Genomic DNA, 56,520 nt, shown 5'->3' on the forward strand with positions numbered 1-56,520 from the left:
AGGTCAGCACATCGGTTTCGGCAAGCCGGGCTTCGCTGAGCCCATGCTCCGGCTCCTGCAGCGTCGCGGTCGTTGCCGAGATGGCGGGGTCGCTATTCAGCGCATTGGCGATCGTCGTATGCATGCCCTCGGGATAGATACCGCGGACGATTGCATTGGTATTCTCATGAATGTTTTCACCCCACACGATGGTGCGAATGGTCATGTCATTCTCTCCTTGTCATAAAAACGGATCGAGCCTTGGGAGGAGCATCGATCCTGGGAAGATCAGGCAGCCTGCATCGATTGTCGCTCGAGCGCACGGCCCGAATGGTCGAAACGGTGGACGTGGCCGGCAAGCGGGGCAAGGCCAAGCGTCTGGCCCGGCTCGTGACGGGAGACACCGGACTCCCGCACGATGAGCGGCTCGTCCGTCCCGATATCCACGTAGACGAAGCTATCGGAGCCGAGGATTTCCGAATGGACGACCGTGCCGCTCCAAACCGGCGACTCGGGCGCGATGCGAACATGCTCCGCGCGCACGCCGATCGTATGGCTGCCGTAGGGCTCTGCCAGTTCGCCCGACAGAAAGTTCATTTTCGGCGAACCGATGAAGCCGGCAACGAAGACCGAATTGGGGCTTTCGTAAAGTTCCAGCGGCGTACCGATCTGCTCGACGACGCCGTCCCGCAACACGCAAATCCGGTCTGCCAGCGTCATGGCCTCGACCTGATCATGCGTCACATAGATCATCGTCGTATCGTTCATGCTGCGATGAAGCTTGGCGATTTCCAGCCTCGTCGCCACGCGCAGCGCCGCATCGAGATTGGATAGCGGCTCGTCGAAGAGAAAGACCTTGGGATCGCGGACGATTGCCCGACCGATTGCGACGCGCTGACGCTGTCCGCCGGAAAGCTGTCGCGGCAGGCGCTCCAGGTATGATGAGAGCTGCAACATGCCGGCCGCCTGTTCAACCCGCTTGCGGCATTCGTCCTTGGTGCGTCCTGACAGTTTCATGCCGAAAGCCATGTTGTCGAAAACCGTCATATGCGGATAGAGCGCGTAGGACTGGAACACCATGGCGATCCCTCTCTTCGACGGCGCGTGCTGGTTTACCATCTGGCTGTCGAAGGAAAGCGTCCCTGAGGTGATGTCCTCGAGGCCGGAGATAAGCCGGAGCAGCGTGGACTTGCCGCATCCCGACGGTCCAACGAACACCATGAACTCGCCGCGGCGGATGTCCATTGTCACGCCCTTGATCACCTCGAAGGCGCCGAAGCTCTTGCGGATATTCTCCAGTCGGATCTCTGCCATCCCTACTCCCTCAACCCTTGACGCCGCCGGCGGTCAGCCCCGAAATGATCCGGCGCTGGAATATCAAAACGAGCACGACCACCGGCACGGTGACGATCACCGAAGCCGCCATGATGTTGCCCCAGGGGATCTCGAACTCGCTGTTGCCCGAAAGCAGGGCGATGGCGACCGGGACGGTTCTCTGCGTATCCGACGACGTGAACGTCAGCGCAAAAAGGAACTCGTTCCACGCGGTGATGAAGGCGAGCAGTCCTGTCGTCACCAGCGCCGGCCACATCAGCGGCATGAACACCTGTGTGACGATGACCCACGGTGAGGCCCCATCGACGATCGCCGCCTCCTCGATCTCGATCGGCAACTCGCGCATGAAGGTCGTCAGCACCCAGACGGTGAACGGCAGCGTGAAGATCATGTAGGAAAAGATCAGCGCGAAGGGCGTGTTGAAGATGCCGATCCAGCGAATGAGCTCGAAGAGTCCGGCCAGAACCGCAATCTGCGGAAACATCGACACCGAGAGGATGGTCAACATCAACAGCGCCCGCCCGCGGAAGTGCACCCGTGCCAAGGCGAAGGAAGCGGTGATCGAAAGCAATAGCGACGCCGAAACCACGACACAGGCAATCATCGCGGAATTCGCAAGACTGCGGACGAACCCGCCCTGCCCCATCACGGAGGTATAGTTGCCGAACGAGATCGAGGTCGGCCAATAATCGACTTGGAAAAGGGCTGTGCCGGTCTTCAGGCTCGTGAGGATCGCATAGTAGAACGGAAAGACCGCAATGACGACGATGATCGTGACGAGCAGGTAGAAGAGCGTATTCTTGGTGATCGACAGCAGCATCAGCCTTCCTCCCCGCCGAGCCTGACGCGGCCGAGCCAGATATAAAGGATGGTGACGGAGGCAATGATCAGGAAAAGCACCGTCGAGGCGGTCGCGCCGTAGGCGAACTTGTCGAAGTCGAACAGGTTCTCGCGCGCCATCACTGACATGGTCTTCGTCTGTGCATTGTTGGGTGTCAGCACATAGATCAGATCGAAGATGCGCATCGCGTCGAGCATCCGGAAGATCACCGCAACCATGATGGCCGGCCTGATCAACGGCAGCGTCAAACGCCAGAAAACCTTGACCGGATTGACGCCGTCGATCTTGGCAGCTTCATAGATGTCGCCAGGAACCATTTGCAGGCCGGCAAGGATCAGAAGCGCCATGAAGGGCGTCGTCTTCCAGACGTCGACGATCAGCACGGCGATCATCGCCGTCTCCGGATTGGCGGTCCAGGCGATCTTCTCGCCGATAAGGCCGAAACCGAGCAGGATGTCGTTCAGAATGCCGAACTGGTCATTGAGCATCCAAGCCCACATTTTGGCCGACACGATCGTCGGGATCGCCCAGGGAATGAGGATTGCGGCCCGTACGATCCCGCGCCCGACGAACCGGGCGTTCAGCACCAAAGCGACGATCAATCCGAGCACGGTCTCGATCACGACCGAAAGGACGGTGAATTTGGCAGTGTTCCAAACGGCTTTCCACCAGACCGGATCGGCAAGCAGCCCACGATAGACGGTCTTTCCGCTCTTCAGCGTCACCCACGACAGATAATTGGAAAAGCCGACGAACTGCGCATTGCCGAGGTCGTTGAGCGACGCATTCGTAAAGCTGAAATAGATCGTTCTGAACAACGGCCATCCGGCGACGATCGCCAGGATCAACAGCGTCGGCGCCAGAAACATCCAGGCGGACCGAACACGCTCGGATCGCAGCTCCGTGGAGGCTCTCAGCTTGGAAATCCTTGGTTCAACTGCTTGCGAAACTACGATTTCAGTCATGAAACGCCTCTCCCCGTTCGCTCGTCCGAAACCGGGCCGGCGGCTTCACAGCCGCCGGCCGGAATCTTACCAGGCGTCGCCCTTGAGCGTCGTGAGGTCGGCTTCGAGAAGCTCGAGGTTCTCGGCAGCTGAGCCGCTGCCGGACAGCGTGTTGTGCACCGCGGTCCAGAACTTCGAAGACACTTCGTTGTACTTTACCTTGGCGGTCGCCGAAGGGCGCGGCACGGCATCCTGGAAGATGGGTTTCCAATTCGGCATGAAGGGCTGCGCGGCGGCAACATCCTTGTCGTCATAGAGGTCGGTGAGTGTGGGCAAGTTGGACAGCTCGATGGCACGCGCCTTTTGGACGTCCTTCGACGCCAGGAATTTTATTAGCGCGATGGCTGCGTCCTGCTTTTCAGAATATTTTGAAACCGCCAGATTCCAGCCGCCGAGCGTTGAGGACGGCTTGTCGCCGGCTGCGGCAACCGGCAGCGTCATGACATCAAACTTGCCCTTCACGGCGCTGTCGGCACCGTTGCCGAGGGAATAGGCATAGGGCCAGTTGCGCATGAAGACGGCGTTGCCGGTCTGCCAGACGCCGCGCGATTCTTCTTCCTGATATGCGAGCACGCCAGGCGGTGAGATGGTGCCGATCCAGCCCTTGGCGCGTTCGAGCGCAGCCGCCGCCTTGTCGTTGTTGATCGAGATCGTCCCGTCCGGCTCGACGATCTGGCCGCCGCCCGAAGACTTGACCCATTCCAGCGCGTTGCAGGTCAGGCCCTCATAGGAGTTGCCCTGGAACACGTAGCCCCAGAGGTCCTTCTGTCCGGCCTGGCGTTCCTTATCCTGAACTTCCTTGGCGGTTGCGGCCATCTCGTCCCAGGTTTTCGGCGGCTGCTTGCCATATTTTTCGAGCAGGTCCTTCCGGTAAAACAACGCCGGAGCGTCGGTAAACAGCGGCAGCGCCACGAGCCGGCCATTGACGGTCTGCGAGGCGATGATCGACGGGAAGAACTGGCCGGCTACGTCCTTGGTGGCCTCCTTCAGATCGATGAACTGGTCGGCAAGCTGCGGCGCCCAGATGACGTCGGTCTGATAAACGTCGATGTCCTTGTTTCCGGCGGCGAGCCACAGGCGATATTGGGAGAACTGCTCGCTGCTCGATGAGGGCATGGTGACGAGCTTGACCTGATTGCCGGTCTCCTGCTCGAAAATCGCCAGTTGCTTGTTGAGGAATTCGACGTTTTTGCCCGTGGTGTTGGCGGCAAATGAAATTTCAGCGGCACGGATCGGACCGGCGACTGCGATGGCGACGCCGAGCGCCGACAAGCCTAATGCAAACTGTTTCATGATCTCCTCCCAGAAATTGAAATCGATTTGGCCGTCAGAACATTGCAGAAGGTACGGATGGCGTCAAGCCGCCAAATGAGCGCCTAAAAGTTGTGCTTATCGGGAATTTTGATGCCGTATACAGCTTATAAGAAAATTTTAATGCTCCGCAGCCTGCGCTCCAGTCGGGTATATTTGAAATCGATTTAAATTATCATCTGATTGGTTACGCGCCCGTTGCACATCGCCGACGCATCGTCCATTGATTGCCTGGACAAAGAAGACATCCGATGAAACTTCGTGAATTTGCAAAGCAGCTTGGGCTTTCTCCGACAACGGTCAGTCGTGCCCTCAGCGGCTACCCAGAGGTGAGTGAAGCCACGCGTGCCCGGGTTGCAAGCGAAGCAATGCGGCTTGGCTATCGCCCCGATATCAATGCCGTGCGGCTGAAGACCGGAAGAGCCGGAGCGATCGGCGTCATGATGGCGCGGTCGGGAGAAATCCATTTCGCTGAATTCATGTCGGGCATGGCGCAGCGCCTGGAAACCGCCGACACGGATATTCTCATCACGCCGATCACCGCGCACAATGACGACGACGAGATGCAGGCCTACCGACGCCTGGTCGAAAGCCGCCGCGTGGATGCGGTGATCATTCATTCGCCTCGTCCCAAGGACCCGCGGATCGAGCTGCTAAGCGGCCTGGGCCTGCCGTTCCTGGTCCACGGCCGGTCGGAGACGGAGCACGTTCATGCCTGGCTCGATATCGATAATGAAAATGCGGTGCGCAGGTCCACCGAACACCTGCTCGACCTCGGGCACCGTCGCATCGCCATGATCAACGGCCTCAGGGGCAAGACCTATTCGATCCATCGCGAGCAGGGTTTTCGCATCGCCCATCAGGAGCGTGGGCTCAGCGCCGATCCCAACATGATGGTCTGCGATAAATTCTCCGACGAGAGCGGTTTTCGTCATGCCCGCTCCTTTCTTGAGAGAGCGAATGCGCCAACCGCCATCGTCGCCGGCTCCACGATGACGGCGCTCGGCGTCTACCGCGCCGTCCGCTCGCTTGGAATGACGGTCGGGCGGGATGTTTCCGTCATCGCCCATGACGACGTCTTCCCTTATCTGACGGCCGAAAATATGGTGCCGTCACTCTCGACAACGCGATCCTCAATGCGTGCCGCAGGCACGCGCTGTGCCGAGCTGACGCTGCAGCTTATCGCGGGGCGCGCCGTGGACGAGATCCACGAATTGTGGCCGGTCGAACTGATTTTGAGGGAAAGTACGGCGCCGCCGCCCTGACAGTACAATCTGTCGATGCGGGCGGGATCGGAATGATCTAGAGATGATCGATCGAAGCGACCTTGCCCGCCAGGAACGCCAGAGCCGCTGCGCCGACAAGACCCGAGTTCTGATCCAATGCCGCCAGCATCACCCTGACGTCCTTGAACGCCGGCATTGCCCATTGGCTGATATAGGCTTGAATGCCCGGTTGCAGCCGGTCGAACTCGTGGGAGAGCCCTCCCCCCATGACGATGATATCGGGGCTGAAGATATGGATCAGGCTGGTGAAGCCGCGCCCGAGAATTTCGGCTTCCTCGTCGATCAGTTGATGGGCGAGCCGGTCGCCATTTCTGGCCGCCGCGAAAACGCTGCGGCTGTCGATAACACTGCCGTCGCTGCCTAACGTCGTCTCGCGGCTTTCCATCGCCCGCATTTGCGCGCGCCGCGCAAAAGCCGGTCCGGATCCATAGGCTTCGAAACAGCCCCTGTTGCCGCAAGGGCAGAGGTCTCCGTTCGGCACCACCGACATGTGGCCGACATGGGCCGCCATGCCCTTGCGGCCGCGCACCACGCGGCCGTCCGAGATAACGCCGCCGCCGATCCCGGTGCTGACCGTGACATAGACGAGGTTATCAAACCCCTTGCCGATACCGAACTGCCATTCGCCGATCGCCGCGGCAATGGCGTCGTTTTCGAGATCGACTGGAAAGGGAAACCGCTTCTGCAGCTCCGCCTTCAGCGGGAAATCGACGAAGCCGGCAAGCGTCGGGATATCGGTCGCAACGCCGCTGACCGTATCGAGCGGGCCTGGGGCGGATACGCCGACACCCACCACCGAGGCAGTCTTCGATGCTGCAAGCAGCCGATCGGCGAGGCCGCAAATCTGGGCGAGCACCCGGTCGGGGCCGGCCAGCGCAGCCGTTGGTTCGGCCAATCGCGTCAGGATCCTGCCTTGCTCGTCGACAAGGGCGGCGCGCACCTGCGTTCCGCCGAGGTCTATGCCAATGGCAACCTGTTGCATGTGAAGACCACCGGTTAGAGTGCGCGCATCCATGCCATCCGCTCATCGAGCGACGGCGCATTGAAAGCCAGGGAACCGAGAACGACCGTTTCCGCACCGGACTGGCGCAGCAGCGGCACAGTGTGCTCGCGAATGCCGCCATCGGCGGCGAGCACGATCCGATCGGCCGCACCGCAACCGGCGATGATCTGCTTTGCCTGTTGAAGCCGGGCGCCGGCCTTCTGGTCGAGGCCCTGGCCTTTGACGCCGATCGCGGTGCCGAGCAGCGTCACAAAACGCAGCCGGGAAGCGTATGTCTCGATGCGCTCGACGGGGGTATCGACCTTGAGGACCATGCCGGCTGCGACACCGCGACGATCGAGAAGATCGAGAGCCTGGTCGGCGACGCTTTCGTTTTCGACATGAAGACTGATCAGGTCGCTGCCGGCATCGGCGAACTGCTCGATCTGCGACAGGAGAATGCTGTCGGCGACCATCAGGTGAACATGGATCGGGCGCGTGGAGGCTTTGCGCACACCGGCGACAAGATCGGGGAAAAACAACATCGCCGGCGCAAAATGGCCATCGGCGACATCGATGTGGAGGATGTCGACGTGAGGATCGACACGTGCGAGATCATCGGCGAGACGCATGAGATCGGCCGACCAGACGGAGAACTCGGCAATCAATCGATCCTTCGGCAGATCGGCGATCCAGGTCTTTGAGGGGGTAGGCATTCTTTCAGAGCTCCTTCAGAAAATTGCCGACGGCAAGCCGAAAGTCGGCGACATATTGCGGACGGCTCTCCGTTTTCGGCGTGATCTGCACGAAACGCGCGCCGGCAATCCGCGCGGCAAGCGCACGCGCATGCCTGAGAGGATGGATGCTGTCGCGATCATGGCCGATGACGAGCGTCGGCAGAGCGAGATTGCCGATCTCCGCGTCGGTCACATCAGGGCCGTCGTTTGAGATCCTGGTCAGCAGTTCGGCGGTCACATCGAGAGGCGCGCGGGAGAAAAACCCGGCAAGCGAGGCGAGATTGTCCGGCGCCTCGGCGGCGAGCCGCACGCCGACGGGCCCGGCAAGAAATGCCTGCTTTGCCTCATCCGGGGGCAGCGTTTTCAGCAGTCGCCCGACTTCGGCATTCGGCGCCATATTGTCCGGTGCCGATGTTGTCAGCCAGGCCGGCCTTGCCAGGATCAGAGCCTTGACGAGATCGGGCCTTTTGACGGCGAGACGCAAGGCGATCGCGGCCCCCATCGAAATACCGCCGATCACGACCGGCCCTCTAAGGTTCTTCTCGATGTAAGCGGCAATATCATCGCAGAAGGACCAAATCGACAATTGCTCGGGATTGCCGGTCCCCGAACGCCCGTGGCCGCGGGCTTCGACCGTAACCCGGCGATATCCGCTTTCGCGCGGAAAGACTTCATCCGTCTGCGCCGCATCTCCGCATAGGCCGTGCTGGAATATTGCCGGCGCGCCCTCGCCCGCCATATCGACGTTGAGAATGGTCCCGTCGCTGGTTTCGAACGGTTCGGCCTGTCTCATCGTCCTTTCCCCGCGCCTTCGCCATCGAGGGTCTTTTTCAGAAAGGCCGCCACACCGGCCGCCTCCGAGGCTGAAAGACCATGGGTGACGAGACTGCCGCCAAAGCCGATTGCCTTGAGACGGCCGAGATAATGCGTGTAGTCGAGGACGCCCTTGCCCGCGGTCGCGAAACTGCCGTCGGGATTGCGGTCTTTCGCATGCGCCATGACGATCCGATCGGCGAGAAGATCGACGGCCGAAGAGACGATGCGCCGCTGCTCATCCAGCGTCGCGACCTCGAAAAGATTGGCCGGATCGAGCACGATCTTGACGCGGGGGCTCTTCAGCGCCGCGATCAGCCGATGGGCTTTCTCCGCCGAGTTGACGACATTGGCAAGCTCCGGCTCGATGCCGAGATCCACATTGTATCGCTCGGCGATCTCGATGGCCGCCCCCATGGCTTCGAGAAGATCGCGCCAGGCTGCCGGCGTGTCGTTGTCGGCATGCGCTTTCCACTGGTCGATGGGGTCGCGTGTGCCGGTGCAGAGCGTGATCAGGGCGGTCGACATGCCGGCGCAGCGCGCGGCCAGCGTCGCCAGGTTGCGAAGGCCAGCCTGGCGCAGGGCGGGATCGGGATGGATCATGTTGTAGGTGCCGGAAACGGCGACGATCTCGACGCCGCTCATGCGCGCCGCCTCGGTGACCGCGCGCGCCTCAACCTCGGCAATCATCTCTGGCATCGGCGGCAGGCCCGAGCAGGCCATATTGTATTGTGCTGCGGCAAACCCAGCCCGGGCGACGGAGTTGAGGACGGTCGACGGGTCGGTTCCCTCGAAGCTCTTTGCGAAAATGCCGAGTTTCATCAAACGCCACCCGTGACATCGGCCAGCGCCACCGCCTTGCCGCTTTCGGCCGATCGCGCGACAGCGACCATGGCGCGGACGGAGGCCAGGCCGTCATTGATGTCGGCGCCTTCCATCACTGCGCCATCGAGAATGGTGCGGGCGAAGCCTTCGACCTGACGGCGATAAAAATGACCGTCGGCGCCGAGAACGCGATGGGTCGCGCCGTCGGCTTCCCGGAAAATGTCGACTTCGCTGGTTTTGTAGTACCAGGGGTTATAGGTCTTTCCCAAAATGCTGCCGTTCTTGCCGTAGATCTGGAAACCCTCGTGCCAGTCCATGCGCACCTGGACGGTGAGATCGAGGTGGCCGAGCGTGCCGGAGGCAAACTCCACATCGACGAACCAGCACCAGATGCCGGCCCGCTCACTCAGACGCGCGGTGACGGCAACAATGTCGCCGGCAAAATAACGCGCCGTGTCGATCAGGTGGCAACCATGCGCCAGCATGTAATAGCGGCGCAGGTCGGCTTTCGGATTGGCGGCGGGTTTTCGCGCATTGGCGCTGGCAACGATCAGCGGCTGGACCGCATCGGTCATCGGATAGCGGTGGGTGCTGTCGCAATACCATGCCTTCAGCGCAACCATCTCGCCCATCTCGTCGCGGATGAAGGATTTCGCCGCCTGAAGCCCGGCGTCGAAACGCTTCATATGCCCGACCTGAAACACTTTTCCCGACGTCTCGACTTCAGCCTTCAATTCAAGGCATTCCTCGACGGTGACACCGACCGGTTTCTCGCACAGCACATGCTTGCCCGCCTGAAGGGCGCGGATCGAGGCCGGGACGTGAAAGGTATCGGCGGTGGCGATGATCACCGCATCAAGGTCGGGATCGGCCAGCATCTTGTCATAGTCGTCGTAGGTTTTTTCCGCTCCATGGGTGATTGCCATTCGTTCGCGGAGATCCGCGGCGACGTCGCAGATCGCATAGAGATCGGCATTCACAGCCTTCGTGCAGCTCTCGAAGTGCGCGGCCTGGGCAATCTGGCCGGCCCCCAATACGCCGATGCGGAGGCGCCGTTCCTGTTTTGCTGGCATCGATAAGGCCTCTAGGTCGGATGTTGAAGATGAACGCCGGTTTCGTCGTCGCTTCACAGCGCCACATGCGTTTGAGGATGGAAAAAATGAAGTTTCGCCGGATCGATTGCCAGATTGATCGATTGGCCTGCCTCGACCGTACTGACGGCTTCGAAGCGGGCGACGGCGTTGGCCGCACCGCTCAGGTCTTCGACGGCGTCGGGGTCGCCCGAGTCGATCCGAACTGCGTCGATCTTCAAATGCACGATCAACTCGGAGCCAAGCTCCTCGATCGATTTGACGACGACCGGGATCGTCGGATGGGAGGACCCGGACGGCAACCGGCTGTCGTAGAGGTCCTCCGGCCGAACGCCGAAGATCAGCGCCTTTCCCTCGAAGGCGGAAAGGCCGGGAGCCCGCTCGAAGGCGCCGTCGGACAAGGGGATGGAGAAGCCTGGCAGATGGATCCGCATGCCCTCCAGACGCCCTTCGAACAGGTTCATCGACGGCGAGCCGATGAAGCCTGCGACAAACGCATTGACCGGGCGGTGATAGAGGGCCTTGGGCGTGTCCACCTGCTGGAGCACGCCGCCCTTCAGCACCGCGACGCGATCGCCCATGGTCAGGGCTTCTGTCTGATCATGCGTCACGTAGATCGTCGTCACCCCCAACTGCCGCTGCAGGCTTGCGATTTCGGCGCGCATCTGAACTCGCAGCTTGGCATCGAGGTTGGAGAGCGGCTCGTCCATGAGGAATGCCGCGGGCTCCCGGACCATGGCGCGGCCCATCGCAACACGCTGGCGCTGGCCGCCGGAAAGCTGGGCGGGCTTGTTGCCGAGCAGGCTTTCCAGCTGCAGGATCTTGGCGATTTCCTGCACGCGCTTGGTTCGCTCGGCCTTGTTCTTTCCGGCCAGCTTCATCGAAAAGGCGATGTTGTCGAACACGGTCATGTGCGGATAGAGCGCATAGCTCTGAAAGACCATGGCAATATCCCGGTCCTTGGGCGCCAGATCGACGACGTCCTGACCGCCGATGCTTAGAGTTCCGCTGCTGATTTCCTCGAGCCCGGCGATCATGCGGAGCGCGGTCGATTTTCCGCATCCGGACGGACCGACCAGAATCAGAAACTCGCCGTCATGGATCGTCAGGCTCAGATCCTTGATCGCATGGTAGCTGTTTCCATAGGTCTTGCAGATCTTGTCCAGTACAACCACGGCCACGTCTCGTCCTCCCGTATCCGTCCGCTCACGTCTTCGATCGGCGCTCCGCCACCGCCGATCCTTTCGACAAGAAGGCTCAGGCCTGAGCTTCAAAGTCAACAGAAGAATCGAGGATATTTCGCCATACGCCACCCACAGATCTTATTATCTTTTTGAAATTACTTATTTTTATTTGATTTATTTGCGCGCTTATATTTTTTTACGCGCGTAATTTTTAGAGCCGATGCGACAGTCGTTGATGGCCATTTCAAGCCTTACGGTCAGCGAGGGGCTCCGCTCGGGCTGCCAAGGTTGCCACCTATCAACTGCGCGCTAATCGTGACATCCCGGGATCGGGCGCGGCGTCGGTGCATTTGCCCCTGCTATCCATGCCAGGCACGTCCGGTTGTCCGGCAGGCCCCTGCGCCCTCCGCGCGCGGTCACGGAAATGGCGGCAGCCGCTGTGGCATAGGCTACGCAATCCAGCGGGCTCCTCCTCTCGGCAAGGGCAAGAGCGTAGGCACCGTGAAAACAGTCGCCGGCGCCGGTCGTGTCGACCGCTTGAACCTGATAGGCCGGCAAGTGCCACCGGGTGGGATCGCCTTTCTGGCGGAGGCAGGTCCCTCGTTCGCTATCGGTCAGCACGACAGCGGACCTCTGCGCTGACCAGAGCGCGTCCAGGATCGCCGCCGGATCGGTGTGGCCGGTATACTCCCTCGCCAAAGCCAGCGGCAGCACCAGATGGTCGGCGAAGGCGAGGATTCGGTCCGTCGCAGCGCCGACCGTCCATTCGATGTCGGCTATCACGGCAAGGCCGAGCGCCCGCGCCCGTGCCACGACGCTTTCCGAGTATGTAGCATAACCATCGATCAGCAGGACGGGGGCCTGCATCAGAACATCGTCGGGCAGCGCATCCGACGTGCCATGCAGCACATCGTCGTCGTAAGCTATGAACCGGTCGCCGTCAGGACCGACGGTGATCACGGAGCGGATCGGCGCGGCAGCGGCGTGGCGCGGCGCCAGGGATATGTCGACGCCCTCGCGCGCGAGCTCGGCCCCGGCCGGATCGGCCGCAGCATCCTCACCGAGCCAGCCGATGAAGCCGGCGCGGCCGCCGAGCCTGGCGACGGCGACCAGGGCCGTCGCCACGTTGCCGCCATGGTCGGTTGCCCGTTTCGTCACCTTCCCCTTGCCGGCCGAAAGCCCCCGATCGACATAAATGATGTCATCGATGGCAAGGGCGCCGAAGCCCAGAACCTGGAGCGGGCGCGACATGGCTCAAGCGCCGGCCGCCGCCAGCGCCTCCTCCGGCGCCATGCCATTATGAATAACGAATTTGAAGGCGCGCGCGGCCATGGTCGTATCGCCGTGACCCCAGAGGTTGCGGCCGACGACCGCGCCCTTGGCGCCAGCGCGCAAGGCTTCCGATGTCTGGACGAGCGCGCCGAGCAGCGCATCGGTCTTCGGACCGCCGGCAATCACCACCGGGATCGGGCAAGTGGCGACCGTCTCGCGGAAGGACTCGAAATCCCCGGTGTAGCCGACCTTGATCACGTCGACGCCGGCTTCGAAACCGATGCGCACCGCATAGGCGATTTCATCCGGGGTGAACACGATCTTGCCGCCGTCGGAGAAATCACGGGGATAGACATGGGCGACGACCGGCATTTCGAAGCGGGCGGCAGCGTTGACCGTGTCGGTCAGCCAGCGGATATACTCCCCTTCGGTGGCGCCGCGCACCGGAATGGCGACGGCCAGTGCGTCCGCACCATAGCGCACCGCGTCTTCCGGGGTCGCAATGAGCTGGCGAATCCGATCGTCGGCGGTGAAGCAGCCGCCCTGGATGACGAGGGCTGCCTTACCGGCATAATCCGACCAGAGGTGGCGCGCCGCGCCGGGCTGGATGCTGATGTAGTCGGGGCCTCCCGCCATGACGCGTCTGAGCGCGCCCGGCAGATCGGCAAGACCGCCCTCGCGAACATTGCCATAACCGACAAAATGGTCGACCGCGCCCCCAAACAAATGCCCCGATGGGTTCGAGAACAGGCGTGCGAGGCGGACTTTGGTTCCGAGACCCATGGCGATGCTTCCTTTGCGATTGCGGCGTCGAAAATGCCGGCGGCCTTGTTGAGAAAACCCTAACTCGAAAACAAACAAATGTTCAATATTTCGAATTCTTTCGTTTTCACGCGGAAAGAGAATTTTTGACGTGCATTTTTTGCTATTGAAGGCTACTTATGCAGCATAAGCCGCAGCATCAGGCGGCTGTCTTTCGTTTTTCAAAAGTCGCCTTATCACAACGAGGCGCGCCGCAGCCGGGATCGAACATGCTTGCAGAACAGAGGCGGCAGCAGATCATGCTGGAACTTCAACGGGCAGGTCAGGCCCGCACCCGCCAGCTCGCGGAATTCTTCGCGGTTTCGGAAGTCACGATCCGCTCCGATCTCGAAATCATGGACGCGAAGAAGCAGCTGATCAAAACGCATGGCGGAGCAATCGCCCTGCCGTCCGACTCGCCGGCCGCAGTCTTCGAGGAGCGCATGCAGCGCAATTTCGATGCGAAGCGGCGCATTGCCCAGGTGGCAGCGCGGCAGATCATCGACAACCAGTCGATCGTCTTCGACAGCGGCTCGACGCTGCTGCAGGTGGCCATGCAGATGCCGCTGGTCAACAACGTCGTAGTGGCGACGACGGCGATGAACATCGCCCAGCATCTGATGTACCGGCCGGGGCTCGACGTCCACATGATCGGCGGCCGGGTATTTCCCAGCACCGTCAGCACGATCGTCTCGGATTCCGACAAGGCGGTCGGCGGGCTCGTTGCCCACCAGGCCTTCGTGAGCGCCCATGCGATCGATCAGGCCTTTGACGTCGTCGATGTCTCCGAGGATATTGCGCGCACCAAGCGCAACCTGGTTCGCATGGCCCGGCGCGTCGTGCTGGTGGCGGATTCGAGCAAGTTCGACATTGGCGCCTCCTCGAAAGCCTTCTCACTGTCGCGCGTCGACCTGATCATCACCGACAGCAACATGCCGCACAGCATCCGCCACCGGCTGGACAAACTCGGCGTGGAGGTCCGTTACGCGTGATCTTCAGCCTCTCTCTTCACGGGAGAAGCGAGCCAGGAGAGGCTTTGCCGCGGCTCTATGGCGCTCGGCGCCAGGGGACGAGATCGGCTAAAACCCCAGTCGTCGAAGCGTCTCGCGATTCTTGCGAACGGCGGCGGCAGGATCGGTTCCGGCATGGTCCGACTCTTCCTCCACCACGATCCAGCCGGTAAATTCCGGCGCCGCCCGAACGGCCGAAATCACGGCAGGCACGTCGCAGACGCCTTCGCCGAGCATCGCCCAGATCCCGCCGGCGTCGACATCCTTCAGATGCACGTAGCGGATACGGTCTCGGTAGGCCGAGAGCGTGTCGCCGATCTCCTGGCCGCCCCGCAGGATGTGGCCGGTATCCGGCACCCAACCCACGCGTGGATCCAGGAGAGCAAACAGCCGGTCATAATCGGCCCTGGTGAAGAGCAGCGTATTGTGGTGCGAGGAAGGGTGGACGGCGACGGCGACACCGGCCGACCGTCCGATCTCGGTCGCGCGATTATAGCACTCCGCCGCAATGGCGAACTTCTCCTCGCGCGGCCCATCCGAAACGAGCGTGGCCGATCCCATCGAGACCATCGCACCTGGAAAATTCGCCGCGAAATCCACCCATCGCCGGGCCGTCTCCAGATCGGAGGCGATCTTTTCCGTCACCGTGAAACCGCTGGCGGAGCCGAAGGCAAAGGAAACCAGCGTCAAACCGGCCTCCGCAAGCGTCCGGGCAAAGTCGGCAGGCTTAAGCGCGTAGTGACCGATCATCGTGTCGGTGATTTCGAGACCGGCATATCCGCCGTCGGCGATGGCGCGCACCAGATCGTCCGGCCCGCCGCTCCACCTCTTGCCCAGCATTTCCCAGGTGAAAGTCTGGCAGCCGATCTTCAGCGCAGCATCGTTCATAACTTGGTCCTGACCTATTCGTTGGTGACAGCCGAAATCGAAGGAGATCCACGCAGGCGATCATCGCGGCACTACGGAGGGCTTGAATTGCGACGCTTCCCAACGTCTTGTCATTTCGTAGGGGAAAATGTTAGCGTGCGTCAACATAATTTATTGCTCGCGAATTCAACGTTTATCCGCGGCTCTCCGCGCACGGAACGAAGGTCAGGTTCTTCAATGGCACAGACACTCAGGATCGGCGTTATCGGATGCGGCAGCATTTCGCTCGCCTATATGCGCAACGCGCCGCTGTTTCGCGGCGTCGAAATCACCGCCTGTGCGGATCTCAACGCAGACGCCGCCAAGCGCCGTGCAGCCGAGTTCAATCTGCGAGCAGCCGAGGTCGACGCCCTCATCGACGACAGGAATATCGACCTGATCCTCAACCTGACGATTCCGGCCGCGCATTTCGACGTCTCGATGCGGGCGCTGTCGGCGGGCAAACATGTCTTCACCGAAAAGCCGCTCGGCGTCACGGCCGCGGAAGGCCGCCTGCTGGTGGGCGCGGCTGCCGAAAACGGTCTCATGCTCGGTTCGGCCCCGGACACCTTCCTGGGAGCGGCCGGACGCCATGCCCGCCGGCAGATGGAAGCCGGCGCCATCGGCAGGCCGGTGACGGGAACCGCCTTCATGATGGGCCGCGGCATGGAGCATTGGCATCCGGACCCCAGCTTCTACTACCAAGCCGGCGCAGGCCCGGTGATGGACATGGGGCCCTATTATCTGACGATGATGGTCAATCTGATGGGGCCGATCCGCCGTGTGCAGGCCGTCGCCACAAGCGGGCAGGAAGAGCGGCTCATTACCGCCGAAGGGCCGAAACAGGGCACCACGTTTAAAGTGGGCACACCGACCAACGTGCTTTCGCTGCTGGAATTTGATTGCGGCGCCACGGTTACCTTCGGCGCCTCCTGGGACGTCTTTCGCCATTCCAACCACCCGATCGAACTGCATGGCACCGAAGGATCGCTTCGCCTGCCCGACCCCGACAATTTCGGCGGCCGCATCGCGCTCTCCAACCGTGGCGCGCCCTGGGAGGAAACCGATACGGCAGGCGCACTCTTCGGTGCCGTCAACTGGCCGATCGCGGCACCGGACCGCGCCAATTATCGCATGCTTGGCCTTGCCGACCTCGCCCGCGCCATCATCGAAGACCGGACGCCACGTGCTTCAGGGGATCTCGCGCTGCATGTGCTCGATGTCATGGAAGCAATCCTGCGAGCAGGTGAAACCGGTGTCGCCCAGACCATTCCGAATACTGTCGCCCAGCCAACCGAATTGCGGGAAGACGAAGCAAGGAGCCTGCTTGCATGACGCAGCTGGATGAATCCGCAAGACGCGCACTGGCATGGCCTGGCGATCCGCAGGAGCCGGTGGAAAACTGCACGCCGGCGCTGGCGCGGCAACAATATCTGGACGGCTTCGCAGACATCCAGTGGCCGCCCGAGGATGTGGCCGAGATGTCGGAGAGGCATGCCGGCGCAATCCGGGTGAAGATATGGCGCGGCCGTACCGCGCCGGGCCAAGCGGCTCCGGCCTTGCTTTATCTCCATGGCGGCGGCTTTGTGATCGGCGCGCCGGAAACCCATGAGGACATCTGCCGGACGCTTGCCAATATGGCTGGCGCCGTGGTGATCTCACCCGACTATCGCCTCGCCCCCGAACATCCCTTTCCGGCTGCGATCGAAGATTGCGCAGCCACGCTCATCTGGATGACGGATCAGGCTGACGCCCTCGGCATCGATCCGGCACGAATCGTCGTTGGTGGCGATAGCGCCGGCGGAAATCTCGCCGCCGTCATCGCCCTTTTGGCGCGGGACGGAGAGGTGCCTGATGTCATCGGCCAGGTGCTGATCTATCCGGTGACCGACCAGTTGCAGGCAAGCGACAGCTACATGCGGTACGCCGAGAATTTCGGCCTGACGGCAGCGGCGATGCGATGGTTCCGGGATCACTATCTGCCGGTGACGGCAAGCCGCTCCGACTGGCGGGCCTCGCCGCTTCGCGCGGCATCGCTCGCCGGCGTGGCGTCGGCCTTCGTGATCCTTGCCGGCCACGACGTGCTGTTCGACGAAGGCGCGCTTTTTGCCGAGCGGCTCAATTCGGAAGCCCGGGCGACAAGCCGGACCTGGCCCGGACAGATCCATGGCTTCGTCTCGAAGAGACGTGCCATTCCCGAGGCGCAGGAGGCGCTTGAAGCCATTGCAACGGCATGGCGCGCCATGGACCCTGCACTGGCGCGGTGAAGCCACGCCCCACGATGATCTCAAGCCGAGTCGCGCATTACCAGTGTTGCTTCCAGGATCACCCTGTTCGTTGAAGGCGTCGTACCCTCGTCCTCGCTTTCGATATGAGCCAGCAAAAGCTCCACGGACTTTGCCGCGATCTCCGGCGCGTTCTGCGCCATCGTCGTCAGCGACGGGCAGGTATATCGGCTGAGCGGATGGTCGTCGTGCCCGGCGATGCGCACGTCGCAGCCGTCGCCACGACCGATTTTCAGCCCGGAAGCGAAGGCCGCCGCCATGGCGCCGAAAGCGAAGCGGTCGTTGGCACAGAGCAGGGTTTTGCCCGGCAGGCCGCCACGCGCAAGAATTCTCTGCATCTGCTCGTATCCCAAGCGCTCGAACTCCCAGGACGGCGGTGCGTCGCAATCGATGACCAGCGGCGCATGCCCTTCCCTCGCCATCGTCGCACGGTAGCTCGCCTGCCGCTCACCGGCGTTTTCCGTCAGATGCGGAATTTCCAGGAATATCGGCGGCTCACCGGATCGGCAGAGATATTGCACAATGGCTGCCATGCTTTGGGCGTTGTCGTTGCCGACATAAGGAAGATCGCCGCTGGCCGGATTGTCGAAGCAGACGACGGGGATGGCGTCCTTCAGTCTCTCCAGCGCGGAGCGGCGCAAACCGGCCCCGAGCGGCGCCACGATCGCGCCTGCAACCTTCAGCGACAGCAAGGTCCGCACCGCCTCCGCCTCAAGCTCCGGCCGCGTGTGCGACGAGATCTGAAACGGCCAGAATCCCTTGTCGCGCAACTCCAGTTCAATCAGCGACACCACCTGCACATAAAAGGGATCCGACATGGTCGGGACCAGGATCCCGATATTCCGGGTCCGTTTGCGATTGAGATGCCGGGCGAACAGGTTCGGCTCGAAATTCGACTTCTTGAGAGCCGCCTCGATACGCTTGCGGGTTACCTCCTTGATCTGCGAGGGATCATCGAAATATTTCGACAGAGTCGGACGCGACACGCCGGAGGCGGCCGCGAAATCGTCCATCGATTTATAACTCTTCTTGGCCATTCAGTTCCTTAACCGACAGGGGCGATCACGCTGGATCGAATTGATAATCGCATTGGCGGCACTGCCTTTCGAAAAACGAAATTTTCGTCTTCATCCGCCAGTTCCTCGTCTCCACTGGGCCGCTGTAAAGCCGCTCGTTTCGGGCCAGAACCGAGAGTTTTGCAACGAAGGCGACCGTCGTGAGGCCTTTCAGTTTGTTGGGCAAACTTTCATTTGTTTACGAAAGTAAAGAAAAAATGCATCACAAGCAACACAAATGCTGCAAAAAAATCGCAGCGCCTCCGATAAATAATACATTTTAATATCAATTAGTTATCACTCAGCACATCACCCATGCCGGCGTCACTTTTTTCCCACATCGCAGTTCTTCATTGACAGGCAGGTGCCTCCGGGAACCTACTTTGCCTACGGTCTTGAGGAGGATCGATCAACTGAAAATCTATGGGAGGCACAGATGAATATCAGAAAATTCAGCGTGACGATGCGGGCTGCCGTGGCCGTATGGGCGCTTTGCGCCAGCTCGGCATTTGCCGACACCACCATCGAATTCATTCAATGGTGGGAACCCGAAATGCCCTCCGGCGCGCTGCGCGGCATCATGAACGATTTCGAGGCGGCAAATCCCGGCATCAAGGTGACGCTCGTCAGCGGTCCCTATGCCACGACCCGTGACCAGATCGTCGTCGGCGCCGCCTCCGGGACCTTGAGCGACGTCGTCGGCCTGGACGGCGCCTGGGTCAACGGCCTCTCCAAGCAGGGCGCGATCGCTTCCATGGACGAACTGATGGAGAAGGCGAAATACGACAAGAGCCAGATCACCGATATCGTCAAGGTCGACGGCAAGAGCGTGATGTTCCCGCTGGCATCCTTCGTCTATCCCGTCTTCGTCAATCTCGATATCGCCAAGGCGTCTGGTGTCGACAAGCTGCCGGCCACGCGCACGGAATTCGCCGACGCCGCCAAGAAGATGACAGACGCGTCAAAGAATCAGTATGGCTGGGTTTTGCCACTATCGCTGCAGTCTCCGAGCGGTATCCAGAACGACGTCATGTCCTGGGTCTGGGCCTCCGGTGCCTCGATGATGAAGGACGGCAAGCCTGACCTCGAAAATGACGCCGTCGTCGGCACGCTCGACTATCTGGCTTCCCTCAACAAGCAAGGCGTTATTTCTCCCGGCATTTTCGCCAAGAAGGAGCAGGACAAGGTCGAGGAATTCGTCAACGGCCGCGTCGGCATGATGGTCGATTCCCTCGCGCATGTGAACCTCATCCGCGAGCGCAACCCGAAGCTCAAATTCGGCATCTCCGCCTTGCCGGCCACCGACGGCTATACCGGCAAACGCGGCATGCCCTATGCGTCATGGGGCATCGGCATCAGCGAGGGCAGCAAGCATAAGGAAGAAGCCTGGAAACTGGTGGAATATCTGATGAGCCCCGACGTCAACGGCCGCCTGGTGTCGATTGCCAATGCCTTCCCCGGCAATGTCCATGCCAAACCGGACTTCGTGGCATCGGACCCGATCTTCGCCGAAGCTTTCAAAATCTTCCAGAGCGGCTATCCTGCCAACGAATTCGTCGGCCTTCCGGTTGCCGAAGAGCTGATGCGCGACATGAACGTCGAAGTTCAGAAGATGTTCGACGGCGGCCAGTCGGCCAAGGACGCGGCTGCGAATACCGAGAAAGCCTGGCTCGCGAAGTTCTGATGCATGTCGCCCGGAAATGCGCAGCGGCGCTCCGGGATAACGACATGCATAAAACAAAGGACCAAAGCACATAGCTTTCACGAAATCGCCGGCAGCGCGACGCGGCGCTGCCGGCGTAAGTCGTCAATCTCGGCAGAATGGGAAGTCACAGCTCATGAATCATTCCGCTCCGGCTCTGGTCGCTGCGCAAGTCAACGCGCGGAAGAAAAGATGGCTTCGTTACAGCACCTTGAGGAAACTGGTGCCGTATTTCTACGTGTCGCCGGCGACCTTTTTGCTGGTTCTGCTGATGCTGTTCCCCATGGTGATGGTCTTCAAATATTCACTGATGGACGGCGCCATCATGAAAAAGGACGCTGCATTCGCCGGCGTCCAGAATTACCTGACCATCTTCGAAAATCCGGTCTTCTGGCAATCGGTCGGCCAGACGATGTATTTTACGATCATGAGCGTCGTCTTCCACTTCATCATCGGTCTCGCCTTCGCGCTCCTGTTGAACACCAACCGCGTCGATCCACTGATCAGGAGCATCCTGCGTGTGCTCTTCATCCTGCCGTGGCTGTTCACGGCCGTCATCATCGCCATCATCTGGCGCCTGCTGCTCGACCCGAACGGCGTCGTCAACAGCGTGCTGATGGCGCTCCATATCATCAATTTCAAGGTCGAGTGGTTCTCCTCGACCCACACCGCCATTCACGCCCTGACCTTTGCCAACATCTGGGCGGGTTATCCGCTTTACATGGTCAGCCTGCTCGCCGCCTCCAGGGCATTTCGAAGGAGCTTTACGAGGCGGCCGGGATCGACGGCGCCAATGAACTGGAAAAATTCTGGTACATCACCATTCCGCAGCTGATGCCGATCATCATCAGCATTGCGCTTCTCGACTTCATCTGGACGATGCAGGTTTTTCCGCTCGTCTGGATGACGACGGGCGGCGGCCCGATCTATTCGACGGAGGTGCTGTCCACCTTCACCTACAAGCTCGCCTTCTCCCAGTATGAATTTTCGCTGGCTTCGGCGAGTGCGATGATCATCCTCATCATTTCGATGAGCGTCACCTACTTCTACATCAAACACCAGCAGCGCAGGTGACCGCCATGGCAAAGCGTTCCAAGAACTCGGCCCTGCCGACCATCCTGACCTATCTCGGGCTGGCGGTCGGCCTGGTCTTTTCGACCTTCCCGATCGTCTGGATGTTTTTCAGCTCGCTGAAATCGAACACGGAAATCTTCGCCCTTCCGCCGCGGCTTCTGCCGCAGGATTTCACCGTGGCCGCCTATCTGACGATCTTCAACGATCCGGTGAAGGTGCGGTTCTTCATCAACAGCTACTTCGTCGCCGGCGTCGTCACCTGCCTGACCCTCGTCATCGCCATCCTGACCGCCTACGGCTTCAGCCGCTATTCGTTCCGCTTCAAGAACACCTTGAACATCTTCATCATCAGCACCCAGACCGTTCCACCGATCACGCTTCTCATCCCCTATTTCGGCATGGTCGTTGCCTTCAGGATCTTCGACACCTATCTGGCACTGATCCTCACCTACATGGTCTTCACACTGCCTTACGCAGTCCTGCTGATGACGGGCTATCTCAACACCTTGCCGAAAGAGCTGGATGAGGCCGTGCTTGTCGATGGCGGCTCGAGCTGGACAGCGCTTTGGCGTGTCATCGTGCCCGTCTCCATCCCCGGGATCGTCGCCACCGCGGTCTACACCTTTCTCCTGGCGTGGAACGAATTCCTCTTCGCCCTGACGCTGACAAAGTCGATGGATCTCAGAACCGTTCCGATCGGCATCCAGCTGCTGATGGGCCAGCACGCTTTCGAGTGGAATGAAATGATGGCGATGAGCGTGCTCGGCTCCCTCCCCCTGCTGGTGCTGTACCTGGTTGCCCAACGCTATTTCCTAGCAGGCATGACCGCCGGCTCGGTCAAAAGCTGAGGGAGGACCAATTCGTCTTAAGCATTGATATCCGCCACGGATTATTGCGGAGCTTCGCCGACCGCGTGCAGGATCGAGCGGGCAATATCGGCAAAGCCAAGTCCGGCGGGCTGCGAGGAGACCCACTTCGGCGCGAACTGCAGGTGCGGCAGGACCGGGATGATATTGTTGACCCCGAAGGAATTGCGGATAAAGCCGAACATCGGCGCGTCGTTTCGAGAGTCGCCGACGAAGGCGGTCACGGTGGGCGTCTCAGTCGGATCGACTCCAAACAGGCCGGTCAGAACCCGCTCGCTCATCGATCTCTTGTTGTAGTCGCCGATCCAGGTGTTGATATGGATGGAGCTGATCGCCACCGTTCCGCCCATAGCCCTGATGCTGGACGCCAGATCCTCGACCTCGTGCGGATCGTGACCCTGTATGTCGATTGCGACATCCGCCAGCCGGAAGACCTGGTCGTGGGCGATCCTGAACGGCCTGCGCTTTTGCGTGATCAGCGCTCTGATCGCCTGCAGGTGCCGGCGTTGGCGCTCGCCCTGCAGGACGCCATCCTCCCAATAATCGAAGACGACGTCGCCATCCCGGCGGGTGACGCAATATGCGCCGCTTTCGCCGATGACGGCGGTCACCGGCCAGGCGCGGACGATATGTTCGCACCAGCCGGCTGAGCCGCCCGTGACCGGCACGACGGCAATGCCGGCCCGGCTGAGATCCCACAGAGCCTCATAGGTCTGCGGCAGAAGTTTGCCCTCTGTCGTCAGCGTATCGTCGATGTCGGTGAACAGGTAGCGCACGTCCTGCAGCTCCCGCGCCGATGGCGCCAGGTCGACGTAGCTCATGTCGTCTCCTCGCTGCATGTCACCACGTCCAACCCGCTTTCGGCGAGGGCATTGGCGGCCGACGCTTCGCCGGGCAGCCGATCCGTGTAGAAACGGGTGAGTTTGCTGAACGGCGCAACCCGCACGGAGGCGGTGCGCGTCCACTTGCTGACGTCTGCGGCGAGGATCTGCGTTTGTGAATTTTCAAGAAGCGCATTGGTGATCTGGGCTTCGCTGTAGCTGAAATCCATCAGGCCGGTGAGCGGGCTCAGAGCGCCTGCGCCGACCACGGCGTGGGTTGCATAGAATTTTTCGACGAACCGGATCACATCCGTGCCGACCACGTCGCGGTCATCGTGTCGCAAAAGACCCCCGGTCAAATGGACCTCGACACTCGGGGCGTCGCACAGGCTCAAGGCGACATGGATGTTGTTCGTGATCACCGTCAGACCCTGGTGATCGCGCAACGCGTCGGCAACGAATTGCACCGTACTGCCGATGCCGAGAAACACGGTCGCCTCCGCCCCGATGTCGGCGGCGACGCGTTTTGCGATAAGCCGCTTGGCCCGCCGGTTGAGCTGGGCGCGGGCATTGAGCGAGATGTTGCTGCCCTCGACCGGCAGGTCGACGCCGCCATGGAAGCGGCGCGCATGCCCCAGATCGCATAAGGCATTGATATCGCGCCGAATGGTCTGCGTCGTCAGATCGTATCGACGTGCCAGCTCCTCGATGTACTGAACACCTTCGGTCTCGATCAGCGCAAGGATTTCGCGTTGTCGGCTCGATATGATCCGCTGCCCCATCGCCGCTCCTTAGGTGAGGTAGACACTGGGGTCGTCTGTTATCACGCCGGTCAAACCCGCGTCCCAGAAAGATGCGAGCCGCCTTGGGTCGTTGCAGGTCCACGCCCGCACCTTGATGCCGCAACGAACGGCCTCTTCGAGAAACCCGATACTGAGAGCCTTATAGTCAAGATGGATGGTCGTTGCCGGGATCGACCGAAGGATATCCAGCCAATCCGCGGGCACCTTGCTCCACAGCATGGCGAGCTCGTAACCTGGATCGAGCGCATGCATTCCTTTCAGCGCAGCGGCATCAAAGCTCGAGATCATGATCCTGGTGTGCGGTGCCCGTGCCTTCAGATGCTGATCGACGACATTGACCAGCTGGTCGAGCGATTTGTGATGGGCATGCTGCTTGATCTCGACATTGGCGTTGAGGCCAAATTCGCCGAGGGCCGAGACGACCCGCGCCAGCGTCGGCAGCGGTTCGCCCTTGAATTGCGGGCCGAACCATTCGCCGGCGTCGATGGCCTTGAGCTCCGATGCCGTGAGGTCGGCAAGATTTCCCTTTGACGACGAACAGCGATCGATTGAAACATCGTGGATCACCACCGGGGTGCCATCGCCAAGAAGGGCAACGTCGAGTTCTACCCATTCCGCGCCTTGTTCGGCGGCTGCCCGAAAGGCAGCAACGGTATTTTCGGGCGCCACGGCAGAGGCGCCCCGATGCGCCTGAATTTCACTGCGTGGCGGGCCCGATCGCGGCTCTACGGTCGTCATCGTCTCATCTCTTTCGTCGTCTTCTGCTGGATGAAGAAATAAAAATCCCGCGTCAATCCGTGCGTTTTCCGGTCTTGCTGTTAAAAGGGTGCATCGCGTCAACACGGGCGAAAACGTCGATATTCGCATTCTCGGCAAAGTCCGGGCGGCCCGGTACCGTCAGGACGACTGTCCGCTGGCTCTCACCCAATCGCACATGCAGATGGCTTTCTCCGCCGATCGGCTCGAGCAGCTCGACCGTCGCATTCAGGCGAACGGTCGGCTCTGCCGGCTCGGTGACGAGCAACGCGTCGGGGCGAAGGCCGACCATGTCGGTGCCGGCAGGCAATGCCAGGGTGCCTGCCCTGTCGGCGGCCCTGAGCACGTCGACCGGCACAAGGTTCATAGGCGGCGAGCCGATGAAGCTGGCGACAAACAAACTTGCCGGTCGATCGTAGACCGCCACCGGCGTGCCGACCTGTTCGACAAGCCCGCCGTTCATCACCACCAGCCGGTCTGCAAGGGTCATCGCTTCAAGCTGGTCGTGCGTGACGTAGATGCTGGTGGTCTTCAGACGCCGTTGCAGCCGGCGAATTTCGACGCGCATCTGCACCCGCAATTTGGCATCGAGATTGGAGAGCGGCTCGTCGAACAGAAAGGCGGCCGGCTCGCGGACGATGGCGCGTCCCATCGCCACACGCTGGCGCTGTCCTCCCGAGAGTTCGCGCGGCTTGCGATCCAACATCGGTCCGATTTCGAGGATCTCGGCGGCCTCCGCCACGCGGCGGTTGATTTCCGCCCGTTCGGTGCCGCGGTTTTTCAAACCATATTCGAGATTTCCGCGCACGGTCATATGCGGATAAAGCGCATAATTTTGAAAGACCATCGCAATGTCGCGGTCGGCCGGCTCCGCCTTGTTGACATTGCGGCCGGCAATCTCGACATCGCCTTCGCTGATCGTTTCCAGCCCGGCGACCATGCGAAGCAGGGTTGATTTGCCGCAGCCGGAGGGTCCGACGAGCACGATCAGTTCGCCATCTGCGACCGACAGGTTGATGCCTTTGACAGCCGGAACGGCACCATAGTTCTTCTTGACGTCGATGATATTGATCGTGGCCATTTCATTTCTCCGTTTCGACCAGGCCTTTGACAAAAAGGCGTTGCATGGCGACGATGACGAGGACGGGTGGCAGGGCGGCCAGAATGACCGCTGCCATCACGAGGTTCCAGCGCGGCACTGCATCGGCAACCGCTGCCATGCGCTGAATTCCCATGACGACGGTATAGAAGCTCTGATCGGTGGTGATGATGAGCGGCCAGAGATACTGGTTCCAGCCGAGCACGAAGAGGATGATGAACAGGGCGGCGATATTGGTGATCGACAGCGGCAGCAGAATATCGCGGAAGAACTTCATCGGCCCTGCCCCGTCGACACGCGCGGCCTCCATCAATTCGTCGGGCACCGTCAGAAAGAACTGGCGAAACAGGAAGGTCGCCGTTGCCGAGGCCATCAACGGAATGATGAGGCCGCCGTAATTGTTCAGCATTCCGAGGTCGGCGACGACCTTGTAGGTCGGCACGATGCGCACCTCGACCGGCAGCATCAGCGTGATGAAGATCATCCAGAATGCCAGGGTCCGGAACGGAAACCGGAAATAGACGATGGCAAAGGCCGAAAGGATCGAGATGGCGATCTTCCCAACGGCGACGCCGACCGCCATGATCAGCGAGTTGATCATCATCGGCCCGATCGGCGGCGCTCCCGAGCTTGTCATTCCCGACGACAGCATCGTCGAATAGTTCTCGATGATGTGGCTTCCCGGGGTCAGCGGCACGACGCCCGACAAGAAGTCATTGGGCCCGTGGCTCGATGCGATGAAAGCGACGTAAACGGGAAACACCACGATCGTGACACCGAGGATCAGCACAAGATGGGCCAGGAAATTTAGAAAAGGGCGATTTTCAACCATCCTCGGGCTCCCTCAATATTGCACGCGGCGTTCGATGAAGCGGAACTGCACCGCCGTCAGGGCGATGACGATCACCATCAGAATGACGGACTGCGCCGCCGACGAGCCTAGATTCAGCCCGATGAAACCGTCGAAATAGACCTTGTAGACCAGGATCTCGGTTGCGCGCGCCGGCCCGCCCTGGGTGGTGGCATGAACGATGCCGAACGTATCGAACATCGCGTAAACGATATTGATGACGATCAGATAGAAGGTCGTCGGCGAGATCAGCGGGAAGACGATCGTCCAGAAACGCTTGGTAGGCCCGGCCCCATCGATGGCGCCGGCTTCCTGAAGCGAGCGGGGCACGGATTGCAGCGCCGCCAGGAAAAACAGGAAGTTATAGGATATCTGTTTCCAGGTGGCGGCGATCACGATCAGGATCATCGCATCGCCGGGATTGATCAGATGGTTCCAATCGACGCCCATCGACCGCAGCATATAGGCGACGATGCCGATCGACGGATTGAACATGAACCACCAGAGAATACCGGCAATCGCCGGGGCGACGGCATAGGGCCAAATCAGCAGGGTCGAATAAATTCGGGAGGTGCGGAGCACGCGCATTGCCGCGGCCGCCAGGAGCAGCGCGATCGACGTCGACAGCACCGTCACCAGAATGGCGAAGATCAGCGTGTGGCCGAAGGCATTGATATAGATCGGATCGGCGAAAAGCCGCCGGTAGTTTTCGAACCAGACGAAGTTCGTTTTGAAACCGAAGGCATCCTCGCGCAGGAAGGATTGCCAGAAGGCCGTTGCCGCAGGCCAGAGAAAGAATACCACGGTCACGAAAATCTGGGGAGCAATGAGCAGGTAAGGCAAAAACTTGTTGGGAAATACGGTCCGTTTGGTTTGCATGAGCCCTCACACTGACGGATGGGAAACGGGGGCCGGTCTTTCGCCAGCCCCCGTCGCGGTGCCCATTAGTTGGCGGACTCGAAATCGCGAAGCTGTTCGTTGCCGCGTGCGACGACGGAATCGACCGCTTCCTTCGCCGTCTTCTTTCCACCCAGCAAAGCGGCAAACTCATCGTCGATGATGCCGCGCACCTGGACGTAATTGCCGAAGCGGATGCCCTTGGAATTGTCGGTGGGCGTCACCCGCGTCAGCTGTTTGATGCCGATGTCGGCGCCGGGGTTTTTCTCATAATAGCCCTGGTCCTGGCCGAGCTTATAGGCAGCTTCGGTGATCGGCAGGTAGCCGGAGAACTGATGCCAGTCGGCCTGAACTTCCGGCTTCTGCAGGTAGGTGAAGAATTTCGCCACACCCTTGTATTCCTCTTCCGGACGACCTTTCAGCGTCCAGAGGGTGGCGCCGCCGATGATCGAATTGAGCGGCTGCTTGATGACGTCATCGTAGAAAGGAAGCGGCGCAAAACCGACCTTGAAGCCTTTGGCGTTATTGATGACGCCGGCCCGGCCGGCCGACGAGTTCATATACATCGCGCATTCCTGCGAATAGAACATCGGAGGCGCGTTGTCGCCGCCGACAGGCCCGCCGAATTTGAACAGACCTTCCTCCTGCCACTTCTTCAAATTGTCCCAATGGCGGATCGTCAAATCGTTGTTGAAGGTGAATTCGGCGTCCAGGCCACCAAAGCCGTTGGCCTTGGTGGAATAGGGCTTGTCATGCAGGGCATTGAGATTTTCGGTCTGGATCCAGGAGATCCAGGCGCTGGTGAAGCCGCATTTGGCCGCACCCGATTTCATGATGGTCCACGAGAAGGATTCCACCTCCGCCCATGTTTTCGGCGGCGTTTCCGGATCGAGCCCGGCCTTCTTGAAGACGTCCTTGTTGTAATACATGATCGGCGTCGAGGAATTGAAGGGCAGCGATAGGACATTGCCGCTGGTGTCCGAGTAATAACCGACGACCGGCGCGATGAATTTGCTCTGGTCCCAGGCCTCGCCTTCGTCTTTCATCAGCTGGTAAACCGGATAGACCGCACCCTGTGCGGCCATCATCGTGCCGGTGCCGACTTCATAGACCTGGACGATTGCCGGCTGCTGCTTGGCACGAAACGCAGCGATCGCGCCGGTCAGCGTCTCGTCATAGGTGCCCTTATAGACCGGCACGATCTCATACTCGGACTGAGATGCGTTGAAGCCTTTGGCGATCTGTTCAAGCTTCGCGCCATTCTCGCCGCCCATCGCATGCCACCACTGGATCTTCGTGGCGGCCATGGCCGGGACGGATAAGGACAGGCTGGTCAATCCTGCGGACAGGAAAAAAGCGATCTTGTTCATCTTCACTCCCATTGCTTTCGGTCCGCAGCCTCCCGCTCCAGACGTCCGGCAATGGTAACAGCCATAGTTCACTTTGCAATAATGAAATGTTCAAATGAACATTTGCCCGAAAGCAGCAGGACAGCGCAATCGACGGATTGCGATTTCTGTCAATGACTTCCCTTCTCCGGTCTCGCGGCTTTCCATGGCAGCCATCGTGCTTTATGACGATTTTGTGACAGTCCATGGAGTGCCGATGTTAAGCTGGTTTCGAAAACTCATGCCGCGCGAAGATCGATTCTTCGATCTCTTCGCTCAACACTCAAAAACCGTCGTCGGTGCGGCCGAAGCGCTCAACGAACTTTTGAGCGGCACGGACATCGAAGGCCATTGCGCCCGGATCGTTCAATTGGAGGATGAAGCGGACGAGATTACCCGCCAAGTGCTGCTTGCCGTGCGCCGCAGTTTTGTTACGCCCTTCGATCGCGGCGATATCAAGGATCTCATCCAGTCGATGGACGATGCGATCGACATGATGCAGAAAACCGTGAAGACCATCCGGCTGTTCGAGCAGAAAAGCTTCGACCCTGTGATGCAGGAAATGGGAAAGACGATCGTCCAGGCGGCACATCTGATAGCCGAAGCCCTTCCTCTTCTCGACCGGATCAGCACCAACGCTCCGCGTCTGTCCGCGCTCGCGGAAGAAGTGACACGCGTCGAGGGCCGGTCCGACGAGTTGCACGAGCAGGGCCTGAAGGATCTTTTCCGCCGCCACGGCGCCTCAAATGCGATGGCTTATCTTATCGGCAGCGAGATCTATGGCGAGCTTGAGAAGGTCGTCGACCGTTTCGAGGATGTCGCCAATGAAATCAGTGGCATCGTCATCGAGAACGTTTGATGGAAGCCACCCTCGCCCTTCCCCTTCTTGCCGCGCTCGTGGCTGTTGCCCTCTTCTTTGATTTTCTCAACGGCCTGCACGATGCCGCCAATTCTATCGCCACGATCGTGTCGACACGGGTGCTGCGCCCGCAATATGCGGTGTTTTGGGCGGCTTTCTTCAATTTTATCGCCTTCTTATTCTTTGGTCTGCACGTCGCAGAAACGCTCGGGACCGGCATTATCGATCCGGCCATCGTCACGCCGCAGGTCATCTTCGCGGCGCTGGTGGGCGCGATCGTCTGGAACATCGTCACCTGGGTCTTCGGTATCCCTTCGAGCTCATCGCATGCGCTGGTCGGCGGGTTGGTCGGTGCCGGTCTGATGAAGACAGGTTTCAGTTCGATCGTCTGGAGCGGATTGTTGAAAACGGCCGGCGCCATCGTGATGTCGCCGGCGATCGGATTTTTCCTTGCACTGCTGCTCATCCTGATCGTCTCGTGGATCTTCGTGCGGCAGACGCCTTTCGCTGTCGATCGGACATTCCGGATCTTGCAGTTTGTCTCCGCCTCCCTCTATTCCCTCGGCCACGGCGGCAACGACGCTCAAAAGACGATGGGCATCATTGCCGTGTTGCTCTATTCGCAGGGATATCTGGCCGGCGGCTTCCATGTGCCGCTCTGGGTCGTTCTCTCATGCCAGAGCGCAATGGCGCTCGGGACGCTTTGCGGCGGCTGGCGGATCGTCCATACCATGGGATCGAAGATCACGCGGCTCAACCCAATGCAGGGCTTCTGTGCCGAAACCGGCGGAGCCTTGACGCTGTTCGGCGCAACCTGGCTGGGCATCCCGGTCTCGACGACGCACACGATCACCGGCGCCATCATCGGCGTGGGTGCCGCCCGCCGGCTGTCAGCCGTTCGCTGGGGCTTGGCCGGCAATATCGTTATTGCCTGGGTCGTCACACTCCCGGCCGCCGCGACCATTTCAGCGCTGTGTTATTGGCTCTCGGACTTCTTCTAAGCCGCTTCACACTGCCGGGCGACAGGCATTAGCGATCTCTCATCTAGGTCGCCGGCGCGTCCCAGCCCCGCAGCGCATCGCAGACCTCCGCTCTGCTGGGCGCGCCGATACGGCCGCCGAAGACTTGGCATTTGAGCGCCGCCGCCATGGACGAGAAGCGCATCGTCTCGGCGATCGGCGCGCCTTCTGCGATGGCCAGAGCGAAAGCTCCATGGAAAATATCGCCTGCCGCGAGCGTATCAACGGCCCTCACCATGGGAGCAGCAAGATGGAAGACTTCGCCGGCTCGGTCGTCGAACCAGAACGAACCGTTTTCCCCTGATGTGACGCTGATAAAGGCGTGCTCGAACTTTCGCTTCAAAAGGCCGACGGCCTTCGCCGGCTCGGCGGTTCCGGTCAGGCGCTCGGCGGCCGGCTGCGAGAACACGATGTGGCTGGCCGCCGGCGCCAGCATCTCGATCACGCCGTCGCCGGCAACGTCGCCATCGAGAATGGCCGGCTTGCCCGCCTCTCCGGCTGCGAGCAGCGTCCGCAATGCCAGCTTCGGCCAGCGGACGTCGACCAGAACCGCATCGAAAGCAGACACGTCCTGTTTTGTCACCGGCTTGACCGTCTCGTGCAGGGCAGCATCGTAAAAGGGCACGATCAAGCGCTCGCCCTGATCATCGACAAGGATCGTCGAGACGGCCGAGCGGGCGCCTGCCACACGGACCATGCCGCTCGTATGGATACCACTGTTGCCGAGGTCGGCAATGATGCGTACGCCGGTGGCATCATCCCCGACCGCACCCCAGAGGCTGGCATTGCCACCCAGCCGAGCGACCGCAAAGGCCGCGCTCGACGCCATGCCTTCGGCGACCTGCAGCATATCGTAGGGGAGAATTTTTCCCTGGCCGGTCGGCAGCGCGCGCACACGAAACAGCGTGTCCAGCACCGCAGCGCCGACGCACAAAACGCTGCGCGGCGGAGAGCATGATGCCGAAAAGTATGAGCGGTTTTCGGACGGCATCATGCTCTAACTCTTTAATTGAGAACAGGATTCAGATTTTAGGCCAACCGAGCCTAAAATCATCCTGATCAGGCAGGCGGGTCGAAGGCAGGAGACGTCGTTAAAACCGTCGTCTCAGTTGCTCACTTGACGGCTCCGGCCGTCAGTCCCGCTACGATCTGCCGTTGCGCAAACACCGTCAAGATCAGCACCGGCAGAGTGACGATCAGCGCCGCAGCGGCAAGCGGCCCCCAACTGACCTGTTCGAACGAAAGCATATTGTAGACCGCGACCGGAAGCGTGCGCGTCTCGCGGCTGGCGAGCACGATGCCGAAGACGAAATTATTCCAGGAGAAGATGACCGACAGGATGAAGGCGACGACAATGCCGGGTTTGGCGATCGGCAAAGCAACCAGGCGGAAAATCTGCCAGGGCGTCGCGCCGTCGATGCTCGCAGCCTCTTCCAACTCCATCGGCGTCGTTTCGAAATAGCCGATCATGATCCAGACGACGATCGGCACGGTGACGACGAGATGAATGATGATCTGCGGCACCAGCGTGCCGAGCAGGTTGAGCCACTGGAACAGCAGGAAAAGCGGAATGAGGAAGGAAAGGCCGGGCGTCATGCGCGCGATCATGATGACCATCGCCGACTTCTCGGCCTTTAGCCGTGCGATGCCGTAACCGGCGGGCACGCCGATCAGCAGCGCCAGAAGCGTGGCGGCACCGGTCACCAGCACCGAATTCCACAGATAGAGGAAGAAGTTGTTCTCCTCGAAAACCTTCACATAATTCGTCCAGGCGAAACGCTCCGGAATAAAGATCGGCGGATAGGCGCCGTTGTCGATCTCATATTTCAGCGACAGCGAGATCATCCAGAGGAAGAACAGGACGACCGGCGAGATCATCACCAGGGCAACGAACAGCAGTCCGATGCGATCGAGTGTCTTGCGTTTCATCAGCGAGCCTCCCCATCGGACCAGTTCGCACGCTGCCGCAGCATCAGAAGGACGAAGGAAAGCAGCACGATGAGGATGAAGAACACCACCGCCATGGCCGAGCCATATCCGATATCGTAATAGGCGAAAGCGGTGTTGTAGAGATAGATATTGATCGTTTCCGACGCCGTGCCCGGGCCGCCCTGAGTCATGGCATAGATGATGTCGAAGCTTTTGACCGCATCGATGCTGCGGATAATCACGGCGATCATCAGGAAGGGTGCGATCATCGGCAGCGTCAGATAGCGGAATTTCTGCCAGACATTGGCGCCGTCGATCTCGGCACTTTCATAGGGCTCGCGCGGAACCGCCGCCAGGCCGCCGAGCACGATCAGCATGATAAGCGGCGTCCATTGCCAGGTCTCGACCAGCACCAGCGACGGGATGACGCTGCCCTGATTGTAGATCCACTCCTGCGGACCGATGCCGATGAAGGAAAGAAGATAATTGAGCACGCCGAGCTGCGGATGGAACATCATGGTCCAGACCAGGGCGATGGCGACCGGTGTCGCCATCATCGGCATCACGAATATGCCGCGCAGAAGGCCGCGCAGCGGAAACTGTGCATCGAAAATCAGCGCCGCCAGCGTTCCCAGGAAAAGCGGCGCCACCACGGAGAGCGTCGTATAGAGCACCGTATGCCACAGCGACTCCCAGAAGCGCATGTCCACGGCCAGCCGGGCATAGTTGTCCAGCCCGGCAAAGACCTGGGACTGGCCGAGCGTCCAGCTGTTGACGCTCATCCAAAGGGTAAACACCCATGGAAAAACGATGACGGCCGCAATGACGATCAGCGCCGGGATGACGAAGGGCCAGTAGTTGGGAGCAACGCGACCCGCGTTGCTCCTTGCCTTCGAGGCTGCCTTGGCGGCTGCGGCCGTTTCGATGCTTGCCGAGGTCATTATCCCTCGCTTTTCGCCAGGACGGGCTCGAACTGCGCCGTCGCGGCCTTGAGTTCGGCTTCCGGATCGGCGCCGCCGATCATGTTGGTGAGACCGACGCCATAGATGTCGCGGAATTCGGTGACCGGAATGATGACCGGCAGCGCCAGCTGCGAGATCTTGCCGGAACCGACAACGGCATCGAGCCATGCGCCGGGCATCTTGACGCCTTCGCGGACCTTCGCATCCTCGAGCACGGACTGGCGGAAAGGAACGCCGGCGCCGGCCTGCAGCAGACGGGCACCCATCTCATGCGAGATCGCCCATTGGCAGAAGAGGTAAGCCGCTTCCTTTTTCTGGCTTGCAGCGACGACACCAAGCCCGTCGCCGAAGGTACCGGCAGCCTGTGCCTTCGGGCCTTTCGGCATGATGCCGTAACCGACCTGGCCGACGACGCGCGATTTTTCCGGATTTTCGATCGGCGGCGCAAAGCCGACGCCATCCAGCCACATGCCGATCTTGCCCTGCAGGAAGGCCGACTGGGCCTCGGCCCAGTTGAAGCCGGAGACGCCGGGAGGGGCGGTCTTGGTCATCAGCCTCTGGTAAAGCTTGGCGGCATCGACCGCTTCCGGCGAAGTCGTGCGCAGCTTGCCATCGGGGCCGAGCGGGCTCGAACCATAACCGAGCAGCAGCGATGTCCAGACCGGCGTATTGGCGTTTTTCAGGCCGCGGGCGACGAAGCCGTAGGTGTTGGTCGACGGATCGGTAAGTGCTTCGGCCGCACTTGCCAGCTCTTCGAACGTCGTCGGGTAGGAAAGCCCCTTCTTCTCGAACAGCGCCTTGTTCCAGTAGATGATCCAGTAATCGACCGAGAAGGGAAGAGAACGCAGGACGCCGCCGGCGTCCTTGGCGAAGGCGAGGCCGGCTTCGGCGAAATCACCTTCCGTCAGGGATGGGTCGGTCAGCGCCGGATCCTTGAGGAAACCGCCGATATCGGCAAGCCAGCCGCCCTTTTCGAACTGCCGCTTTTGGACGTGATAGCTCATATGCACGACGTCGAAGCTCGGTTTTCCCGAGCTGAGCTCGATGGTCGTCTTCTGGCGCTGCTGCTGCTCGGGCGTCGCTTCGGCGTTGACCTTGATGCCGGTGAGCGCCTCGAATTCGGGCAGATACTTCAGAAGTATTTCGCTGCGCGGGCTCTTGACCAGATTGACCTCGAGCGTGGTGCCGGCGAAGCGCTTCCAGTCGACGGCAGCCGACGCCGAGCGCAGGCCGAGTATGCTGCTCGCCCCGAAAGCGGCCGTGCCCGCGAGAAAGCCGCGTCTCGTCGTATTCAAAAAAGATGGCATGGTATTCCTCCTCTTTTTGCCGGCGGTCTCCTCACCTCCGGCTGATTATTCCCGGTTATATCCTCAGCGCACGATCCCTTGCACCGTTGATGTGTGCGACAAGGCTGTTGACGGCGTCCTCCGCCGATCGTCGTTCGATCGCTTCGAGCACCTTCAGATGCTCGCCCATGACAGGCCCGACGTGACCCTCGATGCGAAACCGATCCTGGCTGATCAGCCGCATCTTGATCGAGTTTACCCGGTAGGCATTCGAAATGATGGTATTGCCAAGCGCATCGATAAAGGCGTCATGCATGCCCCAGTCGACGGCTTGCGCGCGCAGTTCCAGTTCATGCGAGCCATCGCCGCTTCGAATGGCATCGGCAATATCGCGATGCTGCTTCAAAAGCCCGGCGATCGTCTCGTCCGACGCAGACCGGGTGAAGAGCGCCACCGCCTCCTTCTCCAGGAACACGCGCAGTTGAAACGCCTCACGGATGAGATTGAGATCGATGTGAGCGATCTGCAACCCCCGCTGCGGCACCGTCTTGATCAGCCCCTCGGCTTCAAGCCTGGGGATGAGCTCACGGATGGCGCCGAGCGTCAATCCGGTCAGCTCCACGAGACGGCGCTGCGACACGAACTGGCCGGGGCGCACATCACGCGCAAGAAGATGGCGCGTGAAGCTCGCATACGCCTTTTCCCGCAGCGTCGGCTGCTCGTCCATTCCGTCCATCGCCTCTTCCCGCAGCATGCCCGACTATGTCGCTTTCGACTGGAAAAGCTTATCGAAAGCCATAACGAGTTGCGCCTGCCCTTCGCCGGATATTGAACCGAGCGGTGGGCGAACCGCAAGCCAGATCTCCTCCGACATCACGTGTGCCACCATCGCCTTCACGGCCGGGACGACAGGATATTTCAGCAGTTCGGCCACGAACCCCTCGATGCGGGGGTCGTCCTTGCCTTCTTCGGCCATCAGCTTGACGTCGCGGGGCACAAAATTGGCCATCCCGGAGATTGCCCCCTGGCCGCCGAGCCGCACGCCCTTGGCGAGATGCCGTTCATCACCCACCAGGATGATGAGATCGCTATGCGCCTTGAGCAGGCTTTCGGTATACAGCCAGTCGCCGGAAGAATCCTTGACGCCTGTGACGATATTGGGGAAGGCGGTCCGCAGCCTTCCGATCAGCGACACGGTCAGCGGAACCATGGTGAGGGAAGGAAGGTTGTAGACGATGATATCCCGCGCCTTGTCGCCCAATATGGCGAATACCGCCGAAAACCACTGGAAGACACCGTCGTCGCTGACGTTCTTGAAATAGGACGGCGGGGCAAGAAGGATATTGCGAACACCCTTGGAAAGAGCGTGATCGGCCTGCATCGCCGCATCCTCGGCGGCGTCGACCAGTACGCCGACGATGATCTTTTCCGCCGCGATCCCGGCATCGAGGAAGGCCGCAAAGACGCGGTCGCGTTCCCGGCTGCCGATCGAGGAGCCTTCACCCGTCGTCCCGAACAGCGTGACGCTGGAGCATCCGGCAGCAAGGCATCGCCTCGCCTGCGCGATCATAACCTCAATCGCTATATCGCCATTGCCGTCAAACGGCGTGGCGAGAGCGACTGACAGCCCGAACTTCTGGGTCAAATATATCCCTCCCAATTATTGGGATTGATGTAGCAGAGTAACATGTTAGCTGTAAAGAGATGATTGCAGGCTGGCATTAGGTTCTCCCTTAACCGGCGCGCCTTGCAGTCGGCCCATTTGCCCGCGCGAGCGCCATCAGCATCGGCCCGATCGCGAACTCGCCTCTTTCGGTCCTACGGGTGAGATCTCTGAGATAACCACCGGGCGAATTGATATGCCCTCCCCTTTCCAGAATGCAGGCGATGACGGTCGCGGCATTTTCCGGGCCCATGCCGGAGCAAGCCTCCTCATAGGCCGAGGGGCTGACGCCGAGCATCGAGCGCACGATGACCGCGGCGGACATCAGATCTCGCCAATTGCCGATTGTTCCGCCCGGCCCATAGTCGAGGATTTGGGGGCAGGCTTGGAGAACAAGGGCGAGCGGGAAGGATTTCAGACCTGGGCCTGACACCGGAGCTGCCTTGCCAATCATTCCAGCCGACGGCTTGAGTGGCCTCGGCCTTTGCTTACCCGGCGGTTCGGCCATAGCCTCGTTGTATGTCGCTGCCTTTTCGCCCTGCTTCGTTTCGAAGCTTGGTTCAAGTTCATAAGTTGAGTCGGGGTTTGAATTCTGTTTGTGACGCTCAATCTGAGACTCATTGGCGTCTATTTTTTGTCTTTTAATCTGCCTTTCCAGCAAGTTGACGGCTTCGTCCCGCAGCAGGGCCATCTCGTCGAGCAGCGATGCCAGCGCTTCGATGCTCGCCACGCGGGGGATCCTGGCGACGATCGCACGAAACATTACCGTCATCTGCTCCCAGTCGCCTGGAACCGCTTCTTCGATCGCCGTTGAAATCAGCTTGGAAATGTCTCGCCGACAAACCGTCAGCCGTTCCCGGGTTGCTCTCAGCAGTTCCCGGTCGGCAATCGTTTGGGCGGCAAGGCCTTCGATCTCGGCCGCACGGGCAAGCAGCGGCGCGACGCTGAAGCCGAAAGCTTCGCCGATGGCGCCAGCCCTGTCGCGGCGGGCATAACGCTTTCCATTCGGGCTGTCCTTGCGCAGGATCAGGCCAGCCTCGACCAGCACGGCCAGATGCCGCCGGAGTGTGGCCGGCGTCATGCCGCGGGCGCGGAGCGAAAGCTGCGCGTTCGAAGGAAAGACGATCAGGCCTTTTTCCTCGGAAATCTCGTCATCGGGATAGAAAGTCAACAGCGCGTCGAGCACCGTCAGCGCCCGATCGGTCACGCCGAGCGCCGGTCTCGCTTCGCAGATTGCCCTGAACAGCTTCCACTTGCTGCGTTTCATCCCCGGCTCGATGGTCTCGGCCAGTTGCTGGCTTGCCAGCATGCCAAGCGACATCGGCCGCCGCCCAAAGGGCGTCGTCACATATCCACTCTCCATTTGCCGTCACCTTCGCTCAGGCAAAAGAAAACCATCCACCAATTTGGTGCCTAAGACGCTTGACTGTGATTCGTGGAAATGCGATTCTCGATGTGCTTAAGATCTGAGAAGGGCTTCCACGACGCCGTCGTTGGGGGCCTTTTTCTTTTGCGCGCTACGCTCCTCTGTCCTTGTTGAATTCCTGGAACAGGCTCTGCAGCCGTTCCTGGACGAACTGATCGAAACCGGGTGCGGTCTTGCCGTCGAAGACGAAGGTCGCGCCTGACGCTGTCTTTTTGATCGTCACCGGCACGCCGCTGACCTGGGTCTTGGCAATCGCCGGCTTCGGCGCAGCTGTCCGCTGGGTTGCCAGCACAAATGCGCGATGAAACCGCTCGTCGCTTGGAATTTTTCGGGCGTCGTCCGCGGACAACTCGGCGATGATTTTCCCGATGTCGGCACCTTCAAGCCGCTCGCCCAGTTCCAGCCACCGCCGGCGGCCGATATCAGGAGCCGCGCCGATGGCGTTGATGAGATCAAGCGGCACCTGCCGTATGACGATCAACATCCTTGAAAGCGCCGCCTTGTCGACGGCGAGCGCCGCCATGATCACCTCGCGGCCGAAGCTGCGGTCTTCAAGCCTTGAGGCGAAGAGCGCGCGCTCGATATAGGAAAGATTGGTTCGGGCGCTGTTTTCCTGGCCTTGGCTGACGACCAGCTGACCATCGGTCAGGTCGCGGACGACCGCGCGCACCCTGATGCCGAGCTCCCTGGTGGCGGCCAGGCGACGATGTCCGTAGGCGACCTGGTAGCGTCCCCTGGTCTCGGGATGCGGGCGGACGAGGATCGGAACCTGCTGCCCATGCTCGCGGATCTGTTCGACAAGCTGTGCCAGCTCGGCCGCATCGATCGCCAATCTGTCGCTGACGAAGGACGCGTCGATCAGGCCGGTATCGAGTTCGACGATGGCCTGGCCGGCGGCGAGCTGCCGTTCCAGCTCACTCGCCCGCTCCATTTTTTCGGTAATGTTGCCGAGTGTCTTGGTAATGCCGCCGACCGGGGCCGCACTGCGCTCCTGAGGCACGAATCCCGCGATCGGGCGATTGTCGCGCGGTGCGACAGTTTCCACCCTGGCCGGGCTCGGGGCGGAGATTTCGATAAGATTCTTGCGCGCCATCTATCTACTTCCTCCCCCAGGTCGAGCGGATATGCGCCTCGATCTCGCTGTTCACGAGATTGAGCGACTCCAGCGCCCGGTCATAGGTGCCGCGGGTGAACTGCGACCGCTCCACCTCGTAAAGGGTCTGCTTGGTGACACCGGCGTCGGAGACCGCCGTCGACTTCACCATCGCATTGCGAAGCATCCGATTGCCGAAGATCGCCCGCATGAAGCCGGTCATCTGGCTTTGCGGCCCATCGTTCGGCTCGAACCGCGTCACCAGATAGCGCATCCAGTCATAGCTGGTGCGCCCGCCGGCCTTTTCGACCACCGACATCAATTCGCTCGTCATCGTCAGGAACTGCGACATCGACATGACATCGAGCATCTGCGGATGAACCGTGATCAGAACCGAGGTCGCTGCGCAGAGCGCCGACATCGTCAGGAAACCCAACTGCGGCGGGCAGTCGATGACAACGACGTCGTAAAGGCTTTCGATCTCCGTCAAGACCTCGCCGATGCGGGCAAAGAACATCGTCTCAGCCCTACCCGAAGACATCGCCTTCGGCGTCTCGTGCTCGAATTCCATCAGCTCGAGATTGCCGGGAATGAGATGCAGATTGGGCGTGTAGGTGGCGCGCACGATGTCGGCGATGGGACGCGGCTGCTCGTAGCGGATCGAGCCATAGATCGTTTCGCCCTCGCCGACGTCGAATTCCGGCTGATGGCCGAACAAGGCGGACAGGGAAGCCTGCGGGTCGAGATCGACGGCGAGCACGCGGTAACCCCTCAGCGCCATGAACTGGGCCAGATGGGCCGCGGTCGTGGTCTTGCCGGACCCCCCCTTGAAATTCATGACGGAGACGATCTGGAGCTTTTCCCCCGGCCTTCGAGCCGGCACATATTTCGGCGTTCCATTTCGCTCGTCGAGGACCCGGCGAATCCGGTCCATATCGATTGCGCTGTAGAGCCGCCGTCCGTTTGCCAACGGATCGGGCCCGTGGCCGTCGGCGGCCACCTGCCGGAGATAACCTTCACCGATGCCGATGAAGGCCGCCGCTTCCGCCGGCGAAAATGTTCTGATGGTCTTTTGGGAAAGCGGCGGGAAGATTTTTGCCTGGTGCTGCTGAAGTTGATAGGACAACTCCTTCGCATCTGTTGCCAGAAGCGAAGGGAGATGCTCTTGATCGTCCTGAAGAGCAAGACTCGGCTGCATGATCTATTTCCCAAATAACTGCGCAATTTTGAACGAAAGCGCTTCAGTTGCGCAGTTACTATATGCCGCGATTCGTGACCGAATTACAAATGCTTAACCAAAAGGCGGGTCGAGGCATACGAAACAGTCGCGGGAATTTGGCGTTCTCGCCGACCAATCGGCAGGTGATTCGCACCCGCCCGGGCTACTGACGAGCAAGGCCGCGGCCCTCGTTATGCACATGAAATTCATTGAATTTTATGTGGTGCCGCCGGCGGGACGGAAAGGTTTTGCCTGACTATCTGCGGTCGTCTTTCAGGTCGTTGCTGCCGTTGATCACGAGCAGCCCGTCGGATGCTTTGTCCGGTTTGAATATTCCCATGCTTTCCATCTTGCCGCTCGCGTCGGTCAGGTCGAGACGATAGCCGGAAGCCTGTAGCGTCCGCTGGCGCCCGGCCGTTTGCCGGACGTAGTGACGCCCGATGATCTCGCGCCATCACCCGCCTTGGCTTTAGGGATGGAACTTACGCGTCGCCTAACAGTCGCGAAAGCGTCTTGGCGTTCTTGAGGGCGTTGGCGTCTCTGTCGTTGTTGAAGTAGGCCCAAACGGTCTTCGCACCACTGCTCTTTATTCGGTCGGCCCAGACTGACAGTTCGGCTTCGCTGTAATCGTGGCGGTACCATTTCGTGGTCCCATGAAAGCGAACATAAATATCGTCTGCGGTCTTCACCAATTCATCCGGAAGACGCGGCCCGCTACATGAGCAGAAGATCGCACCGGCCGCTTCAAACTGGCGGAACACCTCATCGTTCCACCAACTTTTGTGGCGGAATTCAACGACATTCCGGCGGCACGGATCGAGCTGCCGAAGGATTAGGTCCAGAGTGTCGGGGGAATAGCGGACGCTTGGCGGCAGCTGGAAGAGGAAGCACCCCATGCGCTCACCGAGCATATCCGCGACATAACCGAAATCTCTGATCAATTCCCCGCAATCTTCGAAACGCCTGATATGCGTAATGAGCTCGCACACCTTGATCGTATAGACGAAATCGCCGTTCACCTGGCGAAGCCAGGTTTTGACCGCGGCGACTGTCGGCCACGAATAGAACGGAGCGTTCAGCTCGACCGTCTTAAACTCTCGTTCGTAAAACGAGAACCATTGATTTCGAGGAGCATCGGCCGGATAAAACAGACCCTGCCAGTGCCAGTAATACCAGCCCGAGCAGCCGATATTGAGCCTGCGCTTACCTTCGCACGCGGATGCCGCTACCTCTCGCTGCTCCGATTTGAGCCGGGCTTCGTGCATCTTCGCAGCACGTTCGACGTTGGCCTCGCGCTGCTTGCGACGCCGCTCTTCCCGCCGCGCCTTCCGCCTCTCCCGGTCATCCGTCGACATCTCCGGCACGTCAAAGCTTCCATGTGTATGGCCGGCTTCAAACATCCCTAGTGTGCATGGCGACGAACCGGCCGGCAGTAGCCTCGATTGCAGGTGTTCAACTTCGAAGGAAACCATCTGTTCCGCAGAGACCGCGGCGACACCGCCCGGATAGAGCCTGAAGCATGAACCACGTTCAGCACCTGTGCAAAAAGCCCGACGTCCTGCGCGTTGTCAGTGCCTTGCCACGGTGCACCACGACCGGACCAGGGGTCGATCCGATCGCGGAACCGCAGCGCATGTCGCCTATTTGTTGGACGCGGCGTCTTCGATGACCTTCGCAACTCGATCGGGATGAGAGACCATGACGACGTGGGACGCCCCTTTCACCACAACCGTCTCTTTCGAGCCAGCTCGTTCCGCCATCCATGCCAGCGCTGCCGGCGGTATGTTTTTATCCGCGTCGCCGTAGACAAACCAGGAAGGGATATTCTTCCAGCTCGCCGAAGCTGATGCCTCGCCAAGAGCCTTGTCAGTGACAGGACGCTGTGTCGCGGCCATGAGCTTGCCTTCTGCCTTCGACACATCTGCAGCGAATTGATCGTGAAACTCACTCTGCTTGATGTACAGGTCCTTTACTCCACCATCCAACAGCACGGGTTCCGCAAGGGTGGGTGCGAGCGTACTTCCCGGAAACTTACCTGAAAGCGCGATCGCAGTTTCTCCAACATCCGGTGCGAAGGCGGCGACAAAAACGGGCGATTTGACGTTCGCGCTACCTGCTGCTGCCTCGTTGATCACTGAGCCACCGTAGGAGTGACCCACTAGTACTACGTCGGTCTTCAACCCGGCGACCACTTTGCGCACATAATCGCCATCGGTCGTCACGCTTCGAAGCGGATTAGCGACCGCCACCACGGGATATCCATCCTTTTCCAGCCGTGTGATCACGCCATTCCAGCTGGAGGCATCGGCAAACGCGCCGTGAACAAGGACGACCGTCGGCTTTTCGGCCGCGTTAGCATGCAAAAGGCCGGCTGCGGTCATTGCTGCGGCGGCGACAAACATCTTCAACATGATCTAGCTCCATTGCATCGTGTACGATTATTTTACGCACAATTATTCATAACGACAACCTCTAAATTCGGTGTTCACCTCGATTTGATATTGCCCCGGGTTCACGGGGCGATGTCAACTCCGTTCGATCTGTAAAAAACGTTCAAAGACGATCGCGCGGCGATAGATCCGGGCGGTCCAAGGTTTGGGGGGCTCAAGGAATTTCAGCGTCGATTTCTCTGCAGGCGAAACGAGGCCGATCGCCGGCAAAACTAAGCCGCCATCGATTGGTAGAGCCAGTCGGAGAGCTTCTCGGTCGCCAGCCGCGCGCCAGCGCCCGGAAGCAGTGCGGCATCGGTCAATTCGACGCCGAAATACGATGTGGACGGATCCGTTATCACCTGCCGTTCGTCTTCGTTGGCGGCGAGATAGATCCGGGCGACCTCATCGATGCCGAACTGCTCCGGGCCGGCGATTTCAACGATACCGCCCAAAGGCGTTGCGACGGTCAATTCGGCCAGAAAGGCGGCGACCTCCCCGGCTGCGACCGGCCTCATCAAGGCTGGCGGCAGTCGAACGACGTCGCCTTGCCCACCGATGTCGATCAATCCATTGATGAACTCGTAGAACTGCGTGGAGCGGAGGATCGTGTATGGGCGACTGGAAGCCTGGATAAGATTTTCCTGTACCATTTTGGCGTGAAAATAATCGCTTTCCACAAGCCGTGGCGTGCCGACGACGGAGAGGGCGAGATAGTGCCCGACTTCAGCCTCAGCGGCGGCGGCAAGCAGGTTCTTCGTCGACGCCTTGAAGAAATCCAGGGCCGCATTGTCGCCGAACGATGCGGCGTTGGTGACGTCGACGATGACGTCGGATCCCGCGATGGCCGCGGTGAGGCCTTTGCCGGTAACCGTATCGACGCCAAGCGACAAGGATGCGGCAGCAACCTCATGGCCCGACCGGCGCAGGCTTTCGCTGAGCCGTGTTCCGATGACCCCGCTTGCTCCCACCACGGAAATTTTCATGTCAGCATCCTCGCGATCGATTGGACCGACAATGACCGGAAAACCGAATCCCTTCCATCATGCGAGAGGGTTGGCGCCCTAGCCGGAGGTATAGCCGAGCAGACCGAAAGTTTAGGATGACCCACCGAGGAACGGGGTCGGTCGTCCGTTTCCTGTTTGTGCCGGAGATCCCGCGGCGGCGCAACGCTACCTCCGCGCAGTGCATGGATTTCCATGAGTTGCAGCTGTGGTGTGGCGGGGTTACGGTTCGAACATGAGTTCGCCGGCTCCGATATCAAAACAGAATGTTGTACCAAATGCTGACGATCCCCGGGCCTTGCCTGTCCGGAAGGAGCTGTTGATGATGAGCGTCTGGTCGCACCGCCCCCGAGCCCTGTATCTCGGGCTTTTCATCGCCGCCTATGTGCTCGCCTGCGGCTTTGCCCAGTCGCTCGCGATCGTGCCGGGAACGGGTATTTCCATCTGGCCCCCGGGCGGGCTTTTCATCGCCACGCTCATCCTCGCCCCCAGGCGCAGCTGGCCATGGTGGATATTGGGGGGCTGCCTGGCGGAGTTGCTCAGCAATGCCATCTGGTTTTACAGTCCGCTGCCTGCCGCCTTCCTGATCTATGTCGGCAACGCTCTTGAAGCGGTGGTCGCGGCATGGCTGATCAATCGTGTCTTGAAGCGCCCGGCACAGCTGGAAACCTTGCAGGAGGTTCTCGCATTCGTCGTGCTGGGCGCCGGCATTGCGCCGGTCGTGAGCGCGACGGTGGGAAGTGCGACGCTCGCCTGGTTCGGCATACAATCGCAATCCTTCGTGACGGCCTGGCCTCTCTGGTGGATCGGTGACGCAACCGGCGTTCTGATCGTCGCGCCGCTGGCGCTCGCCGTCTTCCACAACTGGCGCGGCAAGACCCGGCTCTCGGCCGCGCAATGGGTGGAGGCTGGCGTCCTTGGGCTGATTTTTCTCGGTGTCGCCGCCCTGTCGCTCAGCGGCTATCTTCCCTTCGCCTACATCATCATGCCGCCCCTTCTTTGGGCCGCGGTCCGCTTTGAGTTCAAGGGCGCCGCCATATCGCTGGCTCTCCTCGCCCTCATTACGGCCATCTTCACGATGACCGGCGCAGGCGAGTTCGTCGGCGATCCCGAGTCCCAGAAACACAAGCAGATCATGCTGCAGCTCTTTCTGGCCATCTCGGCATTTTCGGCGCTGATCGTTGCCGGCATATCCAGGCAACACCAGCTGGCCGTGCTGACATTGCGCCAAAGCGTGGAGACGCTGCGCGAGCGGGAGCAGGAGCTCTCGCAGCTTGTCGACATGGTTCCAAGCCACGTCTGGCGTCTGACACCCAAGGGCGAACCGACCTTCTTCAACCGACGGATGGTCGATTTCCTCGGATTCGATGTCGCGGATTCGGACGGGCCTGGCATGAGCCAGTTGGAGGCAGCCATTCATCCGGATGATGCAGCCGGCTTCACCCAGGCGCTCAACCATTGCCTCGCCACCGGCGAAAACTTCGCCATGCGATATCGGCTGCGCCGCGCTGATGGCGTCTATCACTGGATGTCGAGCCGCGCCGAGCCGATGCGGGATCAGGCCGGCAGCATTGTCCAGTGGTATGGTCTTTGCCACGACATCGACGATCAGGTCCGTGCCGAAGAGGCGGTACGCCGGAGCGAGCGAACGCTGCGGCAGATGATCGACGCAGTGCCGGTTCGCGTCTGGAGCGTGGAGCCGGCGAGTGGATCGGTCTATTTCAACAAACGCTATCAGGACCATTTCCGCGCGGTCATCGCCGATTTCGACGCCCGCGGCGAGCCGCGTATCGAAGAGCTGCTGCAGCAGCTGATCCATCCCGAAGACGCACCCGACGTCCAGCGCATGCTGCAGAATTGTTTCGAAAGCGGCGGCGGCACCGCGATGCGGTTTCGCTGGCGTGAAAAGGACGACGTCTACCGCTGGGCGGAGTGCAGGGTGGAACCCCGGCGCGACGACGACGGAAGGGTCGTGCAATGGTACGGTGTTTCTCTCGACATCGACGAGGAGGTGCGCGCGCTCGAGGCATTGCGTGATCGCGAGCGGGAACTGTCGCAGCTCGTGGACATGGTCCCGGTGCACATCGCCCGCATGGCGCCTGATGGCAAGCCGACCTTCTTCAGCAAGCGCACACTGCAATCCATTGGGGTTGATGACGTCGCAGCCTGGGACACGCCGGATATCAGCCGCTCGGCGGCGATCATCGGGGCAACCGTGCATCCAGAAGATGGGCCGCGCATGCGGGAGGTGCTCGCTCATGCGCTTGCGACCGGCGAGCCCTACACGATACGGTATCGCCGGCGTTGGGCGGACGGCGAATATCGCTGGATGGAAGGCCGCGCAGAGCCGTTGCGGGATCAGAATGGAGCGATCGTGCAATGGTATGCGGCTGCGATCGACATCGATGACGAGGTGCGTGCGCAACAGGCACTGCGTGAGCGGGAGCGCGAGCTGTCACAGCTCGTCGACATCGTTCCGAGCCTTCTCTGGCGCCTGAATGCAGAGGGCGAACCGACCTTCTTCAACAAGCGGCTGATCAATTTTCTCGGTCCCAATATCGCAGACGTGGGCAAGCCCGGCATGAAGCGGCTGTCCGCCATTATCGAAGCCGCCATCCATCCCGACGATGCGGAGAGCCTTGCCGGGGCGCTGAGGCATTCCTTCGCCACCGGCGAGCGCTTCTCGAAACAATATCGCCTGCGGCGCGCCGATGGCGTCTACCGCTGGGTCAGAGGCAGCGCCGAGCCGCTGCGGGACGAGAGCGGACAGATCATTCAGTGGTACGGCCTGACGCATGACATCGACGATCAGCTGCGCATCGAGGAGGAGCTGCGCGAGAGGGAGCGCTCGCTCTGGCAGATCGTCGAAACGCTGCCGGCAATGATCGATTGCGCAGCGCCCGATGGGGAGCCGGTATACCGTAACCCTCAGCTCCGCGATTTCCTCGGATATAAGCTCGAAGAGCTTGATGGAACCGGGAAAACCCGGCTGGACGGCACGCTGGATGCCGGCGTTCATCCCGACGACGTGGCGGGGGTCAAAGACAACTATGCCCATTCATTGCGCACCGGCGAGCCCTATGCGCGTCGGCATCGTCTGCGGCGGTTCGATGGCGAATATCGCTGGGTCGAGACGCGCGCTGCGCCGATGCGCAATGCCGAAGGCGTCATCGTCCAGTGGAATGTCATCTGCCTCGATATCGACGCAGAGGTTCGGGCGGAGGACGATCTGCGGCAAGCACGGGAAGGCCTGGCGCGGGCGAGCCAGGTAGCGAGCCTTGCCGAGCTTTCGGCCTCCATCGCCCATGAGGTGAACCAGCCGCTTGCGGCCGTCGTCGCAAACTCGCATGCCTGCCAGCGTTGGCTGATGGCGGAGCCCCCGAATATGGAGCGGGCGCAGAGGACCGTCGAGCGCATCATCCGCGATGCCAACTCGGCCGCCGACGTCGTCAGCCGCATCCGCGCCCTGTTCAAGCAGTCCGCAGACAGGAGAGTGCACACAACGCTCTCCAGCGTCATCGACGAAGCGCGCAACCTTATGGCCGACGAAGCGTCCCGGCGGCGCGCCAGGATGGACGTGGACGTCGATGGAAACCTTCCGTTCATAGCCATCGATCGCATCCAGATCCAGCAGGTTCTGATCAATCTCGTCCGCAACGGTATCGAGGCGATGGAGACCGTTTCCGGCGACAGGGTGATCAAAATGCGCGTGCGCCATATGGGGAATGCCGTCCAGACCGAGATCAGCGATCGCGGCCAGGGGATCGAGTTTCCCGAAAAGATGTTCGAGCCGTTCTTCACGACCAAAGAAAACGGCATGGGCATGGGTCTGGCGATCTGCCGCTCGATCGTCGAGCTGCACGGCGGACGCTTGTGGGCAGAGAAGAACAATCCGCACGGAGCGACGTTGATCTTCACATTGCCCATTGAAACAAAGGCGGCGTCATGACAGCCGATGACCATATCGTCTTCATCGTCGACGACGATGAACGCATCCGCGAAGCGCTCGGCGAGCTCATGGACTCGCACGGCATGCGCGCCATCGCCTTTGAATCGGCCGGCGATTACGTCAAAGCGGACAAGCCCGACGTGCCCGCCTGCCTCATCCTTGATATCGAGTTGCCCGATATCAACGGCCTCGATCTGCAGCGGCAGATCGCCGACAGGGACCATCCGCCGATCGTCTTCATTACCGGGCACGGCGACATTCCCTCCTCGGTGCGGGCGATCAAGCACGGCGCCGTGGATTTTCTGACCAAACCGTTCAGTGACGCGGATCTCCTGGCGGCAATCCAGGCAGCACTCGCCGAGGATCGGGCAAAGCGATCGGGACGCGCCGAACTCGACCTGCTGAAACGTCACTATCTCGACCTGACGCCGCGCGAGCGCGAAGTGCTGCCGCTCGTGGTCAGCGGCCTTCTCAACAAGCAGGCGGCAGCCGAACTCGGGATCAGCGAAGTCACGCTGCAGATCCATAGACGAAATGTGATGCAGAAAATGGCCGCGGCCTCGCTCGCCGATCTCGTGCGGATCGCGGAGAAACTGGAAATACCGATTACCCACTCGCGCCGGGTGGGGGGGAATTGAACATGACCGAGACAAGACATGTCGTCGCAATTGTCGATGACGATCCGAGACTGCTGGAATCGATGGGCGACCTGCTGGAATCGGCGGGTTACGTGGCCCGCGGCTTCCCGTCAGCGGGCTCGCTGCTCGTCAGCGGGCTGTCGGACTTCGACCTGCTCATCACCGATATCGGAATGCCCGGCATCGACGGCTTCGAGCTTCGTGACCTTGTGCGAAAATCACGTCCCGAGTTGCCGGTGTTCCTGATCACGGGCCGCCACGAAATCGCCGATCAGGGGCGCGCTCAGGGAGGCGGCGGTTTCTTCCGCAAGCCCTTCGATGCCCAGGCCCTGCTGGCGGCTATCGCCAATGCTTTACACCAATCGAGAGATGGAGGGTAACATGAGAGTTGACCAGCCGTTGCTGCGGAGATCGGCGCCGCCATCGTTGCAGGGCAAGTATGAAGAGGATCAGCCACTCATCATTATCGTCGATGACGACGCATCGGTTCGCGAGGCGCTGTCGGAGTTGATCCTCTCGGCGGGTTTTCAGTCGGTCAGTTTCGCCTCGACCCGCGAGTTGCTTGATGCCGATATCCTGGAAAACCCCGGCTGCCTGATCCTCGATGTGCGCATGCCCGGAGCAAGCGGCCTTCATCTGCAAAGCCATCTGGCCGAAAACGGCATTTCGAAACCGATCATTTTTCTGACCGGCCACGGCGATATTCCGATGACCGTCCAGGCGATGAAAGCGGGTGCCGTAGATTTTCTCACCAAGCCGGTGCGGGACCAGACGCTGCTCGACGCCATCACCGCGGCCATTGCGATGGATGCCGAACGACGGGCCGAAGCCGCAATCGCCAAACGCAATGTCAAACGCCTGGAGACGCTGACGCAGCGGGAGCGTGAAGTTCTGCACGAAGTGGCGCGCGGACGCCTCAACAAGCAGATCGCCTTCGATCTCGGCATCAGCGAAGTGACGGTCAAGCTGCATCGCAGCAACGTCATGCACAAGATGGAGGCCGCCTCGATCGGCGAACTGATCCGGGCCTGGGAGACGCTGCCGGCGCATATGCGGCAGGCTGGCGCGCGTTAATTTTATCAATTGCCTGTCCATTTGATGCGCGCCGTATCCGATTTGCGTCGAAAACGACGGTGCGGCGCCGGCAACGGGTTTCGCCTTGGCACCCATGCGTTATCTCTAAATTAAAGCTCGGGGATATGACCTCATGCCCGGCTTCAATTTCATAAAGGAGATCCGCCTGAACACTCCATCGCCAGCCGCACCTTCCCCTGGAACCAACGCTTTCGACATTGAAGCAAACTTCCTGTCGGCCATGGGGAACGCCAAACGGCTTCACATTCTGCATCTGTTGACCGAGGGAGAAGTGTCGGTGACCGTCCTGGCTGATGAAGTCGGATTGAGCCAATCCTCGACCTCTCAGCATCTGGCAATTCTTCGAGAACAAGGTCTCGTGCAGACGCGAAGGGCTGCCCAGACGATCTATTATTCCCTTCAATCCGGCACGGCAAAGACGATGCTCGACACACTGACCGACATCTTCGGATCGCGCCGTCGCGCCCCGGCAGACCGCGTCCGCGCCGGGCATCCGGCGAAATGACGAAGCCTTGCTCTTGCCCTCGTGATCGGTCTCCTATTCTGCCGAGGATAATCTTGCGGCCATTGGGTCGGACGCGTCGAACCCTGTTGGACGTTTGATGTAGGCCTCCTAGACCACGGTGTGATTTCGCCTCCATCGCGAATGGAGATAATGAACCACATCAGGAGTTGAACGGTCAGGAGGACGCGAGCATGGACGTATATGAGGCAGTCACAAGCCGACGATCGGTGCGCGGGTTCAAAGATAAGCCTGTGGCGAGGGAGATACTTGAGCGCGTGCTGGCCGCCGCGGCTTGGTCGCCCTCAGGATCGAACATCCAGCCGTGGAACACCTACGTAATGACCGGCGCGTCGCTGGCCGAGCTCAAGACATCAGCCGTCGAGCGCGTGGCCCACGGCGACGCCTGGGACAAACGGCAGTACGAGATGTATCCGGCGGCACTGAAGTCCCCGTACGGGGAGCGTCGCTCCGCCTTCGGCAAGGAGCGCTACAGCGCGCTCGGCATTGCGCGCGAGGATTGGGAGGCGCGCCAGCGGGCGGCAATCGCCAACTGGAACTGCTTCGGCGCGCCCGCCGCCCTGTTCTGCTATATCGACCGTGACCTCGGCCTGCCCCAATGGGCCGACGTCGGCATGTATCTGCAGACCGTCATGCTGCTGCTCCGCGCCGAAGGGCTGCACAGTTGTCCGCAAATGGCATGGTCACAGGTTCGCGAGACCGTCGCGGAGGCCTTGTCACCCCCGGACGGGCTCATCCTCTTCTGCGGCATGTCGATCGGGTACGAGGACCCCGCGGCAAGTTCTGCCCATACGGGCCGCGCCCCGCTCGCCGAGACGGTCACTTTCGTCGGCGATTAGTTGCTTATGCTTGAAGGACAAGAGAGGCCTCCTATCATTCCTGCGTGTACGTCCTTGCCACCGCGATACTGGAGAACGCCATGACCACACATAAAGTAGGCTATCTCATCGGCAGCCTCGCCAAGGGCTCGATCAATCGCAAGCTCGCCAAGGCGTTGGTGCGGTTCGCCCCGCCGGAACTTGAAATGTCGGAGATATCCTTCAAGGATCTGCCGCTCTACAGCTACGACTATGACCCCGACTATCCTCCGGCCGGCAAGGCATTCAAGGCTGATATCGCGGCCGTCGACGCCGTGCTGTTCGTCACGCCCGAATATAATCGATCCATACCCGGCGGGCTGAAAAATGCCATCGACTGGGCGAGCCGCCCCTATGGCACCAATTCGTTCACACGCAAGCCGTCGGCGGTTATCGGCACGTCGCCGGGCGCGATCGGCACCGCCGTCGCCCAGCAGAATTTGCGCAGCGTGCTGAGTTTCTGCAACTCTCCCCAGATGAATGCCCCGGAAGCCTACATCCAGTTCACACCGGGGCTGATCACCGATGACGGCGAGGTGACGAACGAGGCCACCGCGGATTTCCTTCGCAAGTTCATGCAGGATTTCCACGTCTTCATCGCAAGGGTTCGCTCGGTGCTGCCGAAAGATGCTTAGAGCATAAAAGAGACTGGCCGCTGCCATGTGGCAGCAGCCAGTTTTCGGCTTTCGAGTAACGTCTTTACGCGAAGGCGTAAGAGCCGTCCGGCCGCTTCGGCACGCGCCGCTGCCAGTGGATATAGCCTTCCTCCTGCATCGCCTTCTCGTCCATCTCGACGCCCCAGCCGGGCCGGTCGGGCCGCAGTTCCAGATAACCGTCCTTCGGCAGATAAGGATCGACGACGTAGCGGGTTTCGCCTTCCCGCTTTTCGATATCGTTGCCGCCATAGACATAGGCCTGGCCCTTCGGCAGCCGGTATTCGAGAATGCGGAAATTCTGCGCCGCGGCCGAGAAATGCACGTTGACGGCTGTCGCGAGCGGACCCATCGGGTTGTGCGGGGCAACGCCGACGAAGAAAGCTTCGGCAAGCGTGGCAATGCGGCGCATTTCGCTGATGCCGCCGACCACGCAGATATCTGGCTGGATGAGATCGGCGCCCTTGACCTGCAGCAGCCGCAGGAACTCGTTTCTGCTGTAGAGCGATTCACCGGTGGCGAGCACGCAGTTGAGCCCCTGTTTCAGATCGCCCCACGCCTCGATATTCTCGGGCCGCAGCGGTTCCTCGAAAAACAGCGGATCGTAAGGCGCCAGGGCATTGCCGAGCTGGCGCGCGGCGATCGGTTCGAAAATCTTGGCGTGAGCGTCGAAGGCGATCTCGTATTCGTCGTTGACCGTCTCGCGCAACGAGCGGAAATAATCCGCCGAGGCTTTGACGACATTGCCCCAGCGATTGGCGTGCATGTCGATCCGCCATGGGCTGAGCTTGAAGGCGGTGAACCCCCATCCCTCCTTCAGGCGATCGAACTCGTCGCGGGCGGCCGGCGCATCGGGCGCGGTGTAGACCCCGGCGTAGACCTTGATGCGGTCTCGCACCTCGCCGCCGAGCAGCTTGTAGACCGGGACGTTCGCCGCCTTGGCGGCCAGATCCCAAAGGCAGTGATCAAGTGCGGAGATGGCGGCAAGGCCGAGCGCGCCCGGCGGGAAGCGGCTTTGCTGGATCAGCAGGTTGACGAGATAGTCGACGCGTGTCGGATCCTGGCCGGCCACAAAGGCGTAGAGGTAATCGAGCAGCGGCGGCAGTGCCTTGTCGGGGCCGTGATTGTAGCATTCACCCCAGCCGGTCAGCCCGTCATCGGTATCGAGCGCGACGATCACGCGCGGACGGTCCTTGTCGCGGGTCATGAAAACCCGCATGCGGTCGATCTTCATCATTCTGTCCTTCTAGCGATTGAAATAGCTGCGGCGCGCCACACGCGTCTGCACGTAGACATGCTCGTTGTCGGTTCCGGGATTGTAGGCGCGGGCCGCTTGCGGCACCGAGAGATTGCCGGCGCTCGGGAATCGCGCCACGAATTCTTCGTCGATATCGCAGCCGAGCCCCGGGCCGTCGGGAACGGCGATCAGGCCATCGACCTGCTGCGGATGCGGCACGATCGTCTGGCGGCGGCCGTCCCAGTCATCATCGAGGCGCTCGAGAATGAGGCCGTTCGGAATGGCCGCCAGCAGATGCAGGGCCGCATATTCCGCCACCGGCCCGAGCGAACCGGAATGCGGCGCCATCTGGATATGATGGGCCTCGGCCATGGCGGCGATCTTCTTCATCTGCGTGATGCCGCCGGCCCGGCCGGTATCCGGCTGGATTACGTCGACCAGTTCCTTCTCGATCAGCTCGCGCTCGCCGAAAATGGTCGCCGAACGCTCGCCGGCCGCAAGCGGCACATGCGCGGCGTCGCGGATGCGCCGGTAGCCGTCGATATTCTCCGGCGCGATCGGATCTTCCACCCACATCAGCTCATAGGGTTCGAGCGCCCGCACCAGCCGGCAGGCATCCGCAGGCGTCAGCCAAGGCGGCCCATGCAGGTCGATGGCAATATCCATGTCGTCGCCGACGGCATCGCGGAGCGCCGCGACCTTGCGGACCGGGTCGGCGACCCCGCCGCATTTGATCGCCTTGATGCCGCGTTCCTTCAGGGCAAGCGCACGCTCGGGCGTATTGGCATGCGAATAGATCGGAATCCGGTCGCGCACCTTGCCACCGAGCAGCATCCAGACAGGCACGCCGAGCGCCTTGCCCTTGATGTCCCAGAGCGCCATATCGATGCCGGTCATTGCACCGCCTCCGACTGTCCCGAGCATGCCATGGCCCATCATGGCGATATGCATCTTCTGCCACAGCCGTTCGATATGAGCCGGATCTTCCCCGATGAGGAGAGGTGTAAGATCATGGATCGCCGTCTCGACGACACGCGGCCAGCCCGAGCACTCGCCGATGCCGGTGATGCCCTCATCGGTATCGATCTTCAGAAAGAGCCAGTTCCGGGTGCCTCCGAACTGCTTAGAGGTAGCGCCGCCGGGACGGTGATCGGAGGCCCAGTTCGACGGGTCGGGCTGACCGACTTGCATGAGAAATGTGCGGATTCCGGTGATTTTCATCTCTGAGAACTTCCATTCTTCCGATTGCCGGGCCCGAGATTATCGGGCGCGACATAGCGGAAGCGTCTGGAATGATCGCGGTCGCGCGGATCGGGGCGCGGGATCGCCGATATCAGCGCCTGGGTGTAGGCGTGCTCGGGTGTGCGGCAGACCTGTTCCGCCTCGCCGATTTCGACGAGCTGGCCTTTGTACATGACGCCGACACGGTCGCACATGTAGCGGATGACGCCGATATCATGACTGATGAAGATATAGGCGAGGCCAAGCTCGTCCTGCAGGCGCATCAGCAGGTCGAGGACCTGCGAACGCACCGAGACATCGAGCGCCGAGGTTGCCTCGTCGGCGACGATGACGCGCGGATTGAGCGTGATGGCGCGGGCAATGCCGATGCGCTGGCGCTGACCGCCGGAGAATGCGTGCGGGTAGCGTTCGCGCGCCCTCGGATCGAGGCCCACCTGCTCCATGAGGTGGCAGACCCGTTCGTCCAGTGCCCGCCCTTTGGCGACGCCGTTGACGAGCAGCGGCTCGCCGATAATCTGCGAGACGGTCATGCGCGGGTTGAGCGAGCCGAAAGGATCCTGAAACACCATGCGCAATTCGCGGCGCGCCTCGGCCAGCGTCTGGCCTTTTGCCGTTGCCAGATCGATGATGCCGCCGTCGGCGCGGCGATAGAGAATTTCGCCTGCTGTCGGATCGAGCAGCCGCATGATCGAGCGGCCCATCGTCGTCTTGCCGGATCCGCTCTCGCCGACGATACCGAGCGTCTCGCCCGGCAGAAGCGAGATGGAAACATCGTCCAGCGCTTTCACCTCGCCGAAATCCATCGAGACGTTGCGCAGCTCGAGGATCGGCGCCGCCGTCCTGTCGAGCGGCGCGCGCGCCAGGCGGATTTCGGCCTTTTGCTCCAGCTTCAGCACCGAACCGATCAGCATGCGGGTATAGTCGTCCTGCGGCGCATGAAAGATCTGCTCGACCGGCGCATATTCCTTGGCGACGCCGTTGTGCATGACAAGCACGTCGTCGGCGATCTGCGCCACGACGCCCATATCATGCGTGATGAACAGAACGGCCATGCCGTTCGCCTTCTGCAGCCGGGCGATCAGGTCGAGAATTTCCGCCTGCGTCGTCACGTCGAGGGCCGTGGTCGGCTCGTCGGCGATCAGGAGTTGCGGTTTGCAGGCGAGCGCCATGGCGATCATCGCGCGCTGGCGCATCCCGCCGGAATATTGGAAGGCGTAGCGGTCCAATGCCTTTTCCGGCGAGGGAATCTCGACCTGCTTCAGCAGCGATATGGCCTCAGCCCGCGCCTCGGCCTTGCTCATCCTGGTGTGGAGGCGAAGCGCCTCGACGATCTGGTTGCCGACCGTGTGGATCGGCGACAGCGACGACATCGGCTCCTGGAAGATCATGGCGATGTCGCGGCCGCGGATCGCCCGGATCTGGCGCCCGCGCGGATTGAGGCTGGTCAGATCGGTCGAGCCGCCGTTTTGATCGTTGAGGACGATCGATCCGGCCGCAATACGGCCGGGGGCATCGACGATCTGCAGGATCGAACGCGCCGTCACCGACTTGCCGGATCCGCTTTCGCCGACGACACAGAGCGTCTTGCCCGGTTCGATCGAGAAAGACAGATCGCTGACGGCGCGGAAGACGCCGGTGCGCAGCGGAAACTCGACGGTCAGGTTTTTCACCTCGAGCAGCGGCTTGGCGGCAATGGATACGATATCGGTCATGCCGGCCTCATTTGTTGTAGGGATCGGCCGCATCGCGCAGGCCGTCGCCGAGGAGGTTGAGCGCCATCACGGCAACCACGACGGCGCAGCCCGGCATGAACAGCCAGGGCGCGGTAGCGATCGAGCGAATGTTCTGGGCCTCGCGCAGCAGCACGCCCCAGGAGATGGTCGGCGGCTGCAGCCCGAGCCCGAGGAAGGAAAGCGAGGTTTCGGCAAGGATCATCGCCGGCACGGCAAGGGTGATCGATGCAATGATGTGGCTGGCAAAGCTCGGCAGCATGTGGCGAAAGATGATGCGTCTTTCGCGTACGCCGTCGAGTCTCGCGGCCGCCACGAACTCCTCCGTGCGCAGGGACAAGAAGCGGCCGCGCACCACACGGGCGAGCTGCGCCCAGCCGGTCAGCGACAGGATGATCGTGATCATCATATATTGCAGCGTCGCCGGCCAGTCCTGCGGCAGGGCCGCGGCCATGGCGAGCCAGATCGGGATCGTCGGCAGAGACAGCACAAAATCGATCACGCGCTGCATGATGAAATCGATGCGGCCGCCGTAATATCCCGAGATGCCGCCGATCACGATGCCGAGCATCAATGACAGGAAGACACCGACGAGGCCGATCGACAGGGATACCTGCGCGCCCTGCACCGTCCGGCTGAAAACATCGCGCCCAAGCCTGTCGGCGCCGAAGAGAAGCAGCGGCGTGGTCTTGTCGGGCGAGGCAATCAGATGGATGTTGGTGTTGAACAATCCA

52 protein-coding genes and 3 pseudogenes (1 of these 55 only partly in view) are annotated in these 56,520 nt (G+C 60.9%); 16 read left to right on the forward strand and 39 right to left on the reverse strand.

Annotated elements, in window-relative coordinates:
* The 5 genes and pseudogenes from ATY75_RS00005 to ATY75_RS00025 all read right to left on the reverse strand — a co-directional run.
* Positions 1-205: pseudogene (locus ATY75_RS00005) on the reverse strand (trehalose utilization protein ThuA); the annotation flags it as partial.
* Between the two features lie 62 nt (positions 206-267).
* Entirely contained in the window at positions 268-1,293 is a 1,026-nt protein-coding gene (locus ATY75_RS00010) for an ATP-binding cassette domain-containing protein (RefSeq protein WP_088935943.1), read from the reverse strand.
* A gap of 10 nt (positions 1,294-1,303) precedes the next feature.
* Positions 1,304-2,134 (reverse strand): carbohydrate ABC transporter permease, encoded by an 831-nt coding sequence (locus tag ATY75_RS00015; RefSeq protein WP_088935944.1) that lies wholly within the window; start codon positions 2,132-2,134, stop codon positions 1,304-1,306.
* Positions 2,134-3,120, reverse strand: coding sequence for a sugar ABC transporter permease (locus ATY75_RS00020; protein ID WP_088935945.1), 987 nt, complete (start codon positions 3,118-3,120; stop codon positions 2,134-2,136). The genes ATY75_RS00015 and ATY75_RS00020 overlap by 1 nt, the downstream gene beginning before the upstream one ends.
* 66 nt (positions 3,121-3,186) lie before the next feature.
* Positions 3,187-4,452, reverse strand: coding sequence for an ABC transporter substrate-binding protein (locus tag ATY75_RS00025; RefSeq protein ID WP_088935946.1), 1,266 nt, complete (start codon positions 4,450-4,452; stop codon positions 3,187-3,189).
* Between the two features lie 269 nt (positions 4,453-4,721).
* On the opposite strand from ATY75_RS00025, the gene ATY75_RS00030 reads away from it, so the two are divergent.
* Positions 4,722-5,735, forward strand: a complete 1,014-nt coding sequence (locus ATY75_RS00030) for a substrate-binding domain-containing protein (protein ID WP_088935947.1) — start codon at positions 4,722-4,724, stop codon at positions 5,733-5,735.
* A 37-nt stretch (positions 5,736-5,772) separates the two neighbouring features.
* On the opposite strand, the gene ATY75_RS00035 is transcribed toward ATY75_RS00030, so the two are convergent.
* The 8 genes from ATY75_RS00035 to ATY75_RS00070 all read right to left on the reverse strand — a co-directional run bounded on the left by ATY75_RS00035 (position 5,773) and on the right by ATY75_RS00070 (position 13,443).
* The gene (locus ATY75_RS00035; protein ID WP_088935948.1) at positions 5,773-6,738 is read right to left on the reverse strand and encodes an ROK family protein; all 966 of its coding nucleotides are present in this window, start codon (positions 6,736-6,738) and stop codon (positions 5,773-5,775) included.
* A 14-nt stretch (positions 6,739-6,752) separates the two neighbouring features.
* On the reverse strand, positions 6,753-7,454 hold the full coding sequence (locus tag ATY75_RS00040) for a ribulose-phosphate 3-epimerase (RefSeq protein ID WP_064844108.1): 702 nt from the start codon (positions 7,452-7,454) through the stop codon (positions 6,753-6,755).
* A gap of 4 nt (positions 7,455-7,458) precedes the next feature.
* Positions 7,459-8,268, reverse strand: a complete 810-nt coding sequence (locus ATY75_RS00045) for an alpha/beta hydrolase (protein ID WP_088935949.1) — start codon at positions 8,266-8,268, stop codon at positions 7,459-7,461.
* Positions 8,265-9,110 (reverse strand): sugar phosphate isomerase/epimerase, encoded by an 846-nt coding sequence (locus ATY75_RS00050; RefSeq protein WP_088935950.1) that lies wholly within the window; start codon positions 9,108-9,110, stop codon positions 8,265-8,267. Before ATY75_RS00050 ends, ATY75_RS00045 begins: the two co-directional genes overlap by 4 nt.
* The gene (locus ATY75_RS00055) at positions 9,110-10,186 is read right to left on the reverse strand and encodes a Gfo/Idh/MocA family oxidoreductase (RefSeq protein ID WP_088935951.1); all 1,077 of its coding nucleotides are present in this window, start codon (positions 10,184-10,186) and stop codon (positions 9,110-9,112) included. The genes ATY75_RS00050 and ATY75_RS00055 overlap by 1 nt, the downstream gene beginning before the upstream one ends.
* A gap of 53 nt (positions 10,187-10,239) precedes the next feature.
* Positions 10,240-11,385, reverse strand: coding sequence for a sn-glycerol-3-phosphate ABC transporter ATP-binding protein UgpC (gene ugpC, locus ATY75_RS00060; protein ID WP_088935952.1), 1,146 nt, complete (start codon positions 11,383-11,385; stop codon positions 10,240-10,242).
* A 312-nt stretch (positions 11,386-11,697) separates the two neighbouring features.
* Complete coding sequence (locus tag ATY75_RS00065) at positions 11,698-12,639, reverse strand: PfkB family carbohydrate kinase (RefSeq protein WP_088935953.1); 942 nt, start codon at positions 12,637-12,639, stop codon at positions 11,698-11,700.
* A 3-nt stretch (positions 12,640-12,642) separates the two neighbouring features.
* The gene (locus ATY75_RS00070) at positions 12,643-13,443 is read right to left on the reverse strand and encodes a class I fructose-bisphosphate aldolase (protein ID WP_088935954.1); all 801 of its coding nucleotides are present in this window, start codon (positions 13,441-13,443) and stop codon (positions 12,643-12,645) included.
* A gap of 248 nt (positions 13,444-13,691) precedes the next feature.
* On the opposite strand from ATY75_RS00070, the gene ATY75_RS00080 reads away from it, so the two are divergent.
* On the forward strand, positions 13,692-14,453 hold the full coding sequence (locus tag ATY75_RS00080; protein ID WP_088936225.1) for a DeoR/GlpR family DNA-binding transcription regulator: 762 nt from the start codon (positions 13,692-13,694) through the stop codon (positions 14,451-14,453).
* Positions 14,454-14,540: 87 nt separating this feature from the next.
* Here the strand turns inward: ATY75_RS00080 and ATY75_RS00085 are convergent, their stop codons facing one another.
* On the reverse strand, positions 14,541-15,359 hold the full coding sequence (locus ATY75_RS00085; RefSeq protein WP_088935956.1) for a sugar phosphate isomerase/epimerase: 819 nt from the start codon (positions 15,357-15,359) through the stop codon (positions 14,541-14,543).
* 216 nt (positions 15,360-15,575) lie between these two features.
* On the opposite strand from ATY75_RS00085, the gene ATY75_RS00090 reads away from it, so the two are divergent.
* Complete coding sequence (locus tag ATY75_RS00090) at positions 15,576-16,712, forward strand: Gfo/Idh/MocA family oxidoreductase (RefSeq protein WP_088935957.1); 1,137 nt, start codon at positions 15,576-15,578, stop codon at positions 16,710-16,712.
* Positions 16,709-17,644 (forward strand): alpha/beta hydrolase, encoded by a 936-nt coding sequence (locus tag ATY75_RS00095; protein ID WP_088935958.1) that lies wholly within the window; start codon positions 16,709-16,711, stop codon positions 17,642-17,644. The genes ATY75_RS00090 and ATY75_RS00095 overlap by 4 nt, the downstream gene beginning before the upstream one ends.
* 20 nt (positions 17,645-17,664) lie before the next feature.
* Here ATY75_RS00095 and ATY75_RS00100 read toward each other — a convergent pair whose 3' ends face one another.
* Complete coding sequence (locus tag ATY75_RS00100) at positions 17,665-18,699, reverse strand: LacI family DNA-binding transcriptional regulator (protein ID WP_088935959.1); 1,035 nt, start codon at positions 18,697-18,699, stop codon at positions 17,665-17,667.
* Between the two features lie 454 nt (positions 18,700-19,153).
* On the opposite strand from ATY75_RS00100, the gene ATY75_RS00105 reads away from it, so the two are divergent.
* The 3 genes and pseudogenes from ATY75_RS00105 (at position 19,154) to ATY75_RS00115 (ending at position 22,341) form a co-directional block, all read left to right on the forward strand.
* Complete coding sequence (locus tag ATY75_RS00105; protein ID WP_064844137.1) at positions 19,154-20,401, forward strand: sugar ABC transporter substrate-binding protein; 1,248 nt, start codon at positions 19,154-19,156, stop codon at positions 20,399-20,401.
* 154 nt (positions 20,402-20,555) lie between these two features.
* Positions 20,556-21,493, forward strand: a pseudogene (locus ATY75_RS00110) (sugar ABC transporter permease).
* A 5-nt stretch (positions 21,494-21,498) separates the two neighbouring features.
* Positions 21,499-22,341 (forward strand): carbohydrate ABC transporter permease, encoded by an 843-nt coding sequence (locus tag ATY75_RS00115; protein ID WP_088935960.1) that lies wholly within the window; start codon positions 21,499-21,501, stop codon positions 22,339-22,341.
* Between the two features lie 41 nt (positions 22,342-22,382).
* Here ATY75_RS00115 and ATY75_RS00120 read toward each other — a convergent pair whose 3' ends face one another.
* The 7 genes from ATY75_RS00120 to ugpB all read right to left on the reverse strand — a co-directional run bounded on the left by ATY75_RS00120 (position 22,383) and on the right by ugpB (position 28,955).
* The gene (locus tag ATY75_RS00120) at positions 22,383-23,180 is read right to left on the reverse strand and encodes an HAD-IIB family hydrolase (protein ID WP_088935961.1); all 798 of its coding nucleotides are present in this window, start codon (positions 23,178-23,180) and stop codon (positions 22,383-22,385) included.
* Positions 23,177-23,962: a DeoR/GlpR family DNA-binding transcription regulator gene (locus ATY75_RS00125; protein WP_088935962.1), complete on the reverse strand. Its 786-nt coding sequence runs from the start codon at positions 23,960-23,962 to the stop codon at positions 23,177-23,179. Before ATY75_RS00125 ends, ATY75_RS00120 begins: the two co-directional genes overlap by 4 nt.
* Positions 23,963-23,971: 9 nt before the next feature.
* The gene (locus tag ATY75_RS00130; protein WP_088935963.1) at positions 23,972-24,721 is read right to left on the reverse strand and encodes a glycerophosphoryl diester phosphodiesterase; all 750 of its coding nucleotides are present in this window, start codon (positions 24,719-24,721) and stop codon (positions 23,972-23,974) included.
* A gap of 52 nt (positions 24,722-24,773) precedes the next feature.
* Positions 24,774-25,820, reverse strand: a complete 1,047-nt coding sequence (locus tag ATY75_RS00135; RefSeq protein WP_088935964.1) for a sn-glycerol-3-phosphate import ATP-binding protein UgpC — start codon at positions 25,818-25,820, stop codon at positions 24,774-24,776.
* A 1-nt stretch (position 25,821) separates the two neighbouring features.
* Entirely contained in the window at positions 25,822-26,670 is an 849-nt protein-coding gene (gene ugpE, locus ATY75_RS00140; protein ID WP_088935965.1) for a sn-glycerol-3-phosphate ABC transporter permease UgpE, read from the reverse strand.
* Between the two features lie 12 nt (positions 26,671-26,682).
* Complete coding sequence (gene ugpA / locus ATY75_RS00145; RefSeq protein WP_088935966.1) at positions 26,683-27,567, reverse strand: sn-glycerol-3-phosphate ABC transporter permease UgpA; 885 nt, start codon at positions 27,565-27,567, stop codon at positions 26,683-26,685.
* Between the two features lie 65 nt (positions 27,568-27,632).
* Positions 27,633-28,955 (reverse strand): sn-glycerol-3-phosphate ABC transporter substrate-binding protein UgpB, encoded by a 1,323-nt coding sequence (ugpB, locus tag ATY75_RS00150; RefSeq protein ID WP_088936226.1) that lies wholly within the window; start codon positions 28,953-28,955, stop codon positions 27,633-27,635.
* 235 nt (positions 28,956-29,190) lie between these two features.
* Between ugpB and ATY75_RS00155 the strand changes: the two genes are divergently transcribed.
* Together ATY75_RS00155 and ATY75_RS00160 are read left to right on the forward strand one after the other, a co-directional pair.
* Positions 29,191-29,832 carry a DUF47 family protein gene (locus tag ATY75_RS00155; protein ID WP_088936227.1) on the forward strand — a complete coding sequence of 214 codons (642 nt, stop codon included), beginning with the start codon at positions 29,191-29,193 and terminating at the stop codon, positions 29,830-29,832.
* Positions 29,832-30,833, forward strand: coding sequence for an inorganic phosphate transporter (locus ATY75_RS00160; protein ID WP_088935967.1), 1,002 nt, complete (start codon positions 29,832-29,834; stop codon positions 30,831-30,833). The genes ATY75_RS00155 and ATY75_RS00160 overlap by 1 nt, the downstream gene beginning before the upstream one ends.
* A gap of 43 nt (positions 30,834-30,876) precedes the next feature.
* On the opposite strand, the gene ATY75_RS00165 is transcribed toward ATY75_RS00160, so the two are convergent.
* The 13 genes and pseudogenes from ATY75_RS00165 to ATY75_RS00225 form a co-directional block, all read right to left on the reverse strand.
* Positions 30,877-31,842, reverse strand: coding sequence for a sugar kinase (locus ATY75_RS00165; protein ID WP_088936228.1), 966 nt, complete (start codon positions 31,840-31,842; stop codon positions 30,877-30,879).
* 122 nt (positions 31,843-31,964) lie between these two features.
* Complete coding sequence (locus ATY75_RS00170) at positions 31,965-32,780, reverse strand: carbohydrate ABC transporter permease (protein WP_088935968.1); 816 nt, start codon at positions 32,778-32,780, stop codon at positions 31,965-31,967.
* Positions 32,780-33,721: a sugar ABC transporter permease gene (locus tag ATY75_RS00175; RefSeq protein ID WP_088935969.1), complete on the reverse strand. Its 942-nt coding sequence runs from the start codon at positions 33,719-33,721 to the stop codon at positions 32,780-32,782. The genes ATY75_RS00170 and ATY75_RS00175 overlap by 1 nt, the downstream gene beginning before the upstream one ends.
* The gene (locus tag ATY75_RS00180) at positions 33,721-35,049 is read right to left on the reverse strand and encodes a sugar ABC transporter substrate-binding protein (RefSeq protein ID WP_088935970.1); all 1,329 of its coding nucleotides are present in this window, start codon (positions 35,047-35,049) and stop codon (positions 33,721-33,723) included. The genes ATY75_RS00175 and ATY75_RS00180 overlap by 1 nt, the downstream gene beginning before the upstream one ends.
* A 55-nt stretch (positions 35,050-35,104) precedes the next feature.
* A complete protein-coding gene (locus tag ATY75_RS00185; RefSeq protein ID WP_041672083.1) occupies positions 35,105-35,764 on the reverse strand; it encodes a GntR family transcriptional regulator in 660 nt (219 codons plus the stop codon).
* 24 nt (positions 35,765-35,788) lie between these two features.
* Positions 35,789-36,673, reverse strand: a complete 885-nt coding sequence (locus ATY75_RS00190; RefSeq protein WP_088935971.1) for a dihydrodipicolinate synthase family protein — start codon at positions 36,671-36,673, stop codon at positions 35,789-35,791.
* Between the two features lie 88 nt (positions 36,674-36,761).
* Positions 36,762-38,054 (reverse strand): plasmid replication protein RepC, encoded by a 1,293-nt coding sequence (gene repC / locus ATY75_RS00195; protein ID WP_088935972.1) that lies wholly within the window; start codon positions 38,052-38,054, stop codon positions 36,762-36,764.
* Between the two features lie 154 nt (positions 38,055-38,208).
* The gene (gene repB / locus ATY75_RS00200) at positions 38,209-39,210 is read right to left on the reverse strand and encodes a plasmid partitioning protein RepB (protein WP_088935973.1); all 1,002 of its coding nucleotides are present in this window, start codon (positions 39,208-39,210) and stop codon (positions 38,209-38,211) included.
* Between the two features lie 4 nt (positions 39,211-39,214).
* Entirely contained in the window at positions 39,215-40,408 is a 1,194-nt protein-coding gene (repA, locus tag ATY75_RS00205; RefSeq protein WP_088935974.1) for a plasmid partitioning protein RepA, read from the reverse strand.
* Positions 40,409-40,685: 277 nt separating this feature from the next.
* Positions 40,686-40,870, reverse strand: a pseudogene (locus ATY75_RS34955) (hypothetical protein); the annotation flags it as partial.
* A gap of 41 nt (positions 40,871-40,911) precedes the next feature.
* Positions 40,912-41,829 (reverse strand): DUF72 domain-containing protein, encoded by a 918-nt coding sequence (locus ATY75_RS00215; protein WP_245317525.1) that lies wholly within the window; start codon positions 41,827-41,829, stop codon positions 40,912-40,914.
* A gap of 240 nt (positions 41,830-42,069) precedes the next feature.
* Positions 42,070-42,840: an alpha/beta hydrolase gene (locus tag ATY75_RS00220; protein WP_088935975.1), complete on the reverse strand. Its 771-nt coding sequence runs from the start codon at positions 42,838-42,840 to the stop codon at positions 42,070-42,072.
* Between the two features lie 251 nt (positions 42,841-43,091).
* The gene (locus ATY75_RS00225) at positions 43,092-43,844 is read right to left on the reverse strand and encodes an NAD(P)H-binding protein (RefSeq protein WP_088935976.1); all 753 of its coding nucleotides are present in this window, start codon (positions 43,842-43,844) and stop codon (positions 43,092-43,094) included.
* A 340-nt stretch (positions 43,845-44,184) separates the two neighbouring features.
* Between ATY75_RS00225 and ATY75_RS00230 the strand changes: the two genes are divergently transcribed.
* The 7 genes from ATY75_RS00230 to ATY75_RS00260 all read left to right on the forward strand — a co-directional run bounded on the left by ATY75_RS00230 (position 44,185) and on the right by ATY75_RS00260 (position 51,559).
* On the forward strand, positions 44,185-47,811 hold the full coding sequence (locus tag ATY75_RS00230; RefSeq protein WP_088935977.1) for a PAS domain-containing protein: 3,627 nt from the start codon (positions 44,185-44,187) through the stop codon (positions 47,809-47,811).
* The gene (locus tag ATY75_RS00235) at positions 47,808-48,449 is read left to right on the forward strand and encodes a response regulator (protein ID WP_088935978.1); all 642 of its coding nucleotides are present in this window, start codon (positions 47,808-47,810) and stop codon (positions 48,447-48,449) included. The genes ATY75_RS00230 and ATY75_RS00235 overlap by 4 nt, the downstream gene beginning before the upstream one ends.
* A gap of 2 nt (positions 48,450-48,451) precedes the next feature.
* Positions 48,452-48,829, forward strand: a complete 378-nt coding sequence (locus ATY75_RS00240; RefSeq protein ID WP_049731090.1) for a response regulator — start codon at positions 48,452-48,454, stop codon at positions 48,827-48,829.
* Between the two features lies 1 nt (position 48,830).
* A complete protein-coding gene (locus tag ATY75_RS00245) occupies positions 48,831-49,523 on the forward strand; it encodes a response regulator transcription factor (protein WP_088935979.1) in 693 nt (230 codons plus the stop codon).
* Positions 49,524-49,656: 133 nt separating this feature from the next.
* A complete protein-coding gene (locus tag ATY75_RS00250; RefSeq protein ID WP_088935980.1) occupies positions 49,657-50,049 on the forward strand; it encodes a metalloregulator ArsR/SmtB family transcription factor in 393 nt (130 codons plus the stop codon).
* 191 nt (positions 50,050-50,240) lie between these two features.
* The gene (locus tag ATY75_RS00255; protein ID WP_088936230.1) at positions 50,241-50,906 is read left to right on the forward strand and encodes a nitroreductase; all 666 of its coding nucleotides are present in this window, start codon (positions 50,241-50,243) and stop codon (positions 50,904-50,906) included.
* 80 nt (positions 50,907-50,986) lie between these two features.
* Complete coding sequence (locus ATY75_RS00260) at positions 50,987-51,559, forward strand: NADPH-dependent FMN reductase (protein WP_088935981.1); 573 nt, start codon at positions 50,987-50,989, stop codon at positions 51,557-51,559.
* Between the two features lie 64 nt (positions 51,560-51,623).
* On the opposite strand, the gene ATY75_RS00265 is transcribed toward ATY75_RS00260, so the two are convergent.
* The 4 genes in view from ATY75_RS00265 to ATY75_RS00280 are tightly spaced (at most 12 nt apart) and all read right to left on the reverse strand, a layout consistent with a single transcriptional unit that may run on beyond the window.
* On the reverse strand, positions 51,624-52,811 hold the full coding sequence (locus ATY75_RS00265) for a galactarate dehydratase (RefSeq protein ID WP_088936231.1): 1,188 nt from the start codon (positions 52,809-52,811) through the stop codon (positions 51,624-51,626).
* A gap of 12 nt (positions 52,812-52,823) precedes the next feature.
* Complete coding sequence (locus ATY75_RS00270; protein ID WP_088935982.1) at positions 52,824-54,035, reverse strand: mandelate racemase/muconate lactonizing enzyme family protein; 1,212 nt, start codon at positions 54,033-54,035, stop codon at positions 52,824-52,826.
* Positions 54,032-55,768, reverse strand: a complete 1,737-nt coding sequence (locus ATY75_RS00275; RefSeq protein ID WP_088935983.1) for an ABC transporter ATP-binding protein — start codon at positions 55,766-55,768, stop codon at positions 54,032-54,034. The genes ATY75_RS00270 and ATY75_RS00275 overlap by 4 nt, the downstream gene beginning before the upstream one ends.
* Positions 55,769-55,775: 7 nt before the next feature.
* Positions 55,776-56,520, reverse strand: partial view of an ABC transporter permease gene (locus ATY75_RS00280; RefSeq protein WP_049731084.1) — the 3' portion only. Its footprint extends 377 nt past the window's final position; only the last 745 of its 1,122 coding nucleotides appear in the window; its start codon lies beyond the right edge, outside the window — the gene reads right to left on this strand; the stop codon is at positions 55,776-55,778.

Origin of the sequence: Rhizobium sp. N122, assembly GCF_002211295.1 — a bacterium.
In the GTDB taxonomy this organism is placed as follows: Bacteria; Pseudomonadota; Alphaproteobacteria; order Rhizobiales; family Rhizobiaceae; genus Rhizobium.

What these genes read in the sequence shown, in the direction of transcription:
- ATY75_RS00250 (WP_088935980.1), top strand. Translation starts at nt 49,657, where the DNA reads ATGCCCGGCTTCAATTTCATAAAGGAGATCCGCCTGAACACTCCATCG.
- ATY75_RS00260 (WP_088935981.1), top strand. Translation starts at nt 50,987, where the DNA reads ATGACCACACATAAAGTAGGCTATCTCATCGGCAGCCTCGCCAAGGGC.
- ATY75_RS00035 (WP_088935948.1), bottom strand. Translation starts at nt 6,738, where the DNA reads ATGCAACAGGTTGCCATTGGCATAGACCTCGGCGGAACGCAGGTGCGC.
- ATY75_RS00135 (WP_088935964.1), bottom strand. Translation starts at nt 25,820, where the DNA reads ATGGCCACGATCAATATCATCGACGTCAAGAAGAACTATGGTGCCGTT.
- ATY75_RS00125 (WP_088935962.1), bottom strand. Translation starts at nt 23,962, where the DNA reads ATGGGGCAGCGGATCATATCGAGCCGACAACGCGAAATCCTTGCGCTG.
- ATY75_RS00265 (WP_088936231.1), bottom strand. Translation starts at nt 52,811, where the DNA reads ATGAAGATCGACCGCATGCGGGTTTTCATGACCCGCGACAAGGACCGT.
- ATY75_RS00080 (WP_088936225.1), top strand. Translation starts at nt 13,692, where the DNA reads ATGCTTGCAGAACAGAGGCGGCAGCAGATCATGCTGGAACTTCAACGG.
- ATY75_RS00130 (WP_088935963.1), bottom strand. Translation starts at nt 24,721, where the DNA reads ATGACGACCGTAGAGCCGCGATCGGGCCCGCCACGCAGTGAAATTCAG.
- ATY75_RS00105 (WP_064844137.1), top strand. Translation starts at nt 19,154, where the DNA reads ATGAATATCAGAAAATTCAGCGTGACGATGCGGGCTGCCGTGGCCGTA.
- ATY75_RS00220 (WP_088935975.1), bottom strand. Translation starts at nt 42,840, where the DNA reads ATGTTGAAGATGTTTGTCGCCGCCGCAGCAATGACCGCAGCCGGCCTT.
- repC (WP_088935972.1), bottom strand. Translation starts at nt 38,054, where the DNA reads ATGGAGAGTGGATATGTGACGACGCCCTTTGGGCGGCGGCCGATGTCG.
- ATY75_RS00180 (WP_088935970.1), bottom strand. Translation starts at nt 35,049, where the DNA reads ATGCCATCTTTTTTGAATACGACGAGACGCGGCTTTCTCGCGGGCACG.
- ATY75_RS00010 (WP_088935943.1), bottom strand. Translation starts at nt 1,293, where the DNA reads ATGGCAGAGATCCGACTGGAGAATATCCGCAAGAGCTTCGGCGCCTTC.
- ATY75_RS00040 (WP_064844108.1), bottom strand. Translation starts at nt 7,454, where the DNA reads ATGCCTACCCCCTCAAAGACCTGGATCGCCGATCTGCCGAAGGATCGA.
- ATY75_RS00120 (WP_088935961.1), bottom strand. Translation starts at nt 23,180, where the DNA reads ATGAGCTACGTCGACCTGGCGCCATCGGCGCGGGAGCTGCAGGACGTG.
- ATY75_RS00115 (WP_088935960.1), top strand. Translation starts at nt 21,499, where the DNA reads ATGGCAAAGCGTTCCAAGAACTCGGCCCTGCCGACCATCCTGACCTAT.
- ATY75_RS00070 (WP_088935954.1), bottom strand. Translation starts at nt 13,443, where the DNA reads ATGGGTCTCGGAACCAAAGTCCGCCTCGCACGCCTGTTCTCGAACCCA.
- ATY75_RS00225 (WP_088935976.1), bottom strand. Translation starts at nt 43,844, where the DNA reads ATGAAAATTTCCGTGGTGGGAGCAAGCGGGGTCATCGGAACACGGCTC.
- ATY75_RS00050 (WP_088935950.1), bottom strand. Translation starts at nt 9,110, where the DNA reads ATGAAACTCGGCATTTTCGCAAAGAGCTTCGAGGGAACCGACCCGTCG.
- repA (WP_088935974.1), bottom strand. Translation starts at nt 40,408, where the DNA reads ATGCAGCCGAGTCTTGCTCTTCAGGACGATCAAGAGCATCTCCCTTCG.
- ATY75_RS00015 (WP_088935944.1), bottom strand. Translation starts at nt 2,134, where the DNA reads ATGCTGCTGTCGATCACCAAGAATACGCTCTTCTACCTGCTCGTCACG.
- ATY75_RS00160 (WP_088935967.1), top strand. Translation starts at nt 29,832, where the DNA reads ATGGAAGCCACCCTCGCCCTTCCCCTTCTTGCCGCGCTCGTGGCTGTT.
- ATY75_RS00170 (WP_088935968.1), bottom strand. Translation starts at nt 32,780, where the DNA reads ATGAAACGCAAGACACTCGATCGCATCGGACTGCTGTTCGTTGCCCTG.
- ATY75_RS00245 (WP_088935979.1), top strand. Translation starts at nt 48,831, where the DNA reads ATGAGAGTTGACCAGCCGTTGCTGCGGAGATCGGCGCCGCCATCGTTG.
- ATY75_RS00270 (WP_088935982.1), bottom strand. Translation starts at nt 54,035, where the DNA reads ATGAAAATCACCGGAATCCGCACATTTCTCATGCAAGTCGGTCAGCCC.
- ATY75_RS00030 (WP_088935947.1), top strand. Translation starts at nt 4,722, where the DNA reads ATGAAACTTCGTGAATTTGCAAAGCAGCTTGGGCTTTCTCCGACAACG.
- ATY75_RS00045 (WP_088935949.1), bottom strand. Translation starts at nt 8,268, where the DNA reads ATGAGACAGGCCGAACCGTTCGAAACCAGCGACGGGACCATTCTCAAC.
- ATY75_RS00085 (WP_088935956.1), bottom strand. Translation starts at nt 15,359, where the DNA reads ATGAACGATGCTGCGCTGAAGATCGGCTGCCAGACTTTCACCTGGGAA.
- ATY75_RS00065 (WP_088935953.1), bottom strand. Translation starts at nt 12,639, where the DNA reads ATGTCGCGCCCGCTCCAGGTTCTGGGCTTCGGCGCCCTTGCCATCGAT.
- ATY75_RS00090 (WP_088935957.1), top strand. Translation starts at nt 15,576, where the DNA reads ATGGCACAGACACTCAGGATCGGCGTTATCGGATGCGGCAGCATTTCG.
- ATY75_RS00055 (WP_088935951.1), bottom strand. Translation starts at nt 10,186, where the DNA reads ATGCCAGCAAAACAGGAACGGCGCCTCCGCATCGGCGTATTGGGGGCC.
- ugpE (WP_088935965.1), bottom strand. Translation starts at nt 26,670, where the DNA reads ATGGTTGAAAATCGCCCTTTTCTAAATTTCCTGGCCCATCTTGTGCTG.
- ATY75_RS00175 (WP_088935969.1), bottom strand. Translation starts at nt 33,721, where the DNA reads ATGACCTCGGCAAGCATCGAAACGGCCGCAGCCGCCAAGGCAGCCTCG.
- ATY75_RS00165 (WP_088936228.1), bottom strand. Translation starts at nt 31,842, where the DNA reads ATGCCGTCCGAAAACCGCTCATACTTTTCGGCATCATGCTCTCCGCCG.
- ATY75_RS00185 (WP_041672083.1), bottom strand. Translation starts at nt 35,764, where the DNA reads ATGGACGGAATGGACGAGCAGCCGACGCTGCGGGAAAAGGCGTATGCG.
- ugpB (WP_088936226.1), bottom strand. Translation starts at nt 28,955, where the DNA reads ATGAACAAGATCGCTTTTTTCCTGTCCGCAGGATTGACCAGCCTGTCC.
- ATY75_RS00020 (WP_088935945.1), bottom strand. Translation starts at nt 3,120, where the DNA reads ATGACTGAAATCGTAGTTTCGCAAGCAGTTGAACCAAGGATTTCCAAG.
- ATY75_RS00025 (WP_088935946.1), bottom strand. Translation starts at nt 4,452, where the DNA reads ATGAAACAGTTTGCATTAGGCTTGTCGGCGCTCGGCGTCGCCATCGCA.
- ATY75_RS00275 (WP_088935983.1), bottom strand. Translation starts at nt 55,768, where the DNA reads ATGACCGATATCGTATCCATTGCCGCCAAGCCGCTGCTCGAGGTGAAA.
- ATY75_RS00100 (WP_088935959.1), bottom strand. Translation starts at nt 18,699, where the DNA reads ATGGCCAAGAAGAGTTATAAATCGATGGACGATTTCGCGGCCGCCTCC.
- ugpA (WP_088935966.1), bottom strand. Translation starts at nt 27,567, where the DNA reads ATGCAAACCAAACGGACCGTATTTCCCAACAAGTTTTTGCCTTACCTG.
- ATY75_RS00230 (WP_088935977.1), top strand. Translation starts at nt 44,185, where the DNA reads ATGATGAGCGTCTGGTCGCACCGCCCCCGAGCCCTGTATCTCGGGCTT.
- ATY75_RS00215 (WP_245317525.1), bottom strand. Translation starts at nt 41,829, where the DNA reads ATGTTTGAAGCCGGCCATACACATGGAAGCTTTGACGTGCCGGAGATG.
- repB (WP_088935973.1), bottom strand. Translation starts at nt 39,210, where the DNA reads ATGGCGCGCAAGAATCTTATCGAAATCTCCGCCCCGAGCCCGGCCAGG.
- ATY75_RS00095 (WP_088935958.1), top strand. Translation starts at nt 16,709, where the DNA reads ATGACGCAGCTGGATGAATCCGCAAGACGCGCACTGGCATGGCCTGGC.
- ATY75_RS00255 (WP_088936230.1), top strand. Translation starts at nt 50,241, where the DNA reads ATGGACGTATATGAGGCAGTCACAAGCCGACGATCGGTGCGCGGGTTC.
- ATY75_RS00155 (WP_088936227.1), top strand. Translation starts at nt 29,191, where the DNA reads ATGTTAAGCTGGTTTCGAAAACTCATGCCGCGCGAAGATCGATTCTTC.
- ATY75_RS00235 (WP_088935978.1), top strand. Translation starts at nt 47,808, where the DNA reads ATGACAGCCGATGACCATATCGTCTTCATCGTCGACGACGATGAACGC.
- ATY75_RS00240 (WP_049731090.1), top strand. Translation starts at nt 48,452, where the DNA reads ATGACCGAGACAAGACATGTCGTCGCAATTGTCGATGACGATCCGAGA.